The 56298-nt window shown below is 71.3% G+C and carries 55 protein-coding genes and 1 pseudogene (1 of these 56 cut by a window edge); 27 read left to right on the top strand and 29 right to left on the bottom strand.

Annotation, left to right across the window (positions count from 1 at the left end; genetic code table 11):
- The 3 genes and pseudogenes from AB4880_RS03565 to AB4880_RS03555 form a co-directional block, all read right to left on the bottom strand.
- Positions 1-842, bottom strand: partial view of a calcium-binding protein gene (locus AB4880_RS03565; protein WP_367917821.1) — the 5' portion only. It extends 391 nt beyond the left edge of the window; only the first 842 of its 1233 coding nucleotides appear in the window; its start codon is at positions 840-842; its stop codon lies off the left edge, out of view.
- Between the two features lie 79 nt (positions 843-921).
- Positions 922-1533, bottom strand: coding sequence for a phosphatase PAP2 family protein (locus AB4880_RS03560; protein ID WP_367917820.1), 612 nt, complete (start codon positions 1531-1533; stop codon positions 922-924).
- Between the two features lie 123 nt (positions 1534-1656).
- Positions 1657-1749 (bottom strand): annotated as a pseudogene (locus tag AB4880_RS03555) (hypothetical protein); the annotation flags it as partial.
- Between the two features lie 223 nt (positions 1750-1972).
- Between AB4880_RS03555 and AB4880_RS03550 the strand changes: the two are divergent.
- From AB4880_RS03550 to AB4880_RS03540, 3 genes are all read left to right on the top strand, one after another.
- Positions 1973-2992, top strand: coding sequence for a hypothetical protein (locus AB4880_RS03550; RefSeq protein WP_367917819.1), 1020 nt, complete (start codon positions 1973-1975; stop codon positions 2990-2992).
- 85 nt (positions 2993-3077) lie between these two features.
- Positions 3078-4043: a 5'/3'-nucleotidase SurE gene (gene surE / locus AB4880_RS03545; protein ID WP_367917818.1), complete on the top strand. Its 966-nt coding sequence runs from the start codon at positions 3078-3080 to the stop codon at positions 4041-4043.
- Between the two features lie 81 nt (positions 4044-4124).
- A complete protein-coding gene (locus AB4880_RS03540; protein WP_367917817.1) occupies positions 4125-5864 on the top strand; it encodes a sialidase family protein in 1740 nt (579 codons plus the stop codon).
- Positions 5865-5970: 106 nt separating this feature from the next.
- Here AB4880_RS03540 and AB4880_RS03535 read toward each other — a convergent pair whose 3' ends face one another.
- On the bottom strand, positions 5971-6909 hold the full coding sequence (locus AB4880_RS03535) for an AMIN-like domain-containing (lipo)protein (RefSeq protein ID WP_367917816.1): 939 nt from the start codon (positions 6907-6909) through the stop codon (positions 5971-5973).
- A 130-nt stretch (positions 6910-7039) separates the two neighbouring features.
- The gene (locus AB4880_RS03530) at positions 7040-7678 is read right to left on the bottom strand and encodes a PAS and ANTAR domain-containing protein (protein WP_367917815.1); all 639 of its coding nucleotides are present in this window, start codon (positions 7676-7678) and stop codon (positions 7040-7042) included.
- A 162-nt stretch (positions 7679-7840) separates the two neighbouring features.
- Here AB4880_RS03530 and AB4880_RS03525 point away from each other — a divergent pair, with 162 nt between their 5' ends.
- Positions 7841-8521: a LuxR C-terminal-related transcriptional regulator gene (locus AB4880_RS03525; RefSeq protein ID WP_367917814.1), complete on the top strand. Its 681-nt coding sequence runs from the start codon at positions 7841-7843 to the stop codon at positions 8519-8521.
- A gap of 83 nt (positions 8522-8604) precedes the next feature.
- Here AB4880_RS03525 and AB4880_RS03520 read toward each other — a convergent pair whose 3' ends face one another.
- The 4 genes from AB4880_RS03520 to AB4880_RS03505 all read right to left on the bottom strand — a co-directional run bounded on the left by AB4880_RS03520 (position 8605) and on the right by AB4880_RS03505 (position 13097).
- Positions 8605-10512 carry a PAS domain S-box protein gene (locus tag AB4880_RS03520; protein ID WP_367917813.1) on the bottom strand — a complete coding sequence of 636 codons (1908 nt, stop codon included), beginning with the start codon at positions 10510-10512 and terminating at the stop codon, positions 8605-8607.
- Between the two features lie 122 nt (positions 10513-10634).
- The gene (locus AB4880_RS03515) at positions 10635-11087 is read right to left on the bottom strand and encodes a MaoC family dehydratase (protein WP_367917812.1); all 453 of its coding nucleotides are present in this window, start codon (positions 11085-11087) and stop codon (positions 10635-10637) included.
- Positions 11084-11842, bottom strand: a complete 759-nt coding sequence (gene fabG, locus AB4880_RS03510) for a 3-oxoacyl-ACP reductase FabG (protein WP_367917811.1) — start codon at positions 11840-11842, stop codon at positions 11084-11086. Before fabG ends, AB4880_RS03515 begins: the two co-directional genes overlap by 4 nt.
- 37 nt (positions 11843-11879) lie before the next feature.
- Positions 11880-13097, bottom strand: a complete 1218-nt coding sequence (locus AB4880_RS03505) for an acetyl-CoA C-acetyltransferase (protein ID WP_367917810.1) — start codon at positions 13095-13097, stop codon at positions 11880-11882.
- Positions 13098-13275: 178 nt separating this feature from the next.
- On the opposite strand from AB4880_RS03505, the gene AB4880_RS03500 reads away from it, so the two are divergent.
- Together AB4880_RS03500 and AB4880_RS03495 are read left to right on the top strand one after the other, a co-directional pair.
- Positions 13276-13893, top strand: a complete 618-nt coding sequence (locus tag AB4880_RS03500) for a TetR/AcrR family transcriptional regulator (RefSeq protein ID WP_367917809.1) — start codon at positions 13276-13278, stop codon at positions 13891-13893.
- A gap of 31 nt (positions 13894-13924) precedes the next feature.
- Positions 13925-15619 carry an aminotransferase class V-fold PLP-dependent enzyme gene (locus tag AB4880_RS03495; protein ID WP_367917808.1) on the top strand — a complete coding sequence of 565 codons (1695 nt, stop codon included), beginning with the start codon at positions 13925-13927 and terminating at the stop codon, positions 15617-15619.
- A gap of 12 nt (positions 15620-15631) precedes the next feature.
- Here the strand turns inward: AB4880_RS03495 and AB4880_RS03490 are convergent, their stop codons facing one another.
- The 7 genes from AB4880_RS03490 to AB4880_RS03460 all read right to left on the bottom strand — a co-directional run bounded on the left by AB4880_RS03490 (position 15632) and on the right by AB4880_RS03460 (position 23108).
- Positions 15632-16324, bottom strand: a complete 693-nt coding sequence (locus AB4880_RS03490; protein WP_367917807.1) for a response regulator transcription factor — start codon at positions 16322-16324, stop codon at positions 15632-15634.
- Between the two features lie 4 nt (positions 16325-16328).
- The gene (locus AB4880_RS03485) at positions 16329-18959 is read right to left on the bottom strand and encodes an ABC transporter permease (protein ID WP_367917806.1); all 2631 of its coding nucleotides are present in this window, start codon (positions 18957-18959) and stop codon (positions 16329-16331) included.
- Positions 18956-19621 carry an ABC transporter ATP-binding protein gene (locus tag AB4880_RS03480; RefSeq protein WP_367917805.1) on the bottom strand — a complete coding sequence of 222 codons (666 nt, stop codon included), beginning with the start codon at positions 19619-19621 and terminating at the stop codon, positions 18956-18958. Before AB4880_RS03480 ends, AB4880_RS03485 begins: the two co-directional genes overlap by 4 nt.
- Positions 19618-20292 (bottom strand): ABC transporter ATP-binding protein, encoded by a 675-nt coding sequence (locus AB4880_RS03475; protein ID WP_367917804.1) that lies wholly within the window; start codon positions 20290-20292, stop codon positions 19618-19620. The genes AB4880_RS03480 and AB4880_RS03475 overlap by 4 nt, the downstream gene beginning before the upstream one ends.
- Position 20293: 1 nt before the next feature.
- Positions 20294-20953: a hypothetical protein gene (locus tag AB4880_RS03470; RefSeq protein WP_367917803.1), complete on the bottom strand. Its 660-nt coding sequence runs from the start codon at positions 20951-20953 to the stop codon at positions 20294-20296.
- Positions 20954-21111: 158 nt separating this feature from the next.
- Entirely contained in the window at positions 21112-21921 is an 810-nt protein-coding gene (locus tag AB4880_RS03465; protein ID WP_367917802.1) for a Kelch repeat-containing protein, read from the bottom strand.
- 167 nt (positions 21922-22088) lie between these two features.
- Positions 22089-23108 carry a YncE family protein gene (locus tag AB4880_RS03460; protein ID WP_367917801.1) on the bottom strand — a complete coding sequence of 340 codons (1020 nt, stop codon included), beginning with the start codon at positions 23106-23108 and terminating at the stop codon, positions 22089-22091.
- A gap of 358 nt (positions 23109-23466) precedes the next feature.
- Here AB4880_RS03460 and AB4880_RS03455 point away from each other — a divergent pair, with 358 nt between their 5' ends.
- Positions 23467-24708 (top strand): sensor histidine kinase, encoded by a 1242-nt coding sequence (locus tag AB4880_RS03455; protein ID WP_367917800.1) that lies wholly within the window; start codon positions 23467-23469, stop codon positions 24706-24708.
- Positions 24709-24729: 21 nt separating this feature from the next.
- Here the strand turns inward: AB4880_RS03455 and AB4880_RS03450 are convergent, their stop codons facing one another.
- Together AB4880_RS03450 and AB4880_RS03445 are read right to left on the bottom strand one after the other, a co-directional pair.
- Positions 24730-25059: a MerR family transcriptional regulator gene (locus AB4880_RS03450; RefSeq protein ID WP_367917799.1), complete on the bottom strand. Its 330-nt coding sequence runs from the start codon at positions 25057-25059 to the stop codon at positions 24730-24732.
- Complete coding sequence (locus AB4880_RS03445; protein WP_367917798.1) at positions 25052-25381, bottom strand: DnaJ domain-containing protein; 330 nt, start codon at positions 25379-25381, stop codon at positions 25052-25054. Before AB4880_RS03445 ends, AB4880_RS03450 begins: the two co-directional genes overlap by 8 nt.
- A 160-nt stretch (positions 25382-25541) precedes the next feature.
- Between AB4880_RS03445 and AB4880_RS03440 the strand changes: the two genes are divergently transcribed.
- Both AB4880_RS03440 and AB4880_RS03435 read left to right on the top strand, forming a co-directional pair.
- On the top strand, positions 25542-25964 hold the full coding sequence (locus AB4880_RS03440; protein ID WP_367917797.1) for an Hsp20/alpha crystallin family protein: 423 nt from the start codon (positions 25542-25544) through the stop codon (positions 25962-25964).
- A gap of 153 nt (positions 25965-26117) precedes the next feature.
- Positions 26118-26534, top strand: a complete 417-nt coding sequence (locus tag AB4880_RS03435; RefSeq protein ID WP_367917796.1) for a hypothetical protein — start codon at positions 26118-26120, stop codon at positions 26532-26534.
- A gap of 8 nt (positions 26535-26542) precedes the next feature.
- On the opposite strand, the gene AB4880_RS03430 is transcribed toward AB4880_RS03435, so the two are convergent.
- On the bottom strand, positions 26543-26947 hold the full coding sequence (locus tag AB4880_RS03430) for an ATP-binding protein (protein ID WP_367917795.1): 405 nt from the start codon (positions 26945-26947) through the stop codon (positions 26543-26545).
- A gap of 209 nt (positions 26948-27156) precedes the next feature.
- Between AB4880_RS03430 and AB4880_RS03425 the strand changes: the two genes are divergently transcribed.
- Together AB4880_RS03425 and AB4880_RS03420 are read left to right on the top strand one after the other, a co-directional pair.
- On the top strand, positions 27157-27489 hold the full coding sequence (locus AB4880_RS03425; RefSeq protein ID WP_367917794.1) for an STAS domain-containing protein: 333 nt from the start codon (positions 27157-27159) through the stop codon (positions 27487-27489).
- Positions 27486-29189: a PP2C family protein-serine/threonine phosphatase gene (locus AB4880_RS03420; protein WP_367917793.1), complete on the top strand. Its 1704-nt coding sequence runs from the start codon at positions 27486-27488 to the stop codon at positions 29187-29189. The genes AB4880_RS03425 and AB4880_RS03420 overlap by 4 nt, the downstream gene beginning before the upstream one ends.
- 895 nt (positions 29190-30084) lie before the next feature.
- On the opposite strand, the gene AB4880_RS03415 is transcribed toward AB4880_RS03420, so the two are convergent.
- Both AB4880_RS03415 and AB4880_RS03410 read right to left on the bottom strand, forming a co-directional pair.
- On the bottom strand, positions 30085-30264 hold the full coding sequence (locus tag AB4880_RS03415; protein WP_367917837.1) for a nitrilase-related carbon-nitrogen hydrolase: 180 nt from the start codon (positions 30262-30264) through the stop codon (positions 30085-30087).
- Positions 30265-30569: 305 nt separating this feature from the next.
- Positions 30570-30761, bottom strand: coding sequence for a hypothetical protein (locus AB4880_RS03410; RefSeq protein WP_367917792.1), 192 nt, complete (start codon positions 30759-30761; stop codon positions 30570-30572).
- A 415-nt stretch (positions 30762-31176) separates the two neighbouring features.
- On the opposite strand from AB4880_RS03410, the gene AB4880_RS03405 reads away from it, so the two are divergent.
- From AB4880_RS03405 to AB4880_RS03370, 8 genes are all read left to right on the top strand, one after another.
- Positions 31177-32241: an extracellular solute-binding protein gene (locus tag AB4880_RS03405; protein ID WP_367917791.1), complete on the top strand. Its 1065-nt coding sequence runs from the start codon at positions 31177-31179 to the stop codon at positions 32239-32241.
- Positions 32242-32270: 29 nt separating this feature from the next.
- Positions 32271-33197 carry an ABC transporter permease gene (locus AB4880_RS03400; protein WP_367917790.1) on the top strand — a complete coding sequence of 309 codons (927 nt, stop codon included), beginning with the start codon at positions 32271-32273 and terminating at the stop codon, positions 33195-33197.
- A 50-nt stretch (positions 33198-33247) separates the two neighbouring features.
- Positions 33248-33988 (top strand): ABC transporter permease, encoded by a 741-nt coding sequence (locus tag AB4880_RS03395; RefSeq protein ID WP_367917789.1) that lies wholly within the window; start codon positions 33248-33250, stop codon positions 33986-33988.
- Positions 33981-35123: an ABC transporter ATP-binding protein gene (locus AB4880_RS03390; protein ID WP_367917788.1), complete on the top strand. Its 1143-nt coding sequence runs from the start codon at positions 33981-33983 to the stop codon at positions 35121-35123. The genes AB4880_RS03395 and AB4880_RS03390 overlap by 8 nt, the downstream gene beginning before the upstream one ends.
- 6 nt (positions 35124-35129) lie before the next feature.
- Complete coding sequence (locus AB4880_RS03385; protein ID WP_367917787.1) at positions 35130-35918, top strand: enoyl-CoA hydratase/isomerase family protein; 789 nt, start codon at positions 35130-35132, stop codon at positions 35916-35918.
- 28 nt (positions 35919-35946) lie between these two features.
- The gene (locus AB4880_RS03380; RefSeq protein WP_367917786.1) at positions 35947-36732 is read left to right on the top strand and encodes an SDR family NAD(P)-dependent oxidoreductase; all 786 of its coding nucleotides are present in this window, start codon (positions 35947-35949) and stop codon (positions 36730-36732) included.
- Between the two features lie 131 nt (positions 36733-36863).
- Positions 36864-38171 (top strand): NAD(P)/FAD-dependent oxidoreductase, encoded by a 1308-nt coding sequence (locus AB4880_RS03375; RefSeq protein WP_367917785.1) that lies wholly within the window; start codon positions 36864-36866, stop codon positions 38169-38171.
- A gap of 30 nt (positions 38172-38201) precedes the next feature.
- Positions 38202-39389 (top strand): saccharopine dehydrogenase family protein, encoded by a 1188-nt coding sequence (locus tag AB4880_RS03370; protein WP_367917784.1) that lies wholly within the window; start codon positions 38202-38204, stop codon positions 39387-39389.
- A 47-nt stretch (positions 39390-39436) separates the two neighbouring features.
- Here the strand turns inward: AB4880_RS03370 and AB4880_RS03365 are convergent, their stop codons facing one another.
- The 6 genes from AB4880_RS03365 to AB4880_RS03340 form a co-directional block, all read right to left on the bottom strand.
- Complete coding sequence (locus AB4880_RS03365) at positions 39437-39868, bottom strand: acyl-CoA thioesterase (protein WP_367917783.1); 432 nt, start codon at positions 39866-39868, stop codon at positions 39437-39439.
- An 8-nt stretch (positions 39869-39876) separates the two neighbouring features.
- Positions 39877-40632, bottom strand: coding sequence for an SDR family NAD(P)-dependent oxidoreductase (locus tag AB4880_RS03360; protein ID WP_367917782.1), 756 nt, complete (start codon positions 40630-40632; stop codon positions 39877-39879).
- Positions 40629-41405, bottom strand: a complete 777-nt coding sequence (locus tag AB4880_RS03355; RefSeq protein ID WP_367917781.1) for an SDR family NAD(P)-dependent oxidoreductase — start codon at positions 41403-41405, stop codon at positions 40629-40631. The genes AB4880_RS03360 and AB4880_RS03355 overlap by 4 nt, the downstream gene beginning before the upstream one ends.
- A 52-nt stretch (positions 41406-41457) precedes the next feature.
- Positions 41458-42489 carry an ABC transporter permease gene (locus AB4880_RS03350; protein WP_367917780.1) on the bottom strand — a complete coding sequence of 344 codons (1032 nt, stop codon included), beginning with the start codon at positions 42487-42489 and terminating at the stop codon, positions 41458-41460.
- Positions 42489-44024, bottom strand: a complete 1536-nt coding sequence (locus tag AB4880_RS03345; protein ID WP_367917779.1) for a sugar ABC transporter ATP-binding protein — start codon at positions 44022-44024, stop codon at positions 42489-42491. The genes AB4880_RS03350 and AB4880_RS03345 overlap by 1 nt, the downstream gene beginning before the upstream one ends.
- Positions 44025-44181: 157 nt before the next feature.
- Positions 44182-45333 (bottom strand): sugar ABC transporter substrate-binding protein, encoded by a 1152-nt coding sequence (locus AB4880_RS03340; RefSeq protein WP_367917778.1) that lies wholly within the window; start codon positions 45331-45333, stop codon positions 44182-44184.
- Between the two features lie 230 nt (positions 45334-45563).
- On the opposite strand from AB4880_RS03340, the gene surE (AB4880_RS03335) reads away from it, so the two are divergent.
- Positions 45564-46511, top strand: coding sequence for a 5'/3'-nucleotidase SurE (gene surE, locus AB4880_RS03335; protein WP_367917777.1), 948 nt, complete (start codon positions 45564-45566; stop codon positions 46509-46511).
- A gap of 51 nt (positions 46512-46562) precedes the next feature.
- Here the strand turns inward: surE (AB4880_RS03335) and AB4880_RS03330 are convergent, their stop codons facing one another.
- A complete protein-coding gene (locus AB4880_RS03330; protein ID WP_367917776.1) occupies positions 46563-47795 on the bottom strand; it encodes a cytochrome P450 in 1233 nt (410 codons plus the stop codon).
- Between the two features lie 289 nt (positions 47796-48084).
- A complete protein-coding gene (locus AB4880_RS03325) occupies positions 48085-49458 on the bottom strand; it encodes an NAD-dependent succinate-semialdehyde dehydrogenase (protein WP_367917775.1) in 1374 nt (457 codons plus the stop codon).
- Between the two features lie 189 nt (positions 49459-49647).
- Here AB4880_RS03325 and AB4880_RS03320 point away from each other — a divergent pair, with 189 nt between their 5' ends.
- The 7 genes from AB4880_RS03320 to AB4880_RS03290 all read left to right on the top strand — a co-directional run bounded on the left by AB4880_RS03320 (position 49648) and on the right by AB4880_RS03290 (position 56275).
- Complete coding sequence (locus AB4880_RS03320) at positions 49648-50421, top strand: SDR family NAD(P)-dependent oxidoreductase (RefSeq protein WP_367917774.1); 774 nt, start codon at positions 49648-49650, stop codon at positions 50419-50421.
- 197 nt (positions 50422-50618) lie between these two features.
- Positions 50619-51416: a class II aldolase/adducin family protein gene (locus AB4880_RS03315; protein ID WP_367917773.1), complete on the top strand. Its 798-nt coding sequence runs from the start codon at positions 50619-50621 to the stop codon at positions 51414-51416.
- A 176-nt stretch (positions 51417-51592) separates the two neighbouring features.
- Positions 51593-52507 carry an alpha/beta hydrolase gene (locus tag AB4880_RS03310; RefSeq protein WP_367917772.1) on the top strand — a complete coding sequence of 305 codons (915 nt, stop codon included), beginning with the start codon at positions 51593-51595 and terminating at the stop codon, positions 52505-52507.
- A complete protein-coding gene (locus AB4880_RS03305) occupies positions 52500-54077 on the top strand; it encodes a flavin-containing monooxygenase (RefSeq protein WP_367917771.1) in 1578 nt (525 codons plus the stop codon). Before AB4880_RS03310 ends, AB4880_RS03305 begins: the two co-directional genes overlap by 8 nt.
- A gap of 3 nt (positions 54078-54080) precedes the next feature.
- Positions 54081-54830, top strand: coding sequence for a TetR/AcrR family transcriptional regulator (locus AB4880_RS03300; protein WP_367917770.1), 750 nt, complete (start codon positions 54081-54083; stop codon positions 54828-54830).
- 55 nt (positions 54831-54885) lie between these two features.
- Positions 54886-55089, top strand: coding sequence for a ferredoxin (locus AB4880_RS03295; RefSeq protein ID WP_367917769.1), 204 nt, complete (start codon positions 54886-54888; stop codon positions 55087-55089).
- A gap of 4 nt (positions 55090-55093) precedes the next feature.
- Complete coding sequence (locus tag AB4880_RS03290; protein WP_367917768.1) at positions 55094-56275, top strand: NAD(P)/FAD-dependent oxidoreductase; 1182 nt, start codon at positions 55094-55096, stop codon at positions 56273-56275.
- Positions 56276-56298 lie beyond the last annotated feature (23 nt).

The following is a 56298-nucleotide window of genomic DNA, read 5'->3' as shown; positions in this document are numbered from 1 at the left end:
CTGCCGTCCTGCTCGAGGTACTGCTCCACGTAGGTCGTCGCCACCCACGAGATCTCGGTCCGGTAGTTGGTGCCGTTGGTGTAGTTGGACGTCCCCTCGATGGAGAGCTTCCACCGCTCGGGGACGGCGGGCACCTGGCACGAGATGTGCACCTCGGCGTCGGGCGCGCAGAAGTCCGGATCCTCGGGGGTGTTCGCCGGTCCACCGGGGGCGCCGCCGTGACAGGTGTCGGTGCCCGGACCGCCGTGGCACTCGTCGATCCCGTCGTCGCCGTCGAGCCGGTCGTTGCCGGGGCCGCCGAAGATCCGGTCGCTCCCCGGGCCGCCGTGCACGCGGGTGTCATGGCCCCGACCGAGCAGGATCAGGTCGTCGCCCGGCCCGCCGTCGGCCCGGCCGGGGACGTCGGCGCCGTGGATCTCGTCGTCGCCGTCGCCGCCGATGAGCGCCACGCCGCCGGCGCTGGCGGTGAGGACGTCGTGGCCGGCCTCGCCGTACAGCGTGGAGCCGGCCCCCTCGGCGGTCAGCCGGTCGTCGCCCGCGCCGCCGTACACCCGGGCGCTGCGTCCCGTCACGGTGATCTTGTCGTTGCCGCCCCCGCCGCAGATCACGTCGTCGCCGCCGCGCCCCACGATCCGGTCGTTGCCGCCGAGCCCGACGATGACGTCGGCTCGCTTCGTCCCCCGGATCACGTCGTTGCCGCGGGTGCCGACGATCGTGGCCTTCAGGCCCGCGCACGTCGGCCGCGCTGCTCCGAGCCGGACGGCGTCGGCGGCAGGCGTGGGGCTCGCCGCCACCAGGGCGGACAGGGCCGCGAGCGCGGCGAGGATGCGTCGGGTCGTCATGGCCACCACGATCGCGGCCCGCGCGGGGCCGCGACCATCCCGTGGATCCGGGTGATTCGGCCTCCCAGAGAGCTGGGGGCTAGGCGTCCGCCCGACGGGCGACGAGCGCCCAGGAGCGCTCGGTGAGGTCCGCGGCGCGCAGGGCGAGCGGGCGCAGCGGCAGGTACGACGCGAGCGCCACCACCGCGCCGACCCCCAGGCCCGCGACGACGTCGAGCGGGAAGTGAGCGCCGACGTAGACCCGGTCGACGGCCATCAGCAGGGCCAGCCCGACGGCGACCAGGCCGAGGCGGCGGTGGGCGACGAGGACCGCGGCCGCGACCGCGCCGGCCATCACCGCGTGGTCGCTCGGGAACGACGGATCGGTGCTGCGCCCGACGAGGACCAGCGCGTGTGGCAGGACGGCGTACGGGCGCGGCTCGCCGAAGGCGTGGCCGAGGAGCTGGTTGACGCCGATCGCGATCAGGACGCCGGCGGGCGCCCACAGGGCGGCGGCGGTCCGGCGCCGGTCGCCCGAGCGGCGGGCCAGCCACCACGAGCCGAGCAGCAGCGCGGCGAAAAGGACGACGCCGAGGTCGGCGTACAGCTGGGCGGGTGCGTGCAGCCAGGAGGTCCGCTCGGCCAGGCGGTTCATCGCCTGGTACCAGTCGACCTCGAGCTCTCCGCCCACCACTGCTCCGACGCCCGTCACCACCGCCTCCTTCGGGCGGTCCGTCCGCCTCGGCTCGGACCGTAGACCGGGCCACATGAAGCGACCGTGAAGACCGGCCGACGGCGAAGGACTGCCGAGCCCCTCCTGGCGCGCCCGGACGACGGCCTGAGCGCGGTCGGCGACCTGCAGCTTGGCGTAGACCGAGCTGACGATATTGCCGACCGTCGTGGGTCTGAGGAAGAGCTGGCGGGCGATCTGGGCATCGACGTCGACGGGCGCCGCTCGAGGCCCTCGGTGAGGTAAGGGCGGATCCGGCCGACCACCGCCGCGCCATAGACCGCTTGCCGCGCGGCGCGATCACCGACCTGGCAACGGCGCCGTGGTGGCGGCGTCCCGACCGGGACGGGACAGCCGACGGGACGGCGAACGGGACGGCTGTCCCTTCCTCGCCGGTCGCGGGCGCAGCAGGCTGACGCCCATGTTCCGCACCCCTCTCCTCGGTCTCGCCACCCTGCTCACGGGCGCCGCGCTCACGACGGTCGCGCCGACGTCGGCCATCGCGGCCGGCGCCCCCGCTTTCGGCCCGGCCAGCGTGCAGCCGTCGTCGTACGTCGGCGTCTGGGACGGCAACTGCGTCAAGGACGACCCGCCGCCGGTCGCGCTGCCGTCGACGCCGCTCGTCGAGAACGGCCCGGCCGTCACCACCAGCACCGAGGTATCCGGCTCGATCACCGCCCGGACCGACGACACCGACACCGTCCGGGCGTCGGCGCGGATCGGCACCCGGACCACGCTGACCAGCGCCGCGGGCGTGCCGAAGGCGCTGACCGTGACCTACTCGGGCTCGATCGAGGCGACCTCGACCAAGGCGACCTCGGTCTGCAAGGTGATCGCTCACGCCCGTGCCTCGACCCACGTGCCCTTCACCCTCGCCAAGCCGATGTGGGTGACGCTCACGCAGACCCGCAAGGGCCCGGCCTACGCGGAGATCTTCCTGTCCACCGACGGCGAGCAGCTCTACCAGGAGCAGTACGGCACCGGCCTCGACGGCACCGTGACGGCGACCTACTACCTGCCCGCCGGCGACTACAGCGTGTCGGTCGACGTCGCGGCCCAGAAGGGCGGCTGGAAGGGCTTCCCGCGCGCCGCGGTGTCCGGCAGCTCGTCGGTCACCTTCGCCCCGGTCGGCGCCCGGGCGTCCGGCCCCGCCGGCAACGGGACGCCGTACGTCGCCCTGCCGGGGGCGCGCTCCTGCGCCACCCACGGCGCCACTGCGACGCTGACCACCTCCGCCAAGCGGCTGGGCAAGACCCGCTCGATCGAGGTCCTGATCGACGGACGCCGGGCCGCCCTGCTCAAGGGCAAGGCCCTCACCCGCGGCCGCGCCGTCCCGCTGCGGATCGCCGACGACAAGGCCGCCTCCGTCACCGCCACGGTGACCCTGAGGAACGGGGCGCGCCGAACGGTCGCGGCGCGCTATCTCGCCTGCTCGAGCTGAGCGTTGTGCGCAGTGCCCAGGCGCGATCGAGCGCCTGGGCACTGCGCCTCGCCCGTGGGGTGCGGGACGCCCCTAGCGTCCGGCCATGCGTTCAACCACTCTCCGCATCGCCACCGTCGCCGCCGCAGCCGTCACCGGCCTGACGACCGTCTTGGTCGCCGGCCAGAGCGGCGCCGTCGCCGGCCAGCCCACCACCACCGCCACCACCACCGCCGCCGCCGCGCAGAAGCAGGCGCCGCGCCCGCTGCGGATCATGCTCACCAACGACGACGGCTGGTCCGCGCCGGGCATCACCGTCATCTACAACGCCCTCGTCGCCGCCGGGTACGACGTCACGATGGTCGCGCCGCTGGCCAACAACAGCGGCATGGGCGGCAAGATCGCGCTCGGCGGCACGCTCAAGGTCACCCAGCCCCAGCCCCACAAGTACGCCGTCGACGGCACGCCGTCCGACGCCGCGGAGTTCGGCTTCAACACCGTCTACGCCGACCGCGCGCCCGACCTGGTCGTCTCCGGAACCAACAAGGGCCAGAACCTCGCCGCCCTGCAGATCCACTCCGGCACCCTGGCAGCAGCGGCCGCGTCGCTCAACAACGGCGTCCCCGCCATCGCGATCAGCACCGGCTGGGACTACGCCGACCCGAACGCCGACCCCGACAGCTTCCCGTACGACGACACCGCCGCCTACCTGCTGCACCTGCTCGACCAGCTGCAGGCGATGGCCAAGCCGGGCGCGCCGATCCTGCCGAGCGGCATCGGCCTCAACGTGAACTACCCGTACGTCGACGGCGGCCACGGCCGCGCCAAGGGCGTGAAGGTCCTCGGCAGCGGCAGCGGCTATGCGGACCTGAGCTATGCGGGCGCGAGCCTGCCGCCGGTGGGCGGCTCGTCGACGTACACGATCGGGGCGGACCTGTTCGACAGCGCCGACCCGAACGCCGACGACGTGTGGTTCAAGCGGGGCTACGTGACGATCACGCCGATCCACGGCAACTACGACGCCCCCGTGCAGGGGACGGGGCTGCAGCGGCTGGCCGGATCTACCGACTGATGGGGTTGTTGCGGCGCGGGGGCGGGTGCATGCTGAGGGCGGGCGGACCGGGCAATCTCTACACAACTGGAGGCCCTACCGATGGCTCTCAACCGCTTCCTCACCTCCGCGTTGGCCGCGGCGGTCATCTGCCTCACGGCAGCCGCCGGCGCCGTCGCCACCACGACCGACACACCCGTCTCGGTCAACAGCCCGGTCGGCCCGTTCTCGCAGAACAAGCAGAACGAGCCCGCCGTCGCCGTCGACGCGCACAACCCGCAGGTCTTGGCGGCCGGGGCCAATGACGAGATCGACATGGAGGCCTGCGCCGCGGGCGACCCGACGACCTGTCCCTTCACGCAGGGCGTCGGCGTGTCCGGGGTCTACTTCTCCTTCAACGGCGGCGGATCGTGGGTCCAGCCGACCTACACCGGCCTGACCGCGCGGCTGTGCACCGGCCCCGCGCCCTGTACGGCGACGACCGGCCCGATCGGCACCCTGCCCTGGTACGCCGAGGCGGGCATCGTGTCCGACGGCGACCCGGCGGTGGCCTTCGGCCCGCGGCCCGGCGCCGACGGCAGCTTCTCGTGGGCGAATGGCTCGCGGCTCTACTACGCCAACCTGACCTCCCCGGTCAGCGGTGCCCCGCACAGCGACGCCTTCAAGGGCGCCGAGGCGATCGCGGTGTCGTATGTCGACGACGTGGCCTCCGCGGCGGCCGGGAACAAGAACGCGTGGAGCCACCCGACGCTGATCTCCAAGCAGTCGACGACGACCTTCTCCGACAAGGAGCAGGTGTGGGCCGACAACGCGGAGAGCAGCCCGTTCTTCGGCTCGACCTACGTCTGCTGGGCCTCCTTCCGCAGCAACAGCCACGGCCGCGCGCTGCCCACCCCGCTGTACGTCGCGCGCTCGCGTGATGGCGGCTCGTCGTGGACGACGCAGCAGGTGAGCCCCGCGACCGACAACGGCATCAACTCGCAGCCCGACGGCTGCACGGTGCGCACCGACAGCCACGGCAACGTCTACGTCTTCGGCATCGGCAAGCGCAACGGCCAGGCCCTCCAGCTGATGTACCGCTCGACCGACGGCGGCGCGCACTTCACCGGCCCGACGGCCGTCGCCCCCGCCGTGGAGCCGGGCGTGTTCGACCCGGTGCTCGGCCGCCCCAACATGGACGGCATCGCGGGCGCCCGCGTCGACCTGGCCGACGGACCCAGCGTCGACATCGCCAACGGCGCGCCCTCCGGAGCCGACGCCACCGACCAGATCCTGATGACCTGGGCGGATGGTCGTAACGGGCTCAACAACGAGCAGGTGCTGATGACGACGTCACGTGACGGCGGCGCCACGTGGACCACCGCGGTCCCGGTTCCCCTGCCCGCGGGTGACCGGCCGTTCTACACGGCCCCGGCCCTCTCCCCGAACGGCACCGACGCCTACCTGACCGTCAACGCCTTCACCACGCCGTACCGGAACGACACCACGTCACCGCGCGGACTGGTCGGCGAGATGCTCCACGCCGACGTGGCCCCCAACGGCGCGCTCGGCCCGTGGACAATCCTCGTACGAGGTGCGGTCGGTGACCCACGAGGGACGTCACAGAACGGCCTGACCGCCGAGTTCCTGGGCGACTACGTCTACACCGCGGCCACCCGCACCGGCGCCGTCGGCGTCTGGAACGACGCGGCGCGCGCGGCCGACTGCCCGGCGATCGACGCCTACCGAGGATCGCTCTACACGGCGACGCCGCAGTCGCCGCCTGACGTCCAGGGCAGCTGCCCGCTCGCGTTCGGCAACAGCGACATCCGCGGCGCGGCGGTGAGCGACCCGACACCGTGACGGCCTGATCGCCGTCTGATCGGAGGGGCCTCCGGACGTCGTCCGGAGGCCCCTCCCACCCACCACGGACCTCCCTCCGTGACCCTGCCGGCCCACCAGCTCCCCGTCACGGCTCGAGGCAGGCTGGGATCGAGTCGACCCGTCCGGCCGGCTCCTCGGTGTGCCCCTGCGGGTCGAGGATCTTGACGACGTCGACGGTCGGCAGCCGCTTGAGCGTGGGCACGATCTCGTTCGCGATCGTGAAGGTCGAGCCCCCGCTCGCGCAGCCGCCGGTCAGCCGGACCCGCGCGATGCCGTCGCGGATCCGCAGCCCGGTGAAGCCGACCGCCCCGCTGTCGACGAGGACCAGGCCGCGTGGGCGGTCGAAGTCGACCGGTCCCGCGAAGAGAGCGGTCAACGCGCCCCGTGCCACCGCGGGAGTAGGCACGCGTCGCGTGACGGCAGCGGCCGTCGCGTCCCGCGTCGCGAAGAAGACCTCGACCGCGCCGCGTCGGCAGTCGAACGGATGGCGGCCCGGGAAGGCCACGTCGACGACCAGCCGGTCCGGCCGGGTGAGCAGGGAGACGCGGAAGTCGCCGCGTGCCGCCAGCCCGACGCCGTAGGTGACGACGCCCTCGAAGTCACCCGCGCGACGGACGTCTCGCAGCTGGGTGAACGAGCGGACGATCCGGCGGGGCGCCGTCGACCGGCCCCGGTCGTCGTGCGCGCGGACCGGCGCGAGCCGTACGGCGAGGACGGCGCGCCCGCGCAGCCTCAGTGGCAGGCCCGATCCGTCCTGCACGATCCGACGGACATAGTGGACGTCGTACCCGGCGACGGCGGTCAGGTCGAAGACGACCCGGTCGAAGTGCGCCCGGTCGTGGCGCCCCGCGCGGACGCCGTCCAGGAAGGCTTGACCCCTCGTCGGGGCGGGACCGACGACGGGCGACTGGCAGGCCGCCGAGACAGCGGTCGTGGCGGCGCCGGCGCTGGTCGCGGCGCGGGACGAGGCCGTCGGCGCCGCGAGGAGCGCCAGACCGGCGAGAAGAACTGTGGCTCGGCGCATGGCCGTCGCCTCCCCGATCGAAGTGGATGACCGGGCCCGAACAGCTCGGGTCCTGCCTGTACGACGCGCTCCTCCCGCGGGTGGTTGACCGCCGTTCCGGTGACCAGACGCCCCGAGGCCAGGTCTCGCGTCACGCGTCGCTGGGCGCCGAGACGTCGTAGAGCAGGTTGTCGACGGACTGGCGCAGGGCGCTGTCGGAGAGCGCGCCGGCGGTGGACAGGTCGGTGATCCGCTCGGCGATCTCGCGCACCTTCATGTTCTTGTTGCGCGACCACCAGGTGAGCATCGCGAACGCCTGGTCGGCGTCGAGGCCGTAGGCCATCATCAGGCTGCCCTTGGCCTGCTCGATGGTGGCGCGGTGCAGGGCCGAGGCGGCCACCGCGTCGCGCGCCTCCTCCTCCGAGGCCCGGGCGAAGTCCTCGGTCAGGTCGATGTAGTAGCCGTCGAGCTCGCTGACCGGCGGATCGACCTCCGCCTCGCACACCCCGCCGTCGCACACCAGCAGGACCCGGCGTTCGACGCCGTCCTCCGCGACCAGCCGGTAAACGAGGCTGAACGGATCGCCGGTTCGCGTGGCCGCCTCCAGCACGTCCGCCAGACGCTCCTGGTCGTCGGGATGCTGGCGCTTCACGACGTCGTCCGTCGTCGGCTCGATCCCGCCCGGCGGCATGCCGTGGATGCGGAAGACCTCGTCGTCCCACTCCCACGTCCTGGTCGGCACCTGGTAGGTGAACCGACCGACGCGGGGCGTGTCCAGGTGCTCTGCCACGGTTGCCCCCTCTGCTCGCGCTGCGTCCGACGACATCCATCGAACCACCGCGAACGCCGGTTCGAAAGGCGCGTTTCGGGTACCGTGGCGACGTCGTCACGATGCGTCTGGCCCAAGGCGATCGGCAGCACACCCGTCAGGGTTGCCCCAGAGGTCTGCAGGATGAGCCAGCACCCGCGGCCGGTCCGCGTCACGGTCGTCGACGACCACGTCCTGTTCGCCGAGTCGGTCGCGCTCACGCTCGAGGCCGAGGGCTACCTGGTGAAACGACTCGACATCACCGCGCCACCGGCCACCCTCGCGTCCGTCCTCGCGACCGCGCTGCGCACCGTGCCGCGCGTCGTGCTCCTCGACCTCGACCTCGGCCGGGTCGGCGACGGCACTCGCCTGATCGCGCCGCTGACGGCGTCGGGCGCCGCCGTCGTCGCGCTGACCGCCACGAGCGACCTCGCCGACTGGGGCGAGTCGCTGCGCCAGGGCGCGAAGACCGTGCTGTCGAAGGCATCGCCCCTGCACGAGGTGATGACCACCATCCGCAGCGTCTGCGACGGCCGCCCCGTGCTGAGGAGCCAGGAGCGACAGGCGCTCATCGACACTGCCGTCCGCGAGCGCGACGCGACCCGCGAGATCCGCACGCGGCTCGACCGCCTGACCCGCCGCGAGCAGGAGGTGCTCGGCGCCCTGATGCGCGGCGAGCAGGTCCGGGAGATCGCGCGCGCACGGGTGGTCTCCGAGGCGACCGTCCGCACCCAGATCAAGTCCATCCTCGCCAAGCTCGAGACGGGCTCCCAGATCGCCGCGATCGGCGCCGCCTACCGGGCGGGCTGGCGTCCGCCCGGCTGACCTCGCCCGGCTGACCTCGTCCGGCTGACCTCGCCCGGCTGACCTCGCCCGGCTGTCAGCGCCCGACTGTCAGTGCCCGACTGTCAGTGCTCAGGCGCCCCGACCGGCAGGTCGATCACGAACGCCGGGCGGCCGTCCGTCCCGTCGGCGACATAGGCCGCCTCGCCGCCGTGGAGCCGGGCGATCTCACGGACCACATAGAGCCCGAGCCCGGTGCCGGCCGTCGCGCCGGCGTGAACGAACCGGTCGAAGACCCGGTCGACCAGCTCCGGCTCGAGGCCGTGGCCTGCGTCGCTGACCTCGATCCGCACTCCGTCGGCGGTGCGCTCGCCCCGCAGCGCGATCGGCGGCCGGCCGTGCCGCACGGCGTTCTCGAGCAGGTTGTCGACGGCCTGCCCCAGCCGCGCCGGGTCGACGACGAGCTCGACGTCGCTGCCGACCTGCACCCGGATCCGCTCGGACCCGTGGGCGGCCATGACCCGGTCGGCGGACGATCGCAGCGCGTGGCGCAGCGACACCTGCTCGGGCTCCAGCTCGAGCTCCTCGGACTGGACGTCGGATGCGGTGCCGAGGTCGCTCAGCAGGCGCTGCAGGCGCTGCGCGCTGGACGACAGCGCCTCGAGCACCTGCGCCCGCTGCTCCTGGTCGAGCCCGACGCCGAGGCCCTCCTCGTCACGGTCGCCGTCGCGCAGCATCCCGACCGCGCCCGCGATCACGGCGGCCGGCGTCCGCAGCTCGTGCGCGGTGACCGCGAGCAGGTGGGACTGCTGCTCGAGCGCGACCCGGAGCTGCTCCTCGTACTCCCGCTGCTCGGTCTGGTCGCGGGTCACCTTGGCGTAGCCGCGATGCAGGCCGGTGTCGTCGTACACGGCCGTGATGGCGACGCGCGCCCAGAACCGGCTGCCGTCACGTCGTACCCGCCAGCCCTCCTCGGTGTGCACGCCCTCGCGCAGCGCGAGCTCGAGGTTGTGCTCGGGGTGTCCGACGAGCTGGTCCTCCTCGGGGTAGAACACCCGGAAGTGCCGGCCGACGATCTCGTCGGCCCGGTAGCCCTTGATGTGCTCGGCCCCGGGGTTCCAGCTGGCGACGTTCCCGGCGACGTCGAGCATGAAGATCGCGTAGTCCTCGACCGCGGACACGAGCAGCCGGAAGACGTCCTCGCTGCGACGCAGCGCGAGCTCGGTGGTGACATCCTGCACCTGGGCGAAGATGTAGAGCGGCTCGCCGCCGGAGTCGCGGATCGGGGTGAGCGTCACCCGCGCGGTGCCGGTGTGGTGCCGGGCCTCGATCGGGTGGTCGAAGACGACGGAGTCCGCCTCGCTCGTGGTGATCCGCGCGAGTGCCTGGTCGAGCAGGTCGCCGTGCTGCCGGGTCAGGACGCCGTAGTCGAGACCGACCAGCTCCTCGGCCGGGAGACCGACCAGGTGGACCAGTGCCGGGTTGGCGCGGACGATGCTGCCGTTGAGCGTCATCGTCGCCATGCCGATGGCGGCCTGGTCGAAGACCTCGCGGTAGCGCTCCAGGTGCTCGTCGAGCAGCTGCTGGTCGCGCACCGCCACGTCGTCCTGCTCGGACGCGACCCGCAGCGCCCTGGCCTCGCGGCCCACGCGCGGAGCGGAGGTCGCCACCAACGCCCGGAGCCGGTCGACGAGGACGTCGAGCGGCACCGACTTCTCCACGAAGTCGACCGCCCCGAGCTGACGCGCGCGCTCGGCCAGGCCGCGCGCGCCGAACCCGGTGTACATGACCACCTGGGTCTCCGGCGACACGGCCAGCACGAGCGGCAGGCACTCGAGCCCGTCGAGCACGGGCATCGAGGCGTCGAGCAGCATCAGCGTCGGCTGATGGGCGTGGGCGAGCATCATCGCCTCTCCCCCGTCGCCCCCCTGGCCCACGACCTCGAAGAGACCGGACGCCTGGAGGCGCGCCGTGACGACGGCCCGCAGCTCCGGCGAGTCGTCGACCACCACCACCGTCGGCCGCGCCGTCACGCCACCCCCTGCCCACGCCGTCCCATGTCCCGGACGGGCAATGCCCCGAACGGGCGTTCCCATACCGGTCGCGGCGATCCGAGGAGGTCGCGGCCTGACGACCTACGCGTCGCCCCCTCGCCTCACGGCACCACGACGGCCAGCATGTCGACCACGCACGCCGGCTTGTCGCCGCCGTCGCGCTCGATCGTCACCCGGGTCGCGACCTGGTAGCCCAGCGCGATCTGCTTGACGCCGGTCAGCTCGACACCGGCCCGGACCCGCGACCCGACCGGGACGGGCGAGGGGAAGCGCAGCTTGTCGGCGCCGTAGTTGACGGCCATCTTCACGCCGTCGAGGCGGTAGACCTCGGCCACGAGCAGGGGCAGCAGGCTCAGCGTCAGGTAGCCGTGGGCGATCGTCGTACCGAACGGGCCATCGGCGGCACGCTCGGGGTCGACGTGGATCCACTGGTGGTCGCCGGTCGCGTCCGCGAAGGCGTCGATCTGCGACTGCGGGACCGCATGCCATTCCGAGTGGCCGAGGTGGGTGCCGACTGCTGCCTCGAGCTCGCCGATGCCGTCGAAGATCCTCATGCCTTCGGCCCTCCGGCGACGTACAGCACCTGGCCGGAGACGAAGCCGGCACCCTCGCTGGCGAAGAACGAGACGGCGTGCGCGATGTCGGCCGGCAGGCCGCCGCGTCCGACCGGGATGTCCTTGACCACCGCGGCCTTGAAGTCGTCGAAGGAGACACCCATCCGCTCGGCGGTGGCCATGGTCATCTCGGTCTCGATGAACCCGGGGGCGATCGCGTTCGCGGTGACCCCGAAGCGGCCCAGCTCGAACGCCAGGGTCTTGGTGAAGCCCTGGACACCGGCCTTGGCGGCGGCGTAGTTGGCCTGGCCGCGGTTGCCCAGCGCCGAGATGCTCGACAGGTTGACGATCCGGCCCCAGCCGGCCTTGGTCATGTAGCCCTGCACCGCGCGGGTCATCAGGAAGGCGCCGCGCAGGTGGACGTTCATGACCGCGTCCCAGTCGGACGTCGTCATCTTGAACAGCAGGTTGTCGCGGATGATGCCGGCGTTGTTGACGAGCACGGTCGGCTCGCCGAGCTCGGCCGCGATGCGCTCGACGGCAGCCTGGACGGCGTCCTCGTCGGCGACGTCGACGCCGACCGCGAGGCCGCGGCCACCGGCCGCCTCGATCTCGGCGAGGACGTCCTTGCACGCGGTCTCGTCGAGGTCGAGGACGGCGACGGCGAACCCGTCCTCGGCCAGGCGACGCGCGACGCCGGCGCCGATGCCGCGGGCCGCGCCCGTGACGATCGCGGTGCGGGTGCTGGTGGTCATGGATGAGCTCCTGTCGATGGGGGTGGCGGGCCGGACGTCAGCTGAGGCGCTCGAGGACCATGGCCATGCCCTGGCCACCGCCCACGCACATCGACTCGACGCCGAACTGCTTGTCGTGCCACTGCAGCGAGTTGATCAGCGTCGCGGTGATCCGCGCACCGGTCATGCCGAACGGGTGACCGACCGCGATCGCACCGCCGTTGACGTTGAGCTTGTCGACGTCGATGCCGAGCTGCTGCGCCGACCCGAGGGACTGGACGGCGAACGCCTCGTTGATCTCGAACAGGTCGATGTCGCCCAGCGACATGCCCGCGTTCTTGAGCGCGGCCGGGATCGCCTCGACCGGGCCCAGGCCCATGATCTCGGGCGAGAGACCCGTCACGGCGGTCGACACGATGCGGGCGAGCGGGGTCAGGCCCAGCTCCTTCGCGCGGGTGTCGGACATGATCACCAGCGCCGCGGCGCCGTCGTTGAGCGGGCACGCGTTGCCCGCGGTCACCGTGCCGTCGGGGCGGAAGACCGGCTTGAGGCTGCTCACCGCCTCGAGCGTCGTACCGGCCCGGGGGCCGTCGTCGGCCGTCACGACGGTGCCGTCGGGCAGCGTGACCGGCGTGATCTCGCGGGCCCAGAAGCCCTCGTTGATCCGCTGCTCGGTCAGGTTCTGGCTGCGCACCGCGAAGACGTCCTGCTCCTCGCGCGACATGCCCAGCACCTGCGCGACGTTCTCGGCGGTCTGACCCATCGCGATGTACAGGTCAGGAAGGTCCCCCGCCTCACGTGGGTCGACCCACGACTCCGCGCCACCCTGGGCGCGCTTGTCGGTCCGCGCCTGCGCGTCGGCGAACGCCGCGTTCTGGCCCTCCGGGTTGTCCGACCAGCCGTTGAAGAACCGCGACACCGTCTCGACACCGGCCGAGATGAACGCGTCGCCCTCACCGGCCTTGATCGCGTGGAACGCCATCCGCGTGGTCTGCAGCGACGACGAGCAGTAGCGGTTGACCGTCACGCCCGGCAGGTGGTCCATCCCCGCCAGGACGGCGACCGCACGCCCCAGGTTGTTGCCCGCCTCACCCGCCGGCTGCCCCACCCCCAGGATCAGGTCGGTGATCTCGCGCGGGTCGAGACCCGGCACCTTGCTCAGCGCGGCGCGCACCATCTGCACGGCCAGCTCGTCGGGACGCAGGTCCTTCAGCGAGCCCTTCCCCGCGCGGCCGATCGGCGAGCGGGCGGTCGAAACGATCACGGCTTCGGGCATGACGACTCCTTGAGGTAAGCAAACGCTTAGGTAAGCGCTTGCTTATGTTGGCACGGGACGGCGGGCCTGTCCAGAGGCGGCGGATGTGGTTCTCGAGACGGTAGGTTGCGTCGTTCCGGCCCGACGGCCGGAGCGACGGTGCGGTCGGACGAGCACCCCGGTGCGGCAGGAGCGAGAAGTGCAGGACTACACGCCCGCTCAGGAGCGCGTGCTCGACGCGGCGGCCGCCGCCTTCTCCGAGCACGGCTTCGGCGGCACCAGCACGCGCGACATCGCCGTCCGGGCCGGACGCAGCCCGGCCGCCGTCTACGTGCACTACCGGTCGAAGGAGGACCTCCTCTTCGCCGTGAGCCGCCGCGGCCACGACGCCGCGCATCGGGCGATGATCGAGGCGTCGGCCGACGCGGCCTCCCCGACCGAGCGCCTGGGCACGATGGTGCACGCGTCCACGCTCTGGCACCTCGAGAACGCCCGCGTCGCGCGCGTCGTGCAGTACGAGTACGGCGCCCTCACCGAGCCCCATCGCGGGGTCATCGCCGACCTCCGCCGGCAGACCACCCAGCTCATCGTCGACGTGATCGCCGAGGGCGACGCGTCCGGCGACTTCGACGTCGACGACATCGCCGGGACGGCGCGCGCCGTCCTGTCCCTCTCGATCGACCTGGTGCGCTGGTTCAGCCCCGATCGTCTCGACCAGGCGGCCCGCATCGCGCGCCTCAACGTCGCCCTCGCGCAGCGGATGGTGGGCGCCGGCCCGCCGCGGTCGGCGCCCACCATCCGCTGCGCGAGTCGATGACGAACCGCGGAACCGGCTCTACGCTGCAGTCATGGGTGGGACCACCCCGACCGAGACTCCCCTGCTGCAGCGCATCCGGGATGCGGTGATCGGCGACGACCAGGTCGTGCCCGGGCCCTACGGTCCGCGCCGGGTGACGTACGCCGACTACACCGCCTCCGGTCGGGCCCTGGAGTTCATCGAGTCGTTCGTCCACGACGAGGTGCTGCCGCGCTACGCCAACACCCACACCGAGTCCAGCGGGACCGGGCTGCAGACCACCCGGCTGCGCGAGGACGCCCGCCGCATCATCCGCGACGAGGTCGGCGGCGACGACGAGTCCGTCGTCATCTTCTGCGGCTCCGGGGCGACCGGCGCGATCAACAAGCTCATCGGCATCCTCGGCCTGCGCGTCCCGTCCGAGCTCGACGACCGCTACCACGTCACCGACGCGATCCCGCCCGATCAGCGGCCGGTGGTGTTCATCGGGCCGTTCGAGCACCACTCCAACGAGCTGCCCTGGCGCGAGTCCATCGCCGACGTCGTCGTGATCCCCCAGGACGCCGACGGTCACGTCGACCAGACGCGGCTGGCCGAGGAGCTGCGCCGGTACGCCGACCGGCCGCTGCGGATCGGATCGTTCTCCGCGGCCAGCAATGTCACCGGCATCCTGAGCGACACCGACGGCATCTCGGCCCTGCTGCACGCCCACGGAGCGCTGTCCTTCTGGGACTTCGCGGCCGCCGCGCCGTACGTCGACATCGCGATGAACGGCGGCGGTGACCCGGCGGCGTACAAGGACGCGCTCTTCCTGAGCCCCCACAAGTTCATCGGCGGCCCCGGCACGCCCGGCGTCCTCGTGGTGCGGCGCGAGCTGTTGCGCAACCGGGTGCCCGACGTCCCCGGGGGCGGGACGGTCGCCTACGTCAACCCGACCGACCATCGCTATCTCGACGACCCGGCCCACCGCGAGGAGGGCGGCACCCCGTCGATCATCGGCTCGATCCGGGCCGGGCTGGTGTTCCAGCTCAAGCGGGCGGTCGGCATCGGCGTGATCCGGGAGCACGAGGAGGCCTACCTGCGGCGGGCGGTGACGGCCTGGCAGCAGGAGCCGGCGATCGAGATCCTGGGCAACCTCGACGCGGAGCGGCTGTCGATCGTCTCGTTCATCGTCCGCGCGCCCAGCGGCCGCTATCTCCATCACAACTTCGTGGTGGCGGTGCTCAACGACCTGTTCGGCATCCAGTCCCGAGGCGGCTGCTCCTGCGCCGGACCGTACGGCCACCAGCTGCTCGGTATCGACATCGACCGCTCCCGCGAGTACGCGCGGGAGATTGCGCAGGGCTGTGAGGGCATCAAGCCCGGCTGGGTCCGGCTCAACTTCAACTACTTCATCTCCGACCTCGTGGTCGACTACCTGGTCGACGCCGTCCGCCTGGTGGCCCAGGACGGCTGGCGACTGCTGCCCGACTACCGCTTCGACCCGACGACCGGGCTGTGGCGCCATCGCGACGGCCCCGTCGAGCCGCCCCTGCGCCTGCGCGAGATCCACTACGACGCCGACGGCGTGATGCGCTATCCGCGCCACGACGACCGAGCGCCCCAGGAGGCCCTGGCCGGCTACCTCCAGGAGGCCAAGGCCCGGCTCGCCGACGCCGACGTCACCCTCGACGACCCGACGGGTCTGGTGTCGGCCGACTTCGAGCACCTGCGGTGGTTCGAGCTCCCGGCCGGCTGCTTGACCTGACGGTCCCGGCACTCACGGGTCGAGGCGGTAGCCGTGGCGGCGCAGCGTGGTGATGACCGGCACTCCGGCGGCTGCCGAGTCGGAGGCCTGGCCGAGTCGTTGCCGCAGGGCGGCGATGTGCACGTCGAGGGTCTTGGTCGAGCCGAACCAGTGCTCGTCCCAGACGTCGGCCATGAGCTGCTCCCGGCTGATGGCGACTCCTGGTTGGGCGATGAGACGTGCGAGGAGGTCGAACTCCTTGGGACGCAGGGTGAGCGCTCGGGTGCCGACGAACGCCCGGCGCGAGGCGGTGTCGACCGTCAGGTCGCCGACAGTGACGGGTTCGGCCGGCGCGGCGGCGGGTGGGCTGCGGCGCAGGTGGGCCCGGACCCGGGCCAGGAGCTCGGTCATCCGGAAGGGCTTGAACAGGTAGTCGTCGGCGCCGGCCTCCAGCCCGACGACGACGTCCATCTCGTCGCGGCGTGCGGTCAGCATGACGATGACGCAGTCGGGCTGGCGTTGCCGCAGCTCCCGGCAGACGTCGACGCCGTCGATGTCGGGGAGCTGGAGGTCGAGCAGCACCAGGTCGTAGCTCGTGGTCGCCGCCGCCGCGCGGGCTCCGGATCCGGTTCGTTGCCAGCTGGGGGTGTGACCGTTGGCGCGCAGGCTGGACGTGAGAAGTCGGCCGATCTTCTCGTCGTCCTCGACGACCAGCACCGTTGCCACAGTCTCAGGTTAGGGACTCACGCAGCGCTTCGCGCGCGGAGCGCCCGGCCTGCCGGAGAACCTGGTGCGCGGCGACCGCGGTGGCCAGAACGGCGCCGACCACCACGGTGGCCAGGTAGGTCCACGGGTAGGCGAGGCTGCTCGGCGGCGGGTCGAACACGCCGGTCAGCATCGTGACCAGCAGGCGTGACATGCCCCAGCCGGTGAGCAGGCCGGCGAGGACGCCCATCACGATGACGACGACCGGCTCCGCCCAGGCGATCCGGGCCAGCTGGTTCCGGCGGGCGCCGAGGGCCGTGAGAACGGCGACGGTACGGCGGCGTTCGTTGAGGGACAGTGCGAGCACCAGGCCCCCTGCGGCGCCGGCGACGAGCACGGCGTAGGCCAGCTCGAGCCGGGTCAGACCGGACATGTCGATGGAGGTCAGGGACGAGCTGACCAGCCCGCGGGCCTGGTCGAGGGTGCCGACGGTAGGCCCAGGGCCGAGCACGGCCCGGACGTGGCCGGCGACCTGGCGTGGCGAGGTGTCGGTGCGGACCAGCACGGTGGCCACCGACGGGTCCTTGGTCTGCTGGGCCACATAGGCGGAGTTGGCGACGATGAAGCTGTCCTTGGGTGCGGTGGGGAACTCGTTGACGATGCCGACGTAGGTGAAGGTCACCCGCAGGTAGCGGCCGCTGCGCTGGTCCTGGAGCCTGAGGCGGAGCGTGTCCCCCGGCGAGAGCTGGTAGTCGTTGACGGTCTCGGCGCTGACCAGCGCTCCGTCGGGCGTGGTGGCGAGGCGGCGCAGGAGCTGGTCCGCGGTGCCGCCTTGGAAGTAGGCGTCCTGCAGCGAGGTGGCCCGGGAGATGGAGTGGGGGTCGATGCCGTAGAGGTCCTGCAGGTCGCTGCCCACATAGGCGTACCGGTGCAGCAGGGGCTCGGCGTCGGCGACTCCCGGGAGGCCCCGGAGCTGCTGGACGACCCCCTGCGAGGCGGGCGAGCCGGGCGGCTCGGTGACGGTGACGTCAGCGCCGTTGGTGAGCTCGGCGTCGACCTCGGCCTGCTGGCGATAGGTGGCGTCGAAGGTCGCGGTGCTGATCGCGAAGGCCAGGGCGAGGGCCAGGAGTACGACGGACCGGGCGATCAGGCTGCGTTGCCGGCTGAGCATCAGCGCGGCCGTGGGCGCCAGCCCGGCGCTCACGGGGCGCAACAGCCGGCCCAGCAGCCGTCGCCCCGGGCCGACGACCAGGTCGGCCAGCCGCCAGGTGGCGAGGGTGGCGCCGACCCACGCGAGCCCGGGCGCCAGGAACGCCCAGTAGCTGACCGAGATGCTGGGAACGCCTTCAGGAGCCAGGACCAGCTGGTACTGGTTGCGGCCGGCGGCGATCACCAAGGCCGCCGCGACGGCCAGCAGCACCAGGTCGAGTCCGTAGGCGAGCCAGCGGGGCCGCGCCCATCCGGCCCGGGCCACGGCCCGGCCGGCGATCTCATGGCGCGCCGGGGCCGCGACGCTCACCAGCGCGACCAGGAGGCCGGCGACGACCGCGCCGCCGGCCCACACCACGGAGGCCGTCATCCCGGCGCCGAACCCGACCGAGCCGAACATCCAGGCGCCGACGACGGCCGCCGCGCCCAGACCGACGACCGCGCCGCCGAGGGCCACGAGCACGGTCTCGGCCAGCACCAGCGCCCACAGGGTGCCGCTGGTGGCGCCGCGGGAGCGCAGCAGCGCCTGCTCGCGCTGCCGGCGTGCGGCGCCGGAGCGTGCCACCGCGGCGGTGATCAGCGCGGCCAGGACCGCTCCCGGCAGGCCGAGGAACAGGAAGAGGATCCGCGCATAGGCGGCGTCCTCCCGGGCAGATCCCAGCACCGACCCGAGGTTGTCCCCCACGACAGCCGCGCCGCCGCTGACCAGCTCGAGGTGGCGTGCGGCGCCGGTCTCGCTCACGTACGCCGCAGCGGGATCGGCGGGCAGGGAGTGGCTGCGGCGGACATGGATCTGGGTGACGACGCCGGAGCGTCCGCCGTACGCGTGGGCGAAGGCGGCGGGCGGCAGCAGCAGGACGTTGTCCGGCGGGGCGGACAGCTGGCTCTGCGGCGGGGCGCCGACCTTCTGGAAGAGCGAGTCGGCCTGCTGGAGGTCGACGACCCCGGCGATCCTCACCGCGTACGGCGGCGCGCCGGCGCGACGGACCCGCACGGTGTCGCCGACCTGGACCTGCAGGTTGGCGGCGGTCTGCTGGGCCACGAGCGCCCCGTCCAGGCGGCCGGTGAGCACGCGGATGGCGAGGGGGAAGGTGCGGGCCCAGGCTGCCGGGAGCCCGAGCACCTGGCCGGCGCCGGTGGTTTGGGTGGTGCCTTGCGTGGTGGCGGCGAATCCGGGGGTGGCGGCGAAGGTGACCGGCACCGCTGCGCGGGTGCCCGGATCGGCCGTGATCGCCTGCAGCACCGGCGCCGCGGGCCCGTGGTCGACCTGCACCTGCCAGTCGATGGCGACCCCGGCCGACGCGCGCCGGGTCATCGTGGCGGTGGTGGCAGCCAGGAAGCTGCCGAGGCTGGCCATCAGCCCCACAGCGAGCGCGATCCCGAGCGCGGCCGCCGCCAGGCGGCGCCAGCGGTGCCGGATCAGGCCGGCGAGCCACAGGCCGATCATCGCAGCGCTCCGGTGACGGCCACGCGGCCGTCGCTGATGGTCCACCGTTGGGGCAGCGTGTCGTAGACGAGGGGGTCGTGGCTGGCCACGACGAGCCCGGCGCCGACCTCGTCCGCGGTGGCGCGCAGCGCGTCGAGCACCTCCCGGGCCGCGTGGCGGTCGATCCGGCCCGTGGGCTCGTCGGCCAGCAGGAGTCGGGGCCGGGTCGCCAGCACCCGGGCCACGGCGACCCGCTGGGCCTGACCGCCCGAGAGCTCGTCGGGCAGCTGGCGCGCGACGGCCGCGAGGTCGATCCGCTCGAGCGCGGCGTCGGCAGTGGCAAAGGCGTCTCGCTCGGCGACGCCATGCAGCAGCAGCGGAAGGGCGACGTTCTCGACCGCGGTGAGCGTGGGCACCAGGGAGGGCACCTGGAAGACCGTGCCCACCAGGAACGGGTCGCCCTTCGGCCGACCCAGGGCCGGCCAGCTGATCGTGCCGTGGGTGGGGGTGTCCAGGCCCGCGACCAGCCACAGCAAGGTGGACTTTCCTGATCCCGAGCGGCCGACCAGCGCGATCCGGTCGTCCTGCTCGATGGCGCCCATGGCGTCGTGGATCGCCACCACGGCCTGCGGTCCGGAGCCGAAGGTACGGCCCAGACCGGCGAACTCGACGAGCGCCGTCACGGCTGCATCACTCCGTCGGCGAGGGTGAGGACGCGATCGGCGGTGCGCCGTACGGCGTCGCTGTGGCCGGACACGAGCACGGCCGTGCCGCGGTCGGCGCACGAGCGCAGCAGGGTCAGCACGTCGTCCTCGGTGGCCTGGTCGAGCTCTCCGGTGGGTTCGTCGGCCACCACGAGGTCGGGTGCGTTGGCGAGGGCCACCGCGAGGCCCGCTCGGGCGAGCTCGCCGCTGGAGAGACGAGCGGGTACGTCGCCGGCACGGCCGCCCAGTCCGAGCTGGTCGAGCAGGTCGAGGGACGCCGGGACCTGCCGCCGGTCCGCCGCACCCAGGCGTTGGGCCAGGCGGACGTTCTGGATCACGCTGAGGTGGTCGAAGAGGTTGTTCTCCTGGGCCACCAGCCCGAGGTGTCGGCCGCGCAGCCGCGCGCGGACGGCTGCGGGCCGGTGGCTCATCCGGTGTCCCGCGATCCAGATCGTGCCTCCCGACGGCTCGTCGGTTCCGGCCACGCAGGAGAGCAGTGTCGTCTTGCCCGATCCGGACGGCCCGGTCACCGCGAGGAACTCCCCGGCTGACACCTGGAGCGACACGCCCCGCAGGGCGAGGGTCTCCTCCTCGCCGGCGCGGTAGAACCGGTAGAGGCGCTCGACCCGGAGTGGACGGTCCGCGGACATCTCAGCCCCAGCGCAGTGAGTCGCTCACCAGTCGCCACGGGTCGACGTTGTCGGCGCCCTTCGGACCGGTCAGGGTGAGCACCGCCTCCTGTCCGGCGTGCCAGAACTCGTAGCGCTCGGCCGCGTCGCGCACCACCTTTCCGGTGACCTGGTTGGGGGTGGAGTCGAGCAGGTAGGTCACCAGCACCGCGGTGCCTCCCTGTCGGTGGATCGACGAGACCCGCTGCAGGGCGAACTTCGAGACCGACTGTTGCAGGCCGGGCACCTCGCTCTGACGGGCCGAGGTGGGCGTCGGTGCGGCCGGCATCGGCAGGACCTGGATCGCGATGCTGTTCTCGTGGTCGGTGAAGATCGTGACCCCGCCCTGGCTACGGCGTGGCCACCCCTCGGGGACCTTGATGTGCACCGACGATCCGGGCGCGCGATAGTCGACGAAGACCTGGTTGTCCGGGATGTCGCCGGGCGGGTTGAACTCGGTGGCCGGAGCCGGGCCGCTCGGCTGCGTCGCGGGTGCCGACGACGGCGGCGCGGACGAGCCCTGGGTCGGCGGGCTCGGTGGCGGAGCGCTCGGAGTCGGGGCGGTGCTCGGACTGTTCCCGCTGCAGGCCATCAGCAGCACACACGGCGCCAGCACCGACATGATCCTCACTGCCTGGTTCATCGCAGCACCCCTCTCCCGTCGGCGACCTGTGCAGATGACTTGGTGGAGATGACCCCCGTCTGCGACGCTAGGCGCGCGACAGCAAGGGCCTCGACTGCGTCGGGTAAGGGCAGGGCAAAGCTCGCTCGAAGGGTTCCGGAACGGGCTCCTTCGACCCGTCACCGGTAGGTGAGGGCGAGGACCTGTCGGGTCACGGAAGGCGTCTCGCCGCCGAGCAGGTAGGCGGTGTCGCCGACCATGGCCACGCCGGCGTCCGCCAGCGGCCCGGGGAGGCGGCCGGCGGGCCGGACCGTGCCGGCGACAGGGTCGAACCACAGCATCTGGTCGGTGATGCTGTCCCTGCCGGTCCGCCCGCCCACGATGAGGATCCGGGTGCCGAGGGGCACCGCGACGGCGTGTCCCAGACCCTGCGGGAGGTGGCCGACGACGCGGGTGCTCCCGGTGCGAGGGTCGACACGCTGGATGGCGGTTCGCATGGCGCCGTCCACTTCGCCACCGAAGAGCCAGATCGCCCCGTCGACGACCGCGCACGCGGCGTACCGCACGGGCTGCGCGAGCCTGCCGACGACCGACCAGTGCCGTCCGTCGCCCGAGGCGAGGATCTGCGGCTCCGCGGGCCGGTTCCCGTCGTAGCCACCGAGCACGACGACCCGGCCGCCCGGGGTCGCCGCCACCAGGTCCGACCGGGGTCGGGGCAGGTGGCCGAGCACCCGCCAGCGGCCGCCGGACCACACCTGGACGCCGTCCTGTTCCGCGCTGCTCCCACCGCCGATCACGAGGGACGCTCCCTGGACGCGCGCGCCGGCGGTGTCGTGCACGGGCACCGGGAGATCCGGCAGTCTGACGCCGGCGCCGGTCGCGACGTCGATGCGGTACGCCGCGGCCGTCGTCCGGTCTCCGGCCCGGAGGCCTCCGGCGAGGATCACCCCGTCGCCGTCGACGACGACGGCCTCCCGCGCGACCGCCACCGGAAGCTGGAACCTCGCTCGCCGTACGTGGAGATGAGCCACCGCCGGCGCCGCGGATGCTGGTGCTGTGCTGGAGGGCGACGGCGTCGCGACCGGCCGGTCGGGCGCGGGAGCTCCGCTGCAGCCGGTCGCCACCACCGCGGCAAGCGCGGCGAGGAACGCCCGTCTCATCGCATCTCGCCGGTGTGGCCCAGCGAGTAGCGCCCCGGTTGCGGCCACACCAGCAGGCCGTGGGGGCTGCCGCCAGGCACCCGGATCCTGGCGATCAGCCGGCCGGTGTCGGTGGCGAAGCCGTAGACCTCGCCGTCGTACCTGCCCGAGAGCCACAGGACGCGACCGTTCGCGGAGAGCCCGCCCATGTCGGGAGAGCCGCCGCCGGGGATCCGCCAGGTCCGGGTGAAGCGGCCCCGCGCCAGGTCGAACACCTGCACCGCGCCGGCGCCTCGGTCGGAGACGAACATCCGCTGCTGGTCGCGGCTGAAGTAGATGCCGTGCGGCATGCTGAGCGTGCGATAGCGGCGCGCGACGCGGAAGTGTCGCCACCCGATGCGCAGCAGTCGATCGGCGCCCATGGCGGCGACGAAGAAGCTGCGTCCGTCCGGAGCCAGCCGTACGTCCTGGGGCATCGCCATCGGGCCGAGGTGGATCCGCCCGATGACCCGGTGCCCCAGCGTCGTGATCTGGAGCAGCTCCCCGGAGAACTCGCAGCTCACCACCAGGTAGCGGCCGTTGGCCGAGAAGTCCGCGTGGTTGGGCCCGCGGCAGGTCCGGTCGGCGACCACGTTCTGCCGGGCGAACGTGTGCGGATCGCTGAAGACGATCTGGTCATGCTGCTCGTCCATCACGATCGCCTGACGTCCGTCGGGCGTGAAGTAGAGGTTGTACGGGCGTAAGGTGCGCACCACTCCGGTCATGCGGCCGGTCGCCGGGTTGATCGTGGCCAGATGGTCCGACGCGCTCGCCTCGACGTACAAGGTGCGGAGATCCCAGGACGGCGTCACGTGCTGGTCGAGCTCCCCCGTCGGGAGCACGCGGACGATGCGGTGCGTGCGTTGCGAGATCACCGTCGTGTGCCCGCCGATCTCGCTGTCCGGCACATAGATCAGCCGCGGCAGGCGGCGCAGCGCCGGCTGGAGCATTCCGGGGCCGTCGGCGGCGTACACGCCCCCGGGGAGCGGGGCGGGCATGCCGGGGATGGGCCTGTCGGACGGAGTCGGCTTCCGGGGAGCTGCCACCACCGCCTCGGCTGGTGTCCGCGGTCGCTCGTCCCGAGGAGGAGCCGCCGGCGAGGCCGGGTGGCAGCAGGCAAGCGCGGTGGCCGCGGCGACGGTGGCCACGATCCACGTCGCCGACCACCGGCGGCGGGAGACGACCCGCTGCACTGGTGTCCTCACGCACCCCAGCCTTCCCCGGCGAACCTGACGCGCGCCTGGACATCGAGCGGGCCTGTCGAAATTCGCTCCCGGTCGTCACGCTAGGGGGGAGACAGCAAACGTCCGGTCAGGGTCAGGTAACCACAAGGCAAAGGACGGAGAGGAGGTCCTCGTGCGCAGGCGAATCCTCGGTGTGGCACTCCGATCGGTGCTGATCGCCGTCCTGCTCCTCGGGCTGCCGCTGGCGCTGGTGCTCGATCGGCTGACCGTCGGCCGCGCGCAGGCACAGCTGGAAGCGCTCGCCCTGCGCTCTGCCGTGTTCGTGCCCCAGAAGGCCGGTGATCCTCCGGAGCTGCCGGCGGTCTCGCCCGGTCAGGAGGTCGCGGTCTACGACGTGCACGGACGGCGTACCGCCGGCGTCGGGCCCGACCAGCTGGACGCGCCTTCGCTCGCGGCGCTCGGCGGCCGACCCACGACGACGACGATCGACGGCGACATCGTCGCGGTCGTCCCCGTCTCGGCCGACGAACGCGTCTACGCCTTGGTGCGAGCAGCCACCGAGCAGCCCCGCGTCCAACAGCAGGTGTGGATGCAATGGGGGCTGCTGGCGGGCGGATGCCTGGCCGCGGGTCTGGGGGCCGCGGCCTTCGCCGCGCGAGCCAGCCGCCGACTGGCCACCCCGGTCGCCGCGCTTGCCCGGATGGCCGAGCAGATCGGCGAGGGCGACTTCACGCCACGGAACAGCCCGAGTGGCGTCGTCGAGCTCGACACCGCCGCCTCCGCCCTGAGCGCGACCGCACACCGACTCGGCGAGCTGATCGAGCGCGAGCGGTCGTTCTCCCGGACCGCGTCCCATCAGCTCCGGACGCCCCTCACCCAGCTTCAGCTCGAGCTCGAAGCCGGACTCGAAGCCGGGGGGCGAGAGCTCGAACAGGCCGCGAGCACGGCGCTCGAGTCGATCGAGCAGCTCTCGCAGACGATCGACGACGTGCTCGCCCTGCCCCAGACCCGCGCCGCTGCCGCTCCGTTCGACATCGTCGCCCTGGTGCGAGCGAGCGCCGACGAGTGGCGCGGCCCCCTGGCGGCCGAGGCACGACCGCTGGCCGTGCGTGCGCCGGCCACCCTCGACGTCGCGGCCAGCCCGGCTGCCGTCCGTCAGATCCTGCACGTGCTCCTCGACAACGCCTTCCGGCACGGTAAGGGCGCCGTGACCCTGGCGGTCCGGGAGACCCTCGACGTCGTCGCCGTCGACGTCACCGACGAGGGCGACAGCCCGCCCCACCGGTGGGGCCAGGCATCCCTCGGCCTGTCCCTCGCGCGCACGCTGGCCGAGGCCGACGGCGGCCGGCTCTACGCAGCCGCTGCCAACGGACTGACCAGCGTGACCGTGCTGTTGCCCGGTGCGCCCCCGTGACCGGGCCGGCGCCCACGCTGCTCACGACCCGGTGGGTGGAGACTCGCCGCTCGTGCTCCTCCTGCCGCGGGCCCGCAACCGGTCGAGCTCGTCACGCAGGCGCCGGTTCTCGGCGCGCAGGACCAGGACCTCGCCGACTCCGGCCAGGTTGAGCCCCGCGTCGATCAGGGCCGTGATCTCCGCGATGCGGTCGAGCTCCTGGCCGCTGTAACGGCGGGTGCCTCCGTCGGTCCGCTGCGGCGCGAGCAGGCCGCGCTGCTCGTAGACACGCAGCATCTGCGGGTTGACGCCGGTGATCTCGGCAGCGACGGAGATCGAGAACAGCCCGCGATGGCTGCCGAGATCAATCATCGCTCTGCCCCGAGGCGCTCACGTACGGTCGTACGACGACCGGTCCCGCGACGATGGGCGGCTGGCGCCAAGGCCGTTCGCGGGTCCTGGTCGCGCGCACGTCGACCGGCTCGCGCGGCCGTTCGGGACGAGAGATCTCCGGCTCCGACGCCAGCGCGAACGCCGCCGCGAGCGCGGCGAACCGCCCCGCGGCGTCGGGGTCGCTCGACACGTCCGGATGCGTGGTTCGCGCCAGCCTGCGGTAGGCGCGAGCCACGGTCGCGACGTCGCTGCCGGCCGGCACTCCCAGGACGCGGAATGCCTCCGCACGGTTGGTGCTCATGGGCGTCCTCCCCTCGTCGTACCGGGTGCGGAATTTTCTCCGCATCTCCTCTTGAAATCTTCTCCCGAACAGAGAAAATCTCAAATAGGCAATACAGATCCGGTGTCGAGGCCCGCCGGGTCGGCCGAGCCGGATCCCGACCCGTGAGGAGGAAGAACTCATGTTGATGCGCACCGATCCGTTCCGTGACTTCGACCGTCTCACCGAGGCGGTGCTCGGCACCCGGGCACGCCCCGCGGTGATGCCGATGACGGCCTATCGCGCGGACGACACCTTCGTCGTGCACCTCGACCTGCCCGGCGCCAGCGCGGACTCGATCGACCTCACCGTCGAGCAGAACGTGCTGACCGTGCACGCCGAGCGCAAGCCCCCGGTCGGTGACAGCGCCGAGCGCATCGTCGACGAGCGCACCTACGGCGTGTTCAGCCGCCAGCTGTTCCTGGGCGACACGCTCGACGCCGACCAGCTGACCGCCGCCTACGACGCGGGCGTGCTCACGCTGCAGATCCCGATCGCCGCCAAGGCCAAGCCCCGCAAGGTGGAGATCTCCTCGGGCGGCTCCCCCAAGGAGATCCACGCCTGACGGCGCTCGGCACGCGACGCACCAAGTCCGGGCCCGGACAGCGATCCACACGCTGCGACCGCTGTCCAGGCCCACCCCCGCAGCGGCGATCGGCACGGCCTGCCCGGTCCCCGGCTGGTCTGCCATCGCCGCCCGACCCGAAGGAGCTCACCGATGTATCCGGCGAAGGACGCCCGCGAGCTCGCGATCCTCCTGCGGATCAGCCGAGAGTTCGACGTCGTCGGCGATGTCACGGCCACCGTCGACAACCCTTCGGAGCTGCTCGCCTGGGCGCTCACGCTCACCCGACCCGACGTCGTCGCCTGGCGAGCCGGGCCTACCGGCCATCGCTTCATCCAGGTCACCGCCGACCGCAGCCGGCCACCCGTCCGAGGACGCGTCACCGCCGTCCTCGCCAGCGAGCAGCACCTCGAATACTGGGACGCCCTCGGACTCGCCGACCTCGAGCCGGGCCAGCGTCACGAGCTCGACGTCCCCGCCCTCTCCGCCGCCTGGGCGATCATGCCGGTCGGGGCCTCGGGCACCGAGGCCCCGACCCCGGCAGAGCCGCCTACCGAGCAGGCGCGGTAGCGCAGCCCCTACGGCGCGGTCGGGGGCCGCAGGAGGGCGTGGACCGTCTGGCCGTTGTCCACCGCTTCCCACCACCACTGCTCGGCGACGCTTCCGACGATGGTGAGGCCGCGACCTCCGGCGGCGTCGAGAGGCGTCGAGAGCGGTCGGGGTATGTCGTCGCTGCCGCCGTCGGTCACCGCCACGTGGAGATTCGCGTGATCGAACTGTATCTCGATGCCGACGTCGTTCGTGTCCGTCGGGCGGGCATGCTGCAGGGAGTTGGTGACCAGCTCGGACAGCACGAGCGCGGCGTCCTCGACGAGTGAGCTGGCCGCGCCGGTCGGCTGCAGCCAGTCGCGCAGCTGCGATCGCGCGCGACCGACGGAGGACGGATGGAAGGGGACGGCGAACGCGTACGCGTCGTCAGCCATGCCGGACACCCACTTCCGCCTGAGCTCGTGACGCGATCGCAACCTGAGCGGGCAGCGCCGTCGTCCCGATCGCTGGCTATCAACCTACCGCCACGAACGTGCCCGCGCAGTCCGGACGCCCCCTCGGCCGCACCCTCGGCCGAGCATGTTCCATGACGCTACGGACGAGGGCGTCGGCGTGAGACGCTGTGTCCGATCAAGGAGTGCGGATGGCGAAGTTCACGGCGGAGTCGCTCGACGGCACCTGGGTGATCCGGGTGGCCGGAGAGGTCGACATGACGTCGACCGACGACCTCCTCGCCCTGGCGACGGACTGCCTGGACCGTGGTGACCGTCTGCGCCTGGACCTCGGGGCGGTCACCTTCATCGACTCCAGCGGTCTCGGGATCCTCCTCCGGATCCGCCGCCACGCCGCCGACGCCGGCAAGCTGCTGACCCTGGCATACGTCGGCCCCGGCACCGAGCGGCTGCTCAAGGTGACCGGCCTCTACCCGCTCTTCGACATCGAGCCGAGCCCAGGCGAGACGACGGCGCCACGTTGACCGCGACCAGCGACCGAACCGCCGCACCCTTCTCGGGACCGCAGGGCACCGACGACCTCCCCGACGTCGAGCCGAGGCGCGTCGCGCGCCGCCCCGAGCGGGCGTTCGCGGCGATCGCGCTCCTCGGCCTGATCGCGACCGCGGTCGGCGTCGTCCTGGCAGTGCGGACCGACCGCAGCAACGAGAGACGACTGCTGCAGGTCCAGACGGAGCAGGCGGCAACGGTGCTCGCCTCGGCGACGAACAGCATCCAGGAGCCGATGGCGTCGGCCCTGGACGTCGCCGCGAGCGTCCTGCCCCGGCGCCGGCAAGCGGTGTTCGCGCAGCGTTTCGCCCGCAATGTCGGGGCCGACAAGACCTTCCAGTTCGGGGCGCTCTGGAGCCGGGGCCCCGACGGCTTCTCGGAGGTGTCGGCGATCGGAGGGCAGGCGGGCACCTCGCCGTCGAGCGCCCAGGCCCGCGCCCTCCTCGCTCGCGCCATGTCGTCCGGGACCCTGGCCGTGCGGTGGACGACCCAGGGACGCCAGACCCGTATCTCCTTCGCCCTCGCCGACCCGGTCTCCGGATTCGTGGTCTACACCGAGCGGGTGCTTCCGGCCGGCCGGCGGGTTCCGGTCGACCCGGGGTCGGGGTTCGCGGGTCTGGACTACGCGATCTACCTCGGCGACGCCGCGACGCCCGACAACCTGGCCATGACCGACGTCGAGCCGTCGAGCCTCCCCCTGACTGGCCTGACGTCCTCGACGACCGTCCCGTTCGGCGACAGCACGCTCACCCTGGTCACCCGGCCGCGCGACCACCTGGGCAGCTACCTCGGGCAGCTGCTGCCGTGGCTGGTCGGCTTCGGCGCGCCCCTCCTCACCGCGCTCGCCATGGCGCTCGCGCGCCAGGTTCTCCTGTCGCGCGAGCGCGCCGAGGCCGACACCCGGACCATCACCAGCCTCTACCGTCGCGTCGACAAGCTGTACGGCGAGCAGCGCGAGCTCTCCGTCCGGCTCCAGCGAGCCCTCCTGCCGCGCACCATCCCCACGCTGGCGGGCTACGAGATCGCCGCGGCGTACGTGGCGGGCGCCCAGGGCATCGACATCGGCGGCGACTGGTACAGCGTGATCGGCTTCGGGGACGACCGGTTCGCCTTCGTCGTCGGAGACGTGTCGGGCCACGGCATCGACACGGTGGCGGAGATGGCGCGTGCCCGGTTCACCGTCCGCGCCTATCTGGTCGACGGCGACAGCCCCCAGGTCGCGCTGGAGAAGTGCTCGCACCAGTTCGACATCACGACCGACGGCCACATGGTGACCGTCGTGGCCGGCGTCGGCGACCTGTGCACGGGCGAGCTGGTCCTCGCGAGCGCCGGACACCCGCCGCCGTTGCTGCTGTCCGCCGACGGCTCGACCGAGTTCGTCCCCGTCGAGGCCGGCGGGCCGCTCGGCGTCGGTCCCAGCACGTACCAGGCAACCACCGTCACCCTTGCTCCGGGCGCGACCCTCCTGTGCTACACCGACGGCCTCGTCGAGCGCCGTGCCGAGGACATCGACGCGGGATTCGCCCGGCTCGCACGGGCCGCCGCGAGTGACGAGCTGCGCAGTGGTCCGCTGGAGCCGTTCCTCGGCGGCCTGCTGGAGTCGATGCGGGACGCCGAGCGCCACGACGACATCGCCGTGCTGGCGCTCCGACGCACCGACCTCACCCCGCCCTGATCCCCCGCTGGCGCGGCGGAACGGCCGGATGACGACCGGCCGACCGGGTACTTCCTCGATTGTCGGCAGGGGCGCGACGACACGGGGGAAGAAGCGATGACCGTCCAGCAACATCACCACGACCGGAGCGAGGTCGACGAGACGTCCGGGCTCGTCCTCGTCCTCGCCATCCTCGCCGTCGCTGCGGCACTCGTCCTCGCGCTGACCTGAACGACGCCACCCGGGCGTGGCTTCTGGCGATCCGCGGCGCGGCGGAGGCAGTGGGCGTACTGTGGATGAAAGTCCGCCGCCCCTGGCGTGCCGTGCGTCAGCCGGAGCCGAGCAGGATGGAGCGCGTCGTGTCGGAAGCCGAGCATCGAGGTTCCGGCGCTGTGCCTGACCGCCGACTCCTGCTGGTTGCCTGTCAGGCCGAGGTCGTCACCGCGCGAGCTCGGCTCGATGATGCGCGGCGGCGCGGATCACGAGACGAGCTCGGGCAGCTGCGTGCCGCACTTCTCGCCGCGTTGGAGCAGTATGCGGCTGCGATCGAGCGGTCGGGAGCACCGGTCCCGGGGCGCCTGGGCGCCGAGCTCCGGCTCTACCGAGGCCTGCGCCAACGGTGGTGACGGGGGGCGTGCCCGCCGCGCTCGCACCCGCGGGCAGGAGCGTGTCTTACCCGAAGGAAAGAATCGACGGGCACGCACGCCTGTAGTACCCCGTCGCGGCGAAAGGACGCAGCGGCTCCGCGTTCCTTCTCAGGGATCAGACCGGACCGTATGGGTACGGCCGGGACAGTTGGTGGGATCCACCGCTCGACAGGACCTCGTCAGCAAGGCTCCGGGACGCTGGTGGGCGAGATGTTGGCGTCTCGGGGCCGCCGCCCCACTCGCCCGCCGATCCCGGAAACCGCGCCCGCTCAGCCCGCGGTCAGGGCCGCGTAGGTGTCGGGACGACGAGTACGCAGGAAGGGGAAGAGCGTCAGCCAGTCCTCCCGCTGTCCGAGCGCGAGGTCGGCGACCAGGACGGCCTCGGCGTCGCGCGGCGCCTCGACCAGCACCCGGCCGTAGGGGTCGGCGATGAACGACGAGCCGTAGATGCGGATCGCTGCGGTTCAGCCGGCGTCAGGCTGGGTCGAGATTTCGCGACGGTTTCTGGCTCGTCAGTGGCTCTTCGCGATCCAGCCGGCGCCTCAGCTTCGTCTCCCATCCACATGGACATCCTGGTGCTCCCGCTGCCGACCTGCCGGCGGCCTCTTCGCTCGTTCGCGTATCCGGGTCGTCCCGATCGAAGACGGCCCGACATTGCGAGTTGCGGTCGCCCATCGCGAGCGCGTCGAGAACCCGCCGATATATCGTCGGCCGGTCGTCCACCGACCCGTCGCGGGTCGTTGTTCGAGCTCTCCTAGACCCCGAACCTCTGGGCCTCGGCGCGCAACAGCGCGGCAGCCGCGCGGTGCACGACCACGGACAGTGGGCACGAGGACCAGTAGGGGATGGCGGCGGCCTCGTCTGCGGCCAGCTCCTCCTCTCTGCGGGCGAGCCGGAGCAGCGTGGCTCCGAGATTCGCGGCCGAACTCGTCAGCGACTGCTCCATGGTCCTCACCTCCGGTGTCCCGCCTTCGCCTGCTCTGGGGTTCGCTGCGAAGGTCCGGTGTCTGAGGACCAGTGCACCTCGATGTCGCCTACGTGGCATCGGTAGTTCTACGCATCCTCCTACGCAGGGGCGGAGCCTCCGTCTTGCGTCCGTCCAGCCGTACTCGGCGCCCGGTATCTGCGGCGGGTGGGGCCCATCGGGGCTCGGCCGGCACGGGCGACCCCGGCGCGACGGCACTCCGTCCACCCGTCCCATCGTGCGCGGTCGCGCCCACGACTCGACGCTCTGAGCGCCGGCTGAACCGAGAGTGTGACCTCCCCCACTCGGGCGATGCCCGCCCGTCACCGTGCCTCCACCTCCGTCGGACTCCGCGACCCTCCACTGAATCTCCCGAACCCCCGATGGAGGCACCCCCGTGCATCTCAACCGCAAGCTCGCTCTCGGCGTCGTCACCTCTCTCTCGTTGTTCCTCGCCACCGCGTGCGGCTCGGGTGGCGGTGGCGGCGCCGACGCCGACGGCATCTCGGGCGACCAGCTGGTGTTCGTCAATTTCGGCAGCGACGGCCTGACCGCCGCCAAGGCCGCGTGGCTGGACCCCTTCGCCAAGAAGACCGGCGTCAGGTTCGCGACCGACTCGCCGTCCGACCCCGCCAAGGTGAAGGCGATGGTCGAGGCCGGCAACACGACGTGGGACGTCATCGACCTCGACATCGGCTCGGGCATGAAGGGCTGTGGCACCCTCTACGAGAAGCGATCGAAGGCTGTCGACGTGAGCAAGATCGACCCCAGCCTGCTCGCGGACGACTGCGGCGTCCCGATCATCATGCAGACGCTGGCGCTGGTCTACAACAAGGCCAAGTTCGGCGACGACCCGCCGACGAGCATCAAGGACTTCCTCGACACGAAGCGGTTCCCCGGCAAGCGCGTCACTCTCAACTACGCCGCCGGCGGTCTCGAGGGCATGCTGCTGGCCGACGGCGTGGCATCGAAGGACCTCTACCCGCTGGACCTCGATCGGGCTGCGAAGGTCGTGAAGGGACTCGGTAGCGATCTCTCGCTGGTTCCCTCGCTCGCGGGCCAGTCCGAGGCCCTGGAGTCCGGCGACTTCGCAATGTGCTGGTGCTACCTCGGCCGCGCCGCGATCAGCGAGGAGCACGGCGCCGACCTGGGCGTCGTCTGGGAGAACGCCTACTCCGGCTGGGACATGCTCTACGCCATCAAGGGATCGAAGTCCCCGAAGGCGCAGCAGGAGTTCCTCAACTACGTGGCGACACCGGAGGCCCAGGCCGCCTTCACCGAGCAGCTCCCCTACGGCCCGACCACCCCGAGCGCGACGCCGGACGTGCCTGCGGGCCGCGCCAAGTGGCTGGCCAAGGGCCATGAGGACGAGATCGGTACGCCGTCCCTCCTCGACCCGCGGTGGTGGGACAAGAACACCGATGCCGCGTTCGCCGCGTGGACCGAGATGACGGCCGGCTGAGTCCCACGACTCAGTCACCCTCACCTGTGATGACCGGACACGACGCGTACCGCGGTCTGCCCGGCGACGAGAGGAAGACGATGACGACGAGAGGGGCGCGCGACCTGGTCCGGCCACTGCGCTGGCCACTGGTCGCGGCCCTTCCCGTCGGTCTGCTCGTCCTCACGTTCGCCTACCCGATCGCGCTCATGTTCGCGCGGAGCCTGACCGACTTCGTCCATCCGGACGACGCCGGGCTGGCCAACTACGAGTGGTTCCTGACCACTCCCGCCCAGATCACCATCCTTCAGCGCACGGTCACCGCGTCGCTGCTGGTCACCGGGCTGTGCGCTCTCATCGGATTCCCGTACGCCTACCTGATGACCGTCGTCGGATTCCGGTGGCGGATGCTGCTGCTGGGCGCCGTGCTGATGCCCTTCTGGACCAGCCTGATCGTCCGCACCTACTCCTGGCTGATCCTGCTCGGCGACAGCGGACCGGTCACCGGCGCGCTGCGGTCACTGGGCTTCGGGGAGGTCCGCCTCGTCGGTACGACGTCGGCGGTCGTGATCGGGATGACGCAGGTCCTGCTGCCCTTCTTCATCCTGCCCCTCTATGCCCGGCTGCTCCAGATCGACCGCGCGCTCCTGCGCGCGGCGCAGATCCACGGCGCGAGCCCGGCCACGGCCTTCCGCACGATCTACCTGCCGCTCGCCACGCCCGGCATCACGTCGGGCGCGACGATCGTGTTCATCGTGTCCCTCGGGTTCTACTTCACGCCCGCTCTGCTGGGCTCCCCGCAGAACAGCCTGCTCTCCCAGCAGATCGTCGAACAGGTGAGCCGGCTGCTCGCCTTCGGTCGGGGAGGGGCCATGGCACTGGTGCTCCTGGTGCTCACCCTCGCGCTCCTGGGCCTCGGTGCACTGCTGACCCGGCGCTTCACCAAGGCGCTGGGTATCGGAAGCGAGGCCCGCTGATGCGCGAACCCCGGCGTCTGGCCCTCAAAGCATTCTGCGTTCTCGTCGCCGTGCTCCTCGTTGCACCGACGCTCGTCGTGATCCCGATGGCCTTCACGAGCTCGCGGACCTTCAGGTTTCCTCCGCCCGGCCTGTCGACCCGGTGGTTCGGCGAGCTCTTCGCCGACCCCGCCTGGATGGACTCGTTCGTCCTGTCACTCAAGGTCGGCGGCGTCGTCGTACTCCTGGCGACGAGCCTGGGGACGATGGCCGCCTTCGCGCTGGTGCGCGGCACCGGATGGTGGCGAGCACCGCTGAACGGCTTCCTGCTCGCCCCCATGATCGTGCCCGGAGTGATCACGGCGATCGCGATCTACTACGTGTTCCTACAGTGGCACCTCTCCTCGACGTTCCTCGGATTCGTGCTGGCGCACACGGTGGTGGCGCTGCCGTTCGTGGTCCTCACCGTGGGTACGTCGTTGCAGGGGGTGGACCGTCGCCTGGAGCGCGCGTCGACGAGCCTCGGGGCCGGCCCGGCCGCGACCTTCCTCCATGTGACGCTGCCGCTGATCGCGCCCGGCATGGTGACCGGCGCCCTGTTCGCGTTCCTGATCTCCTTCGACGAGGCGATCATCTCGCTCTTCCTGTCGGGCCCCTTCAACCGGACGTTGCCGGTGCAGCTCTACCAGAGCGTGTCGACGACGCTCACGCCCACGATCGCCGCGGCCTCCACACTCATCATCACCCTGAGCAGCGCGATCCTGCTCCTCTCCGCCGTCATCGCCAGCCGAAGAAGGACGAAGCATGTCTGAGCCGATGCTCGGAGCAGCCATCGAGCTGCTCGACCTCCAGAAGCGGTACGGCGACGTGACCGCGCTCGCGAACGTCTCCCTGGACATGCCGGCGGGCGAGTTCGTCACGCTGCTCGGCCCGAGCGGATCGGGAAAGACCACGACGCTCAACGCGATCGCGGGGTTCCTGCAGCCAGACAGTGGCCGCATCCTGGTCGACGGGTCTCCGATCGAGGCGGTCCCTCCGCACAAGCGCAATATCGGCATGGTCTTCCAGAGCTACGCGCTCTTCCCCCACATGACCGTCCAGGCAAACGTGGCCTACCCGCTGAAGCGGCGCAAGATGCCGAAGCACGAGCTCCAGCGACGCGTGGCGGAGAGCCTCGAACTGGTGGGTCTCGACGGGATGCAACAGCGCTATCCCCGTGAGCTCTCCGGCGGGCAGCAGCAGCGTGTGGCATTGGCGCGGGCCCTGGTGTTCCGGCCCCGCGTGCTGCTCATGGACGAGCCGCTGGGCGCGCTGGACCGCCGACTGCGGGCGAGCCTGCAGCTGGAGTTCAAGCGGATCCACCGCGAGCTCGGTATCACCTTCGTCTACGTGACCCACGATCAGGACGAGGCGCTGGTCATGTCGGACCGGATCGCTGTCTTCAACAACGGCTCCATCGAGCAGGTCGGTACGGCATCGGAGCTCTACGAGCGCCCGACGACACTCTTCGTGGCCGAGTTCCTCGGCGACTCGAACGTGCTGCCGGGAGTCATCGCCGACGGCCCGGCGGGACGACGGCTGCTCGGCCAAGGCTACGAGCTGGCGCTACCCGAGGCGGCCGCGCTCGCCACGGGCTCCAGGGGCGTGATGACGGTGCGCCCCGAGCGCGTCACCGTCGTACCGGACACGCCGACCGCTCCGCGGAGGTGCGGGAACACCCTCGCGGGGCGGGTGAAGCAGGTGATCTACATGGGCGGCATCCGGCGTCTGGAGATCGACGTCGCGGGCTTCACCATGCTCGCCCAGGAGCAGGCCGGCACCGGGGCCGCGGTCGCGGCCGGCGACCCGGTGCTGGCCGTCTGGGACGCCGACCGGTCGGTCGTGCTCCCCGACGAGCAAGGCGAAGCGACAGCGGGAGCGGTGACCGGCTCGCTCGAGGAGGTCTGACCAGGCATGCCCGCCACCGTGCTCGTCGACACCGTCGACTGCGTCCGCACCATCACCCTCAACCGGCCCGAGCGCCTCAACGCACTCGACCCCGACCTGCTCGACGCGTTCGACACTGCGTTCGCCGACCTGCCCGGCGACGTTCGGGCCGTCGTTCTGCGGGGCGCCGGCCGGGCCTTCTCGAGCGGCCATGACCTCAAATGGTCGGCGGAGGAGGACGCTCAGGAACCGAAGACCGAGACGGAGCTGGCGGCCACGACCGAGCGCCTGCACGAGATCACGCGCCGGATCAAGGCCTGCCCCGTCCCGGTGGTCTCGCGGGTGCACGGCTACGCGATCGGCGGCGGCGCGGAGATCGCGCTGAGCGCCGACCTGGTCGTGGCCGGAAGCTCCGCGACCTTCCGGTTCACCGAGACCGCCGTCGGTCTGGTCGTGACCAACGGGTTCACCGGGGTTCTGCCGCGCACGGCCGGACCCGCGGTCGCCAAGGAGATCATCCTGCTCGGCGAGCCGTTCGCCGCCGAGCGCGCCCAGGCCTGGGGCCTGGTCAACCGCGTCGTCCCCGACGACGACCTCGACGCGGAGGTGGCGCGGATCGTCGCCACGCTGCGCACCAAGTCACCCACCGCACTCCGGCTGGCGAAGAACCTCCTCGACCGCGGCTGGGAGGGCAGCCTCGAGGACGTCATGCGACGCGAGACCGAGGCCAGCGTCGAGGCCGCCCAGAGCGCGGAGGCACGCGAGGCCGCTGCGGCGTTCACCGAGGGGCGACGCCCTTCCTTCTCACTGTCCTGACCACCGCCCCACGAAGGAGCTCCACCCCATGACGTCATCGCCACCCAACGACACCGTCGCCACCGGTTCCCTCGTCCTCGCCGGGCGGCGGACCGTCGTCACCGGCGCCAGCCGGGGCATCGGTCGTGCCCTGGCGATCGGGCTCGCCGAGCACGGTGCCGACGTCCTCGCCGTGGCCCGCTCCGAGGCGGACCTGGCCGAGACGGTGAAGCTGGCCCACCGTGCGACGGGTTCGGTCACCGCGCACATCGCCGACCTGTCGGACCCCGACGAGGTCGAGGCCGTCGTGGCCCGCGCGGTCGAGGTGCTCGGCGGGATCGACATCCTGGTCAACAACGCCGGTACCACCCAGATGGGATCGATCGAGCAGGCCGACCTGGCGGGCTACCAGCAGGTGCTCACTCTCAACCTGCAGTCCTGCTGGCTGCTCTGCCGCGCCGCGTCCGACGTGCTCGGCGAAGGCGCGAGCGTGATCAACGTGGCCTCGATGCTCAGTGTCGTCGCCAGCCGCAGCGAGTCGGCCTACATCGCGGCCAAGCACGGGCTGCTCGGGCTCACCCGTGCCCTGGCCCTGGAGTGGGCGCGCCGCGGCGTAAGGGTGAACGCGCTCGGTCCCGGCTATGTGCACACCGCCATGACCGACCCGGGCCTCGTCGACGACCAGTACGCCGCGTGGGTCCGCAAGAACACGCCGATGGGCCGCTGGGCCCAGCCGGAGGAGATGGTCGGTCCGGTGGTCTTCCTCGCGTCGCCGGCGGCGTCCTTCGTGACCGGTCAGCTGCTGGTGGCCGACGGCGGCTGGACCGCCAGGTAGGCCCGACCGGGTAGCCCACTCGGGGGTGACTCGCGCTCCACCTGCTCCGGGCCGGCTGCCTTGCCACCAATCTGGCTGCATCGGAGATCCACGAGCTCGTGGATCGATTCGCCCCTGAAGGAGCTGGCCACGTGTACGAGACGGCATCCACCCCGCTGACCTACCTGCCGGGCAGCGGGTGGGCGGACAAGCCCACGGACCTCTCCCCCACGCTCGAGGGCAACCAGTCGTGTGATGTCGTCGTCGTCGGTGCCGGCATGGGCGGCATGATGGCCGCGCTCCGGCTCGCCGAACACGGCAAGGACGTGGTCCTCCTCGAGGCCGAGATCTGCGGCTGGGGGGCCAGCGGCCGCAACGCCGGCTATGTCACGCAGACCCTGGGCAGCGACCCCCGCATCCTCAAGAGGTTCTACGCCGACAGGGCCCGAGCCCTCTACCGGTTCGCCAAGCAATCGGTCGCCTTCACCGAGTCGGTCATCGAGGACCACAAGATCGACTGCGACTACGTGAGGACCGGCAACGTGGCGACCGCCACCAGTCGGCGAGCGCTGCGGAAGATCGAGAAGACCATCACGCCCAACGAGCGCGTGAGCGTGGGCGACGCCGAGGCACTGGGCATCCCCGAGCGCTTCATCGGCGGCATGCACATCAAGGTCGGCGGCATCCTCAACCCGGGCAAGTACGCCCTGGGCGTGCGTGACGTCGTCCGCGCCTCGGCGGTCCGTGTCTTCGAGCACTCCCCGGTCACCGACCTCCGGGACACGGGCAGCGGGGTGATCGTCGCGACGCGCGGCGGCCGGGTCCACGCGCGCCAGGCAGTCCTCGCGAACAACGGCTTCATGAACCAGCTCGGCATCGCTCCGCGCAACCTCAGCACGCCCGCCTGGGTGACCGCGATCGAGACGGAGCCGGTGTCCGACGAGCAGCTCGACGCCGAGGGCTGGACGAGCCGCGCGCCGATCACCACGAACCACTTCGTGATGCAGAGCTTCCGCACCACCGCACGTGGCACCATCGTGACGACCAGCCGCAGCCTGCAGACCGCTCGCCACGCGCAGCTGGGCAAGCTCCCCAGGCAGTGGGTCGTCAACGACCTGGTACGCGGCCTGCATGAGCGCTTTCCCGGACTGACCGGACTCTCCGCCGTGCGCGCCTGGGGCGGCTGGATCGGCCTCACCCCCTCCAACATGGCGAACGTCGGGCAGCTCACCCCGAACGTCTACTACTCGATGGCCTGCAACGGCCACGGTCTCCCCCAGGCGCCGTACCTCGGCACCCTGCTGGCCGACCACCTCGCCGGCGAGGGAATGCACGACGACCTCTCGGCGGTGTGGCGCGAGACCCAGCGCTTCCTGCCTGGCGTCGTCTACCCCACGACCCTGCGTCTGGGCTGGACCGCCGACCGGATCACTGACCGCCTCAGCGGCGTCCTTCGCTGAACCCCCACCTCAGATCGGAGCATCCTCACCATGACTGACACCAAGGCGCCCCTCGGCACCGTCCTCATCGTCGGCGGCGCAGGGGCCATGGGCCGCTGGGCCGTCCGGGGCATCGCGCAGCTCGGCTCGGCGGAGAAGCTGCTGGTCGCCGACATCGACCTGGCCCGCGCGGAGCAGGTCGCTGCCGAGGTGGGCGGGCCCTGTGCGGCGATCCGTCTCGACGCGACCGACGCCGGCGCCATGAAGGCGGCGTTCGCCGACTGTGACGTCATCCTCAACACGATGGGCCCGTTCTCCAAGTTCGCACGCCCGATCCTCGAGGCCGCGATCGACGCCGACTGCCACTACCTCGACATCGACGACGACTGGGAGTCCACCGTCGAGGCCGACGAGCTCGACGCCCGCGCCCGCGAGAAGGGCCTGATCGTCGTCAAAGGCATCGGCGGCAGCCCCGGCATCTCCAACCTGGCCGCCCTGCTGGTCGCCAGGCGCCTCGACAAGGTCACCGAGATCTTCACCGGCTGGTCGATGCGCGGCGCCGTGCTCGAGGAGGAGGCGGCCTACCCGGCCGCCGACGGCGCCGGCGCTGCCGTCGAGCACTGGCTGATCCAGATCAGTGGGTCGATCCGCGCCTACCGCGACGGCGCCCCCAAGGACATCGAGCCGCTGCTCCCGGTCGAGCTCCTCTACCCCGGCAAGGGCCCGGTCACCGCGTACACGGTCGGCCATCCCGAGGCGCTCACCCTTCCGTCGTACCTCCCGACGGTGGTCAACTGCACCAACCTCACCTCCGGGCCCGCGTGGGTGTTCGACCACGCGCGCTCCGTCGCCGCGCAGTACGACGCCGGTGAGCTCAGCCTGAAGGAGGGCGCCAAGAAGCTCGAGGAGTTCCCGCCGCCGCCGGCCGACGCCCCTCGCACGCGCGACCCGCTGCACCAGGTCTGGGCCATGGCGCGCGGCGAGCGTGACGGTGAGCCGCTGGCCATCGCCGTGGAGCCCACCTCGATGCCCCCGGGCAAGATGGGTGGTGGCACCGGCGCCGCGCTCGCGGTCGGCCTCGAGCTGCTTCGCCAGGGCCTGATCACGAAGCCGGGGGTGCACGCCCCCGAGGGTGCGATCGAGCCGGAGGACTTCTTCGAGGTCTTCCGCTCGTTCGTCGATCCGCCCGTTGCGTCCGTCGAGGACCTGCTGCTGATCACGGAGGGCCCGGTCGCCTGAGCGCACAGTGAAGCCCCGGACCTCGAGAGAGGTCCGGGGCTTCGCTGTCACCCGAGCGCGCGCCGTTCCGCGTCAGTGATCGGGCGCGATCCGCGGCGCTCGCCGTCCCACGCCACGTAGACCCCTTCGGCGGTGCTCGCGACGACTCCGGTTCCCGTGGACATCACCATGCTCGCGCGCAGTGACGATCGCCCCACATCGGTCACCTCGACGCGCACCCGGACAGGACCGTCGGAGCGGATGATCTCGCGCACATGGTCGATGCTGATCCGGCGGACGACGTAGCTGGCGCCGGGGCCCCACTTCTCCTCCATGAAGTCGCCGAAGACGTCGTGGTAGATGACGCAGTAGCTCGACGCGGTGACGTGCCCCAGGGAGTCGAAGTCGCGCCACCACAGCTGTCGTTCTCCCGACCATCCTGCAGCGTCGCCGGGACGATCAGGCGTGGTGGGGGTGGGCAGTGCCTGTCCTTGGCTCATCTGCGGACCTACTGCGCCGTGTATCCACCGTCGACGAGATACGACGATCCCGTGACGAAGCTCGCTTCATCGCTGGCGAGGAAGGCGATGACCGCAGCCACCTCTTCCGGTTCGGCCAGCCGACCCATCGGGTGCAGGGACTCGAGGTACCCGGGCTGCGCCTCGAGGTCAGCCTGGATCATCGGAGTGTTCACGTAGCCGGGGCAGACCGCGTTCACCCGGATGCCCTCGGCGGCGTGCTCGAGGGCCAGGTTCTTGGTGAGGCCCTCGACCGCGTGCTTGCTGGCGACGTAGGAGGTGGCGCCCGGCGTGCCGATCCGGCCGAGCATCGAGGCGTTGTTGACGATCGCCCCGCCGCCGGAGGCACGCAGAGCGGGGAGGGCGTGCTTGGCCATCAGGAAGACCCCGTCGAGGTTGACGGACAGGACCTGTCGCCACTCCGCCAGCGAGGTCGTGGCGCCGAGGCTCTCGAGAACGATGCCGGCGTTGTTCACCAGCACGTCGAGCCGGCCGTGCCGGGACATCAGGCTCGCGTAGAGCTCGGCCACCTGGGCTTCGTCGTCCACGGAGGCACGGACGAAGTCGGCAGACGCTCCCTGCTCCCGCAGGTCCGCGACCAGGCCCTCGCCGGCCGCCTGATCGAGGTCCACCACGACGACGGTCGCGCCCTCGGCCGCGAACCGGCAGACCGCGGCCTTCCCGATGCCCGAGGCACCGCCGGTCACGATGACGACCCTGCCGTCGAATCGGCGCATGCCGCTCATCGATCGGCACCTCGTCGCTGGTTCTTCTCACCGGTCCGTCGCGTCGACGCGGCCAGGCGCAGGGCGAGGGCCGGGGAGAGGCTGGTGAGCCGCGCCACGGCGCCCATGGCACGTGGTACGGCGCGGGCGACCTGGCGGCTGGCGAGCAGCTCCATCCCCGCGACGGCGACCTGATCGGGTTCGAGCTGTCGCGATCCGGCGAAGAGGATCGACGCACCCGGATCCGTGGCCACGTCGTCGACCATGGCCGTCGCGGTGACGTCCGGACACAGGGCGTGCACGCGGATCTGGGATCCCGCTCGGGCGAGATCGCCCTGGAGCGAGGTGCTGAACGACAACACCGCGGCCTTGGTGGCGCCGTAGATGGCCAGTCCCGGGACCGGCGCGAGGGCTGCGGTCGAGGCGACGTTGAGGATGCGGCCGGGTCCGGTCATCGCTCGGACGGCGGCGTGCGAGCCGGCGATCACCCCGCGCACGTTCACGTCGAAGGAGCGGTCGACGTCCGCTTGCAGGTGCGTCCAGGGCTCGCCGGCGATGAGCACGCCGGCGTTGTTGACCCAGACCCGGAGGTCTCCGAGCTCGGCTGCGCGAGCCGCGACGACCGCGTGGCTCTCGGCGTCGCGCACGTCCTGCTGAATCCAGGTGGCGCCTTCGATCGTCTCAGCGGCCGCCCGCACCGTCGACTCGTCGATGTCGGTCAACAGGACCCGGTGGCCTGCCTCGGCGAGTCGGCGCGCGAACGCCAGGCCGATTCCGCGGCCGCTGCCTGTCACGACTGCAACTGTGGTGGGGAGATTCATCCCTGCTCCTCGTGGGTGATGGTGATCAGGCTTCACGCCGGCCGCCGAGGCGCGCCGCGACGCCGACGCCGACGATGAGGGCACCGCCGTTGACGAAGCTCGACACGTAGTCGGGTGCGCCGGCGAGGTTGAGGCCGTTGTTGAGGACCGCGAGGAAGTAGACCGCCACGAGTGCGCCGCCGACGTTGTAGCGCCCGGGCTTGATGGCGGCCGCGCTGAGGAACGCCGCAGCAAGTGCCGGCAGGAGCAGACTGTCCGCGAGGTGGGGGTTGGCGCCGCCGGAACGCGCGACCTGCAGCATGCCGGCCGCGCCGCACAGCGCACCGGCGATGACGAATGTCGTACCGACGATCAGCTTGATCGGGATACCGGTGAGCCGGGCCGCCGACCGGTTCGAGCCGAGCGCGTACAGGTAGCGGCCGTAGGGCGTGTACTCGAGCAGGTAGTAGACGATGAACGCGACGATCGCGAGGGCGAAGACGGTGCGCGGAATCCCGAGCCAGGTGCTCGTGCCGAACTCGGTCACCCCGGCCGGGATGCTGCCCGCGACCGTGACGCCGCCCGTCTTCAGGGTGATGATGCCGGCGATGATGATGGAGACTCCCAGCGTCGTGATCACCGCGTTGACACCCATCCGGGTCACCAGCAGGGCGTTCACAAGACCGACCGCGATGCCGATGCCGACGGCCAGCGCGACGGCGAGCACCGCCGGCTTCCCGTCCGTCAGGAGGATGGCGGCGAACACCGAGCTCAGGGCCGCCGAGGCGCCCACCGACAGGTCCCACTCGTTGCACACGAGCGGGATCAACGAGCCCAGCGCGGTGATGGCGACCACCGTGCTCGAGCCGAGCAGGATCTGCAGGTTGGCCGTGGTGGGGAAGATGGCCGAGGTCTCGGGCCACACGCTGAAGAAGATGAAGGCGACCACCAGGAGGCCGGGGAAGGCATACGCCTCCAGGTAGCCGCGCAACGGCTTGCGGAGCCGGCGTACCCGGGCTGCTCGGGAGGACGCCAGGTCGGTCGTCTCGTCTGCCTGGGGGTTGGACAAGGTGCTCATCACGCGACTTCTTCCTCTCCATCACCGTGCGCCAGGCGCTCGATGCGGTTGCTGGTCAACTGGTCCCTCGGGATCTCGCCCACGATCCGGCCTCGACGTAGCACAAGGACCCGATCGCAGATGGCCGCGAGCTCCTCGCTGTCGGACGAGGCGACAAGGGCGACCGATCCGGCCTGCACTGCACGCTGGACCAGGCCGTAGATCTCGGCCCGGGCGCCGACGTCGACGCCCTGCGTGGGCTCGTCGAGGAGGACCACCTTCGGATCACGCCGCAGCCACCGGGCGACGATCGCCTTCTGCTGGTTGCCTCCCGACAGTGAGTTCAGCGCGTCGCTGACGGACTGCGCCTTGATCAGGTAGGTCTCGAGGAGGGCGTCGGCGTCGCGCCTCTCCCGCCGGACCAGGAAGCGGCCACCCTTGAAGTACCTGGCCAGAACGCTCACGGACATGTTCTCGGTGAGGCTCAGCTCAGGGAACGCCGCGTCCTCCGCCCGGTTCTCCGGGACGAACGCGAATCCGGCGCGCATCGCCCGGCGCGGGCTGTCCAGCTTCACCGATCGGCCGTCCAGCCGGATCGCGCCGGCCTCGGCCGGCAGGAAGCCGAAGAGCGACTTGAGCAGGCTGGAACGGCCCGACCCCACCAGACCAGCGATGCCGACGACCTCCCCGGCGTGGAGCGTGAGGTCGACCGGGCCGACCGGGCCCGCGGTGAGGCCCTCCACCTCGAGGACGACAGGGGCGTCGGCGGCCCCGCCGGTCGGCGCGACCTCCTCGACAGCCCGTCCGATGATCAGCTCGACGAGGTCGTTGCGCGTCAGCGACCGGGGGGCGACCTCGTCGACCAGTCGGCCGTTGCGCAGGAGGATCGCATTGTCGGCCACGGCGAACACCTCCTCGAGGCGGTGTGTCACGAGGATCACGGTCTGCCCGCGCTCCGCTTGGCGACGTACGGCGGCAAGGAGGAGAGCCACCTCGGTGTGCGGCAGCGACACGGTCGGCTCGTCGAGGATGAGGATCCCCTCTCCCTCGCCCTGCGTGCGCAGCGCCCGGGCGATGGCGACCATCGTCTGGCGGGCCTGTCCGAGCTCACCGAGCAGCTGGTCGGGATGGGCCTCGATCCCGAAGCGTTCCAGGATCTCGCCCGCCTCCCTGCGGGCGCGGCTCCACTTGATCCGGCCACCGGCGCCGCGGGGGAAGCCCGGGCCGCCGATGGCCAGGTTCTCCGCGACGGTCAGCTCGGGGAAGGTCGAGCGCTGTTGATGGACGAAGCTCAGACCCGCCGCAGCGGCCTTCGCCGGCGTCATGTCCGGGAGCGACAGGGTGGAGCCGGCGATGTCGATCGTCCCTGCATCGGCCTGCTCGACTCCCGCCAGCATCTTGATCAGGGTCGACTTGCCGGAGCCGTTGCCGCCGAGCAGGGCGTGCACCTGTCCCGCCGCCAGGTCGAAGGTCACGTCGGCCACGGCCAGGTTGGTGCCGAACGCCTTGCTGACGCCCCGCACCGCAAGCGCTGGACGCTGTGCCTCATCGGTCATGGGACAACTGTCAGCCCACGCGACCCGCGGTGAGTTTCGAATCACACCAACCTCACCCACCCGGGCTACCGGCCCTCGCGCGAGAGCGCCCCGAACACGGCTCAGCCCCCGACAGGACGCGCCTGTCGGGGGCTGAGCGTGGATCAGCAGCCGCAGGTCAGTTCTTGCCCCAGAGCTTCAGGTACGCCGCACGGAAGTCCACCGGCGGCTCGAAGGGCTTGCCCTTCGCCGGCAGGTTGTGGTCCTTGTCGCAGACCTGGACGCCCATTCCGGTGTCGACGGCGTTGGGATCGGCTCCGGCGAAGATGCGGGCCAGCGCGTCCACGGCGGCGTACGTCTCCCACTCGACCGACTGGCCGGCGCACATCTGCATGCCCTTGCCGTCGCGGATCTGCTGGATCCCGGCAATCGTGCCCTCTCCACCCGAGACGGTCAGGGACTTCAACCGGCCGGTGGCGGAGAGTGCCTGCACGCCGCCACTCTGGGTCATGATCGCGTCATAGCTCGGCATGAACGCGTTGGCGTCGGGATGCTTGACCATCGTCTGCTGGATCTTCTCCTGCAGCGCCGGCCCGATGTCCGCGGACACCCAGGTGACGTCGTCGAGGACCTCGCAGGACGGGCAGTCGTCGAGAACCTTCTTGTTGCCCTTGGTCACCAGACGGGTGGTCTCGGTGTCGGTGCCGGTGTTGAGGACGACCTTGGCCTGCCCCTTGGTCTTCGCGACCACCCAAGCGGCCTGTGCCTCGCCGAACTCGACGGTCGCGTCCTGGAAGGACTTGTGGCTCTCGTAGGTCACCGTGTGGCTGAAGAGCCCCGGCTTGCAGTCCTGCGACTCGATGGCCACGACCGGGATCTTCGCGGCCTTCGCCTGCTCCAGCGCGTTCTTGACGGTAGCGCAGTCGATGACCTCGAGGATGATGCCGTCGGCCTTGGCGACGACCGCCTGCTGAACGCCGGTGAGCATCTGGTTCGGGTCGAACTTCGCGTCGTAGACGTGCATGGACCAGCCCAGCGCTCCGGCCGCCTCCTTCGCCGCGTCCGCGGAGCGAACCGAGTACTCGATGCCGAGCCCGACGGAGACGAGCCAGATGTTCTTGCCGCTCGCGGTCGCGACAGCCGGCCCCTCCGGCTCCTTGTAGGTGCCCTTGTACCAGCCGTCCAGTGCCTGCTGGTAGCGCGCGACGTCGGCGTCGCTCGACTTCCCGTGGGCGCCGTCATCCTTCGCCGCGCCACAGGCGGTGACGGTCGACATCAGCGCGACCGTCGCAGCGAGCGCCACCCACCGTCGCTTCGAACGGATCTTCATAGTTCCTCCTGGTCCAGCTCTCGCACGACGAGCCCCGACCCGAGAGTGATCCGGGACACATTCCCAGGCGACTGTCGCGGCGCCGGGACGTTCTCAGCCGTCTACGCGTCCCGAGTTCACCCGGATGGGGGATCCGGCAGGGGCGCGCTCGACGCTCGCGCGGCGAAGCGCTCGATCGTGGTCGCCGTCGACGAACCCCGGCGCCCAGCGCCCGACCTAAGGACTGAGAGATGAAGACTCGACACACCCTCCTCGCGAGCGCCGCGGCGCTCGCACTGACCGTCGCGGCGCTCGCTTCAGCGGGCCCGGCGGCGTCGACCGCCGTTCCGTCGTCCCCCGCCGGCTGCAAGCGACCGCTGGACATCGTGCTGACCAACGACGACGGCTACGCCGCGCCGGGCATCAACGCCGTGTACGCCGCGCTGAACGCCGCCGGACATCACGTCGCGATGGTCGCGCCCGCGACGAACCAGACCGGCAAGGGCGGCGGCATGGCTTACGGCGGCACGCTCGACGTGACCCATCCGGTCGCCGGAGACCCCGACATCTGGGCCGTCGGCGGCACCCCCGCCGACGCGGTGGCCTTCGCCCTCACCGCACTCTTCGCCGACGACGAGCCGGACCTGGTGATCTCGGGGACCAACGCCGGGACCAATCTCTCGCTGGTGACCAACCACTCCGGCACGGTCGGTGCCGCCACCACCGCCCTCGACCGCGGCATCCCCGCGATCGCGGTCAGCACCGCACATCCGGCCGAGTTCGACGCCCACTGGACCGGCGGCTCGAGCTACGACTTCGCCGGCACGGCCCGCCTGGTTACCCAGCTCGTCGCTTCCGTGGCGCGGAACGCCACCGACTGCGGGCAGCTGCTGCCGCGCAACGTCGGGTTCAACGTGAACTACCCCTCGCAGCCGTTCCGCGGTGTCCGCGAGGCGACCTTCGCCGACATCGATCCCCTGCACACGACGTACCGCCGGGTGGACGACGACACCTGGTCCGTCGGCTACGACCTGGGCGTCATGCAGGACGCGACGGCGACCACCGGCAAGGTGACGACCGACTACGAGCTGCTGGCGCGCGGCTATGCGACGGTGACCCCGCTCGACGGCGACCTGTCCATCGCACGGCCGTCCGGACGTGACAACCTCACCCGGAAGATCATCGCCGACCTCGACTGATCAGCGCGGCGCGGCCCCTGGGCACTCTCGAAGCACCCAGGTGCCGCGTCATCACGCGCGGGGGCCGAGCCGCACCGGCAGCACCTTGACCTGGTTGATGAAGAAGGACTCGGCGTGCGGCGCCTGGCCCGCGATCTGCATCTGCGGATAGCGCTTGAGCGTCTCCTCGATCATCAGGCGCAGCTCGAGCCTGGCGAGTGCGTTGCCGAGGCAGAAGTGTCGGCCGCCCGCGCCGAACGCCTGGTGCTCGGGGTTGCGGGTGACGTCGAACCGGTGCGGGTCGTCGTACTTGTCCGCGTCCCGGTTCGAGGCCGGGTACCACAGGACGACCTTGTCGTCCTCCTTGATCAGCTGACCGCCGAGCTCGACGTCCTTGGTCGCCGTACGCCGCATGAAGGAGAACGCCGGGAACATCCGCAGCGCCTCCTCGACGACGCTCGGCACCAGCGACAGGTCGTCGAGCACCTTCTGGCGCTCGTCGGGGTTCTCCATCAGCGCCTTCATCGCGCTGACATAGGTCGCCATCGTGCTGTCGTTGCCCGCACCGATGAGCAGGAGTGTGCCGTACATGATCTCCTCGGCGGAGAGCCTCCGACCGTCGATCTCGGCGTGCACGAGGACGCTGATCAGGTCATCCGTGGGCGTCTCCCGGCGGGCCTCGATCATGACGGTGACTTCGCGCATGAGCGTCGGAAGCAGCTCGTTGACGTACGCCGGGATGCCGCCCGGGTTGAGGTCCGGGTCGTCGCGGCCCATGTAGCGCTTCATGTAGTCGGCCCACTTGACGTCCTCCTCCTCGGGGATGCCGAGGAGCTGGTGGATGACCCGGGCGACGATCGGCTGGGACACTGCACCGACCAGGTCCGCCTCGCCCTGCCCGTCGAGCCGGTCGAGAACACCGGTGACGATGTCGCGGATCCATCCCTCGTGCTGCGCGATCTGCTCGTTGGTGAAGCCCTTGAGGAAGAGCTGCTTGATCCGGTCGTGCTTCGGCGGGTCCATGCCGATGAACTCGGCGCGGGCGAACTCCAGCGGGATCTGGTGGTTGGTGATGTCGATGCCCATACGCTCCGACGAGAAGGTCTTCCAGTCGCGGCTCACCTTCGCCACGTCATCAGCCTTCGTGACCGACCAGAACCCCTCCTCCTCGGGAAGCACGGGGATGCCCGGCGACCAGTGCACCGGGCACTTCGACCGGAGCTCGGCGAACACCTCGTGCGGCGGACCGTCCGCCCACAGGGCGAAGTCGGCGAGGGTCAGGTCCTCGGGAATCTTGTCGGTCATCGGGTCGTCCATGGTCGGTCTGGCAGGTCGGCGCGATCGCTCGTCTGAGTCACTCGATCGACTTCGGGGACGCTGGATCCGGGCGCGGCCCGATTCCGCCATGAGTGGGCATGCCCGGCCCTGCTGGGGAACGTGCGACCTCCCGCCGCGGCGTCAGCGACGACCGTGGCGCGCCGCTCACTCGCCGGGACGTGTGCCATCGAGCTCCTCTCGTCGTACGGCGCCTTCTGCGGTTCGGGCTCGTGCACGCCTCAGTCGTGCACGAGCCCGTTCGACGACACCGGAATGCTCAGCCGCCGATGCGGATGAGCTTGCGGTTGACGAACTCGTCCACGCCGTACTTGCCCAGCTCGCGGCCGAAGCCCGAGCGCTTGGTTCCGCCGAACGGCAGCGCCGGCTCGTCGGCGCCGACGATGTTCACGAAGACCATCCCGGCCTCGAGCGCGTCGGCGACACGCTCGGCCTGCGCGGCGTCCGTGGTGAAGACGTAGGAGCCGAGACCGAACGGCGAGCTGTTGGCCAGGGCGATCGCCTCCTCCTCGGAAGCGACGCGGTACAGGTTGGCCACGGGGCCGAAGAACTCCTCGGCCGCCGCCTCGTTGGCCGGGTCGATGTCGACCAGGATGGTGGGGCAGTACGCCGCCCCCTCGCGCGTGCCGCCCAGCGCCACCTTCGCCCCGCCCTCGACCGCCCGGGACACCTGGTCCTCGAGGAACTCCGCGGCGCCGACCGACGACAGCGGGCCGAGTGCGGTGCCCTCCGCCATCGGGTCGCCCGGTCGGAGCTCGGACAGGTTCGCGGTCATCTTCTCGAGGAACGCGTCGTACAGGCTGTCGATCACGATGAACCGCTTCGCGCCGCAGCACATCTGGCCGGCGTTGTCGAAGAACCGGACGGTGAGCGCGGCCTCGACCGTGGCGTCGAGGTCGTCGCTGCTGAGGACGATGAACGGGTCGGCACCGCCGAGCTCGAGCACGACCTTCTTGAGGTGGCGACCAGCAGCCTGGGCGATGTGGGCACCCACCTTCTCCGAGCCCGTGACCGACACGCCCTGGACCCGCGGGTCGGCGATCAGGCCGTCGACCTGGGCGTAGGTGGCGTAGAGGTTCTCGAAGGCGCCTGCGGGGAAGCCGGCGTCGAGGAAGATCTGCTCCATCGCGGCGGACGACTCCGGGCACTGAGCGGCGTGCTTGAGCAGCACGGTGTTGCCCGCCATCAGGTTCGGGCCGGCGAAGCGGGCCACCTGGTAGTAGGGGTAGTTCCACGGCATGACGCCGAGGAGGACGCCGAGCGACGAGCGGCGGACCACAGCCGTGCCCTCGCCCCATTCCAGGTCGATCGGCTCGTCGGCGAGGAACTTCTCGGCGTTGCGGCCGTAGTAGTCGTAGATCGCGCTGACGTAGTCCACCTCGAGCCCGGCCTGGTCGACCGGCTTGCCCATCTCGCGGCTGATGATCCGAGCCAGCTCGTCACGGCGCTCGGCGTACAGCTCGGCCACGCGGCCGAGGAGCGCGGCGCGCTCAGCCGGTGTCGAGGTGCGCCCCCAGGTGCGGTGGACCTCGTCCGCCCGCGAGATCTTGGCCTCGAGCTCGGCGTCGGTCAGCGCGGCGAATTCCTTGATGGTCTGCCCCGTGGCGGGGTCGACGACGGCGTACGTGCTCACGTCGGGCCTTCCTGATGGTGTGTCTGGTCACAGCTGGTCGTCTCGACACTGCCGCGCGTCCCGCGCCGCGCTCACCCGCACCTCCGAAAGCCCGCCCGACCGGGGGAGGCCGTGAGGGCATCACCCAGTCGGGCGGTCCACGACGACGAGCGCACCACGGAGGCGCACAGGCCTTGCATGCTGCACGGCATGACTGCCACGACCCCCGCCACCGACCCCTTCGACATCGCCGGCCGGCGCGCCATCGTGTCCGGCGCCAGCCGCGGCATCGGTCGCGCCATCGCCCTCGGCCTCGCCCAGCGCGGCGCGCACGTCCTCGGGATGGCGCGCAGCGAGGAGGGGCTCAAGGAGACGGCGGCCCTCGGCGCCGACGCGCCCGGCACCATCGACATCCTCGCCACCGACCTGCGCACGCCCGAGTCGGCCGAGGCCGCCATCTTGACCGCAGCCGAGACGCTGGGCGGCATCGACATCCTGGTCAACAACGCCGCCGACGACCACGACTCGCCCATCGAGAAGACCGACCTCGCGACCTTCCAGCGGGTCCTCGAGCTCAACCTCCAGTCGTGCTGGGTGATGAGCAAGGCGGCCTCGCCGTTCCTCAAGGACGGCGGCGGCAAGGTCATCAACATCGCGTCCGTGCTGGGCCTGGTCGCCATCCGCGACGACAGTGCGTACATCGCGGCGAAGCACGGCCTGGTCGGCCTGACCAAGGCGCTGGCGCTCGAGTGGGCACGCAAGGGCGTCCAGGTCAACGCCATCGCTCCCGGCTACGTCGAGACCGCCATGCTGCCGCAGCTGGGCCACGAGGGCGTCGCCGACTACATCCGCAAGCAGGTCCCCATGGGTCGCTGGTCGCAGCCGGAGGAGTACGCCGCTCCCGCGATCTTCCTCGCCTCCGCCGCGTCCGACTACGTCACCGGCCAGGTGCTCGTCGTCGACGGCGGCCTCACCGCCCAGTAGGCATCTGCTAGCACGACCGACTGCGACGACCCCGGGAGCCCTGGCCCCGGGGTCGTCGCACATCGCCGTGGCGGCACCGCCCCATCCCCCATCCGGGGGGCCGTGATCGGTGACGACCCGCAGATCGTTTCGGCGTCGACCACGGTGGAACGGCGGTGAGCACGCTCTGCCCGCCGTAGCGAGTCGAGGAGCGAACCATGACGGCACAGACCAACCCTGGGGCAACGACCAAGGCCGGCACTTCCGGCGCGACGGAGGAGGAGGAGCTCCGTCGCGAGCTCGCTGCGGTGTACCGGCTCGTGCACCACTTCCAGATGACCGACCTCATCTTCACGCACATCTCGGCACGGCTGCCGGGCCCGGATCACCTCTTCCTGATCAACCAGTACGGCCTGATGTTCGACGAGATCACCGCCTCGAACCTGGTGGTGGTCGACCTCGACGGCCGTCTCGTCCGCTCTGCCGAAGGAGCCGTGGTCAACCCAGCCGGCTTCGTGATCCACTCCGCGATCCACCGCCGACGCCCGGACGCGAACTGCGTGCTGCACACGCACACCCGCGCCGGCTGCGCCGTCGCGGCACAGGAGAAGCTGTTGCCGTTGAACCAGATGTCGATGAGCTTCTACGACCGCGTCGGCTACCACGACTACGAGGGCGTCGCCCTCAACCTCGACGAGCAGGAGCGACTCGTCGCCGACCTCGGCCGGCATCACTCGCTGATTCTGCGCAACCATGGGCTGCTCACCGTGGGAGCGTCGCCCGCGGAGGCGTTCCTCCGGATGTTCTATCTGCACCGCTCGTGCCAGATCCAGGTCGATGCCCTGGCCGGCGGCGGCCCCCTCGTGCTGCCGCCGCCCGAGGTCTGCGAGCACGCCGCACGCCAGCTCGAGGAGGGCGAGGACAGCGACGACTACACCGACGAGCTCGGGCTCGAGCTGACCTGGCAGGCGCTCACCCGGCTGGTGGAGCGTACCTACCCCGACTACGCCACCTAGCCACGCCCGCGGCCCCCGCGACCGGCGTCACGCCCTCCTCACGGGCACTCCCCCAGCCGGGTGTGCTCCGACCTACCGGGTGTTCAGGAGCGGTCCGCGCGGGCCTACGTTCACCGATGATCCCGACCTGCGCCAGGAGCACCCGCATGCCACTCGAACCACGTTCAGCAGAACTGATGAACGACCTCGCCGCCACCGCCCTTCCGATCGAGCAGTGGACTCCGGGGATCCTGCGACTGGGCGACATGGTCCTCTCGGGGATGAGCGGCCGCGGTCCCGCGGTCGGCGCGGTCCGCAATGTGCGCCTCGCGGGTGTGGACGGCGGCTCCTTCCGGGTCCGGGTGCTCTCCCCCTCGGGTGATCCTTCCGGTGTCGTCGTCTACTTCCACGGCGGCGGTTGGGTCCTGGGAGACATCGACCTGCAGTACGACCACGTCGCCCGCGACCTGGTGAACCGGACCGACGCCGTCGTGGTCCTCGTCAACTACCGCAAGGCGCCGGAGCATCCCTTCCCGACCGCCATCGAGGACGGCTGGACTGCGCTGCGTTGGATCGCGGAGCACGCCACCGAGCTCGGAGTCGCCGGCACGCCCCTGGTCGTCGCCGGCGACAGTGCGGGCGGCAATGTCGCCGCGGTCATGACGCAGTGGGCGCGCGACCGGGGCGGTCCGCGCATCGACGGGCAGATCCTCGTCTACCCCGTGACAGGCTGCGATCTCGACCTTCCGTCCTTCCACGCGCCGGAGAACCAGCAGTTCCTCGACCGGGCGGCGATGGCCTGGTTCTGGGACCGCTACCTCCCGGAGACCTCCGCCCGCACCAGCGCCGACGCCTCCCCCCGCCTCGCGGCGGACCTGAGCGGACTGCCACCGGCACTCGTCTACCTCGCCGAGTACGACCCGCTGCATGACGACGGCAAGGCGTACGCCGACGCCCTCGGCGCCGCCGGCGTCCCCGTCGACCTGGTCGTCGCGCACGGCCAGATGCACGGCTTCTTCCAGATGCCCGGCATCCTCCCCGGCTACGACGCCGGGATGGCGCTCGTCGCCGACCACATCATCGGCTTCCTCAAGGAGAACCACCGTGACTGAACACGACGTGCTGGTCATCGGGGCCGGCTTCGCCGGCATGTACCAGCTGCACCTCCTTCGTGAGCGTGGCTTCGACGTCCACGTGATCGAGGCAGGAGGAGATGTCGGCGGCACCTGGTTCTGGAACCGCTACCCCGGCGCGCGTTGTGACATCGAGTCGGTCGAGTACTCCTACTCCTTCGACGAGGAGCTCCAGCGGGAGTGGACCTGGACCGAGCGGTACGCCGCCCAGCCGGAGCTGCTCAGCTACGCGCGTCACGTCGCCGACCGGTTCGACCTGCGCAAGGACATCACCTTCAACCAGCGCGTGCGCACGCTCGACTGGAACGAGCGTGAGACTCACTGGGTGGTCACCACCGGCGACGGCGCCACCCGCACGGCTCGCCACGTCATCGCCGCCACCGGATGCCTCTCCGTGCCGTCACGTCCGAGCTTCCCCGGCATGGACGAGTTCCGTGGAGAGCTGCTGTGGACCTCGGACTGGCCGGCGGACGCGAACCTGGCCGGCAAGCGCGTCGCCGTGATCGGCACGGGATCATCGGGCCTCCAGACGATCACCGTGGTCGCCCGCGACGCTGGGGCGCTGACCGTCTTCCAGCGGACGCCCTGCTACGCCGTGCCCGCCCACAACGGGCCGATCGCCGACGTCCTCCCCGCCATCAAGCAGCACTACCCCGACCTGCGCGCAGGCAGCCGGATGGCGCCGAGCGGCTACCAGTGCGGGGTCGAGACGACCGCCCTGAGCGAGATCACACCGGACGAGACCCGTCCCGCGCTCGACAAGCGCTGGGAGCTCGGCGGCCTCTGCTTCGCGGACTCGCTGGCTGACGTCCTGACCGACCCCGCGGCCAACGCCCGCGTCTCGGAGTATGTCCGCACCCGGATCAAGGAGAAGGTCGCCGACCCGCAGGTCGCCGCGAAGCTGCTCCCGACCTTCCCCATCGCAGCCAAGCGGATGTGCGTGGACACCGGCTACTACGAGGTCTACAACCAGCCGAACGTCACCCTGATCGACATCAACGAAGCGCCGATCCGGCGGCTGACCGAGCGCGGCATCCTGGCCGGCGAGACCGAGCACGAGTTCGACGTCATCATCATGGCGACGGGCTTCGACGCGATGACCGGCGCCCTGAACGCCGTCGAGATCCGCAACGGTGACCGGACGCTGAGCGAGAAGTGGGCCCACGGCCCGCGCACCTACCTCGGGCTGATGTCCGCCGGCTTCCCCAACCTGTTCACCATCTGTGGCCCACAGAGCCCCTCCGTGCTCTCCAACATGATCACCTCCATCGAGCAGCACGTGGAGTGGATCGGCGACGCGCTCGACCATCTGCGCGAGGAGGGTCTGACCCGGATCGAGGCCGGCGTCGAGAGCGAGGACAACTGGGTCACGACGACCAACGACCTCGCGAACCTCACCCTGATGCCGCAGGCCGCCTCCTGGTACATGGGCGCCAACATCCCCGGCAAGGAGCGGGTCTTCATGCCCTTCGTCGGCGGCGTCGGCCTCTACCGTCAGGTCGCCGAGGGAGTGGCGGCGTCCGGATATCACGGGTTCGAGCTGGAGTGAGACGTGGACCGGTCGGACATTCATCGCGTCGCTCTGCGCCAGTTCGCGACCAAGGGCTACCACGGGACGACGGTGCGCCATCTCGCGGCGGCGCTCGAGGTGACCGCACCGGCGATCTACCACCATTTCCGCAGCAAGGACGAGGTGCTCACCTCCCTCATCGAGGACATCGTCACCCAGGACCTCGTGGTCCTGCGCCTGATCCAGGACGAGCAACCCACCGCGGCCGCGCTCGACGCCGTCCTCTTCGCCCACGTCTACGGCATGTGCGTGGGCCGGGAGGAGACCCTCGTCGTCGATCGTGAGGCCAAGCTGCTCACCGCCGAGTTCGCCGAGCGGGTCGCCCGCGTCCTGAGCACCTACCGGGCGATCATCGCGGAGATGATCGGTGCGGAGTACGCGCTCGCCGGCCCCGAGCTGGAGCTCGCCACCCGTGCCGTGCTCGGCCTGGGCGCGAGCGTCGTGCCGTGGTTCGACGCGAACGGGGCGCTCGAGGCCCGCGACGTCGCTCTCGCCTTCATCACCTACGCGCGCGGCATCCTCAGCGCCGCCGAGGGGCAGGCCGGCCGGCAGCGAGGCGGCCCGGCATCACCGACCGTGGCGGGCGACTGCTTCGCGCCGGTCGCCGAGCTCATCGACCGCCTGGTGGACGGTCGTCGGTCACCGTCGGCCCGTCGAGAACAGACCGCACCCCCCAACCGGGCGCTTTTCGAGCGACCCTCGCCCGAGCCGCGGTGCGCGGCGGCAGGCTGACTCCCACACGGCGCGCCGACCGCTACAGATGAGGCGCGGAGGAAGGGAGCCCCCCATGACGATGAAGATCACCGTCGATCTCGACGGATGCACCGGCTGCGCCTGCTGCATGATGGAGTCGCCCAACGTCTTCGACATCGACGACGAGACGGGGCAGGTCATCGTCCTCGTCGAGAATCCGGGCGAGGAGCTGCGCGAGGAGGTCGAGCGCGGCATCCGCTCGTGCCCCGAGAACGTCATCGTCCTCGAGACTGCCTGACGTCATGCGACGCGTCGTGGTCGTCGGTGGCTCGCTCGCGGGAGTGAACGCCGTTGAGGAGCTCAGACACCGAGGATTCCAGGGCGAGATCACCCTGGTCAGCGGCGAGGACGACCTTCCCTACGACAAGCCGCCGCTGTCGAAGGCGGCACTCAAGGAAGGCCCGCAGCACCAGCAGCTGGCGCTCAAGGACGCCGCCTGGTACGACGAGCACGGCATCGACGTGCTGCTCGCCTCCCGCGCGGTCGGGCTCGACACCCGCGCCCGCAGGGTGGCCCTCGAGGACGGGCGCGCGCTGGACTACGACGGGCTGGTCATCGCGACCGGTTGCTCCTCTCGTCCGCTCAACGGCTTGGCCGAGCAGGCCAGGATCCACGTGGTGCGGGATCTGGCCGACGCCACCGCGCTGCACGGCGAGCTTCGGGCCGGTCGCCACCTCGTCGTCATCGGCGCCGGGTTCATCGGCCTCGAGGTCGCCGCCACCGCCCGGAGCCTCGGACTCGACGTCTCGGTGGTCGAGTCAGCCCCGGTGCCGCTGACGCGGGTGCTCGGCAACGAGACGGGCGGCTGGTTCCGCGACTTCCACGCCGGCCACGGCATCACGCTCCATTGCGGCACCGGAGTCTCGCGCATCGAGGCGGGAGCCGGAGGGAGCCAGGTCCACCTCGCCGACGGCACGGTCCTGAAGGCAGACCTCATCGTCGCGGGAATCGGCGTCGTGCCCGCCACCGGCTGGCTGCAAGGCAGCGGCGTCGACCTCTTCGACGGTGTCGTCTGCGACCCGACGCTGCGGACCACCGCACCGGAGGTCGTGGCGGCAGGTGACCTGGTGCGCTGGCACAACAGCCTCTTCGACGAGACCATGCGCGTGGAGCAGTGGCTCAACGCTGTCGACCAGGGCGCACACGCGGCCCGCACCCTGCTCGGCGAGGCCGAGCCGTTCGCGCACGTGCCCTACTTCTGGTCCGACCAGTTCGACGCCAAGGTCCGCTTCGTCGGCCGTGCCGACGCCACCGACCAGGTCGAGGTGCGGCACCCCAGGGACAACGCCGTGGTCACCCTCTTCGGGCACGCCGACGTCGTGCGGGGTGCCCTGTGCATCAACGCGCCCCGGCAGCTCGCGCTCCTCAAGCGTGCGATCCAGAGCGGCACCAGCTGGCAGGACGCACTCGACATCGTCGGCTGAGCCGCACCGAGCAGATCGACGAG

Source organism: Nocardioides ginsengisoli (assembly GCF_039537225.1).
Taxonomy (GTDB): domain Bacteria; phylum Actinomycetota; class Actinomycetes; order Propionibacteriales; family Nocardioidaceae; genus Nocardioides; species Nocardioides ginsengisoli.
Note: the sequence above shows the minus strand (reverse complement) of the source record. Positions and strands in the feature narration are given on the sequence as shown.

Bases quoted from the DNA above. Each gene is read 5' to 3' on its own strand.
- AB4880_RS03495 (WP_367917808.1), top strand. From the start codon at position 13,925: ATGGGTGGGACCACCCCGACCGAGACTCCCCTGCTGCAGCGCATCCGG.
- AB4880_RS03365 (WP_367917783.1), bottom strand. From the start codon at position 39,868: ATGAGCCAAGGACAGGCACTGCCCACCCCCACCACGCCTGATCGTCCC.
- fabG (WP_367917811.1), bottom strand. From the start codon at position 11,842: ATGACCACCAGCACCCGCACCGCGATCGTCACGGGCGCGGCCCGCGGC.
- AB4880_RS03380 (WP_367917786.1), top strand. From the start codon at position 35,947: ATGACGTCATCGCCACCCAACGACACCGTCGCCACCGGTTCCCTCGTC.
- AB4880_RS03430 (WP_367917795.1), bottom strand. From the start codon at position 26,947: ATGGCTGACGACGCGTACGCGTTCGCCGTCCCCTTCCATCCGTCCTCC.
- AB4880_RS03345 (WP_367917779.1), bottom strand. From the start codon at position 44,024: ATGACCGATGAGGCACAGCGTCCAGCGCTTGCGGTGCGGGGCGTCAGC.
- AB4880_RS03425 (WP_367917794.1), top strand. From the start codon at position 27,157: ATGGCGAAGTTCACGGCGGAGTCGCTCGACGGCACCTGGGTGATCCGG.
- AB4880_RS03505 (WP_367917810.1), bottom strand. From the start codon at position 13,097: ATGCCCGAAGCCGTGATCGTTTCGACCGCCCGCTCGCCGATCGGCCGC.
- AB4880_RS03450 (WP_367917799.1), bottom strand. From the start codon at position 25,059: ATGATTGATCTCGGCAGCCATCGCGGGCTGTTCTCGATCTCCGTCGCT.
- AB4880_RS03440 (WP_367917797.1), top strand. From the start codon at position 25,542: ATGTTGATGCGCACCGATCCGTTCCGTGACTTCGACCGTCTCACCGAG.
- AB4880_RS03435 (WP_367917796.1), top strand. From the start codon at position 26,118: ATGTATCCGGCGAAGGACGCCCGCGAGCTCGCGATCCTCCTGCGGATC.
- AB4880_RS03310 (WP_367917772.1), top strand. From the start codon at position 51,593: ATGAACGACCTCGCCGCCACCGCCCTTCCGATCGAGCAGTGGACTCCG.
- surE (WP_367917818.1), top strand. From the start codon at position 3,078: ATGCGTTCAACCACTCTCCGCATCGCCACCGTCGCCGCCGCAGCCGTC.
- AB4880_RS03485 (WP_367917806.1), bottom strand. From the start codon at position 18,959: ATGATCGGCCTGTGGCTCGCCGGCCTGATCCGGCACCGCTGGCGCCGC.
- AB4880_RS03320 (WP_367917774.1), top strand. From the start codon at position 49,648: ATGACTGCCACGACCCCCGCCACCGACCCCTTCGACATCGCCGGCCGG.
- AB4880_RS03540 (WP_367917817.1), top strand. From the start codon at position 4,125: ATGGCTCTCAACCGCTTCCTCACCTCCGCGTTGGCCGCGGCGGTCATC.
- AB4880_RS03460 (WP_367917801.1), bottom strand. From the start codon at position 23,108: ATGCCCGCCCCGCTCCCCGGGGGCGTGTACGCCGCCGACGGCCCCGGA.
- AB4880_RS03350 (WP_367917780.1), bottom strand. From the start codon at position 42,489: ATGAGCACCTTGTCCAACCCCCAGGCAGACGAGACGACCGACCTGGCG.
- AB4880_RS03390 (WP_367917788.1), top strand. From the start codon at position 33,981: ATGTCTGAGCCGATGCTCGGAGCAGCCATCGAGCTGCTCGACCTCCAG.
- AB4880_RS03515 (WP_367917812.1), bottom strand. From the start codon at position 11,087: ATGAGGATCTTCGACGGCATCGGCGAGCTCGAGGCAGCAGTCGGCACC.
- AB4880_RS03535 (WP_367917816.1), bottom strand. From the start codon at position 6,909: ATGCGCCGAGCCACAGTTCTTCTCGCCGGTCTGGCGCTCCTCGCGGCG.
- AB4880_RS03360 (WP_367917782.1), bottom strand. From the start codon at position 40,632: ATGAGCGGCATGCGCCGATTCGACGGCAGGGTCGTCATCGTGACCGGC.
- AB4880_RS03330 (WP_367917776.1), bottom strand. From the start codon at position 47,795: ATGACCGACAAGATTCCCGAGGACCTGACCCTCGCCGACTTCGCCCTG.
- AB4880_RS03475 (WP_367917804.1), bottom strand. From the start codon at position 20,292: ATGTCCGCGGACCGTCCACTCCGGGTCGAGCGCCTCTACCGGTTCTAC.
- AB4880_RS03370 (WP_367917784.1), top strand. From the start codon at position 38,202: ATGACTGACACCAAGGCGCCCCTCGGCACCGTCCTCATCGTCGGCGGC.
- AB4880_RS03410 (WP_367917792.1), bottom strand. From the start codon at position 30,761: ATGGAGCAGTCGCTGACGAGTTCGGCCGCGAATCTCGGAGCCACGCTG.
- AB4880_RS03470 (WP_367917803.1), bottom strand. From the start codon at position 20,953: ATGAACCAGGCAGTGAGGATCATGTCGGTGCTGGCGCCGTGTGTGCTG.
- surE (WP_367917777.1), top strand. From the start codon at position 45,564: ATGAAGACTCGACACACCCTCCTCGCGAGCGCCGCGGCGCTCGCACTG.
- AB4880_RS03400 (WP_367917790.1), top strand. From the start codon at position 32,271: ATGACCGGACACGACGCGTACCGCGGTCTGCCCGGCGACGAGAGGAAG.
- AB4880_RS03525 (WP_367917814.1), top strand. From the start codon at position 7,841: ATGAGCCAGCACCCGCGGCCGGTCCGCGTCACGGTCGTCGACGACCAC.
- AB4880_RS03550 (WP_367917819.1), top strand. From the start codon at position 1,973: ATGTTCCGCACCCCTCTCCTCGGTCTCGCCACCCTGCTCACGGGCGCC.
- AB4880_RS03340 (WP_367917778.1), bottom strand. From the start codon at position 45,333: ATGAAGATCCGTTCGAAGCGACGGTGGGTGGCGCTCGCTGCGACGGTC.
- AB4880_RS03290 (WP_367917768.1), top strand. From the start codon at position 55,094: ATGCGACGCGTCGTGGTCGTCGGTGGCTCGCTCGCGGGAGTGAACGCC.
- AB4880_RS03385 (WP_367917787.1), top strand. From the start codon at position 35,130: ATGCCCGCCACCGTGCTCGTCGACACCGTCGACTGCGTCCGCACCATC.
- AB4880_RS03315 (WP_367917773.1), top strand. From the start codon at position 50,619: ATGACGGCACAGACCAACCCTGGGGCAACGACCAAGGCCGGCACTTCC.
- AB4880_RS03295 (WP_367917769.1), top strand. From the start codon at position 54,886: ATGACGATGAAGATCACCGTCGATCTCGACGGATGCACCGGCTGCGCC.
- AB4880_RS03445 (WP_367917798.1), bottom strand. From the start codon at position 25,381: ATGAGCACCAACCGTGCGGAGGCATTCCGCGTCCTGGGAGTGCCGGCC.